The following is a 56372-nucleotide window of genomic DNA, read 5'->3' as shown; positions in this document are numbered from 1 at the left end:
CCGGGTACGCGCACCTGGTCGTCGACGCGCGAGGCCAGGGAGCCGGCCGCCTCGCCCGCTCCGGAGCCACCCCCGACCCCCACGGCAGCGGACCCGCGTACCCCGGGGTCACGACCCGCGGCATCGAGTCGCCCGAGACGTACTACTACCGGCGCCTGATCGCGGACGCGGCGCTCGCCGTCGACGCGGTGGAGGCGCTCCCCGGGCTGGACCCGGACCGCGTGTCGGTCTTCGGCGGCAGCCAGGGCGGAGCGCTCGCGACCGCCGCGGCGGCGCTGCGCCCCCGGGTGCGCGCGGCGATCGCCCTGGTGCCCTTCCTCTCCGACGTCCTGCGCGCGACGACCGTCACGAACGAGGCGCCCTACGTCGAGATCGCCCGCTACCTGGCGACCCGCCCCGAGGACCTCGACGCCGTCGAGCGGACCCTCTCCTACGTCGACGGCGTCCACTTCTCGCGGCGCCTGCGCTGCCGGGTGCACCGCTCGGTCGGCCTGATGGACCCGATCTGCCCGCCCTCGACGGTCTTCGCCTCCCACAACGTCTCGGGCGGCGAGACGTCGATCGACGTGTGGCCGTACAGCGGGCACGAGGGCGGCGGGGTCGGCGACCGCGAGCGGGCGCTGGAGGTGCTGCGAGAGGTCCTGTGACCGGACGGGCGTGACCCCGCGCCTCAGGGCGTCGGCGCCTCCTCCATCCCGAGCCGCATCGCCAGGTCCATGGCGCGCAGGCGGGCCGGCGAGACGTCGTAGGGCAGGCTCCGGATGATCTCGCCGGCGCTCCGGGCGCGGGAGCCCTGTGCGGGATCGGGGGCCGGCGCGGGGTCCTCGGGCGGGTGCGCCTCGTCCCACGCGTCGAAGATGGCCTCGTCCTCCTCGAGCTGACCGGACTCCTCGACGACGCGCATCAGCCGGGCCTCGAAGGCGTGCCGCTCCCGCGCCACCTGCTCCACCCGGGGGTCGTCCTCGGCGACCGTGTCGTCGAGGGCCTCCTCGGCGGCGTCGACGCGGTCGGCCTCCGCCCGCAGCGCCGGATCGGCGGCGAGGACGACGAAGCGGCCGGCCTGGGACACGGCGCCCAGCGGGCCGAACATCCGCTCGGTGACCAGCAGGGTGTCGAGGTCGGCCTGGCGCAGCGAGCCCTCGGGTGCGCCCTCGAGGCGGCGCGAGACGATGTCGTCGAGCAGCCCCAGCCGGCCGCCGAGGGTCCGCATGCGCCGGACCGAGGCCCGCTTCCGCTGCAGCTCCTCCTCCTGCGCGGCGAGCGCGTCGTCCAGCCGCGCGAGGACGCCCGCGACCTCGTCCTCGCGGTCGGCGCTGTCCTCGGCGCCGGCCGGGGCTGCGACGGCGAAGGCGTCCCGGATGTCCTCGAGCGCGACCCCGGCGTCGGCCAGGCGGCGGATCCAGAGCAACCGGATGATGTCGTCGTAGCCGTAGCGCCGACGGCCGTCTCCGCCCCGCTCGCGCTCGGGGAGCAGGCCGAGCCGGTGGTAGTGGCGGATCGCCCGCGGAGTGACGCCGGCGAACGCGGCGGCGTCGCCGATCTGCACCTGGCGGGGCGGGGCGGGGAACGACTGCATGGGGGACCTCTCCGATCGGGACCTTGTGCATCGAGCAGACCACATGACGCAGGGGCAGGAGCAAGCCGGCCCGGCCTGCTCCCGCCCCGCGTCCCCCTCGCGCTCAGCGCGCCAGGCGCACCGTCGCGATCTCGAACGGACGCAGCTCGAGGCGCACGTCGGCCGACTCCGCCTCGACGGAGCTCTCGATGCGGACCTGCTCGGTCGGGCGCTCCATCAGGTCGGTGCGAGTGACCGCCCGGACGGCGAAGGCGGCGCGGAGGGTCGCTGCGGCGCGGCGGCCGAGCGACTCGTAGAGCCGCACGATCACGTCGCCGCTCCCGTCGTCCGCCGCCTTCACGGCCTCGACGATCACCGAGGGGTCGTCGATCGACACCAGGGGAGCGACGGGCGCGGCGCCGGTGAGCCTGCGGACCGGGGTGTTCAGCGCGTAGCCGGCCTCGACGGCGTCGGGCAGCTCGGCGCCGACCACGAGCGAGACGGCGAGGCGGTGGCGGCCCTGGTCGGCGTCCGGGTCGGGGAACAGCGGCGCGCGCAGGATCGAGAGCCGGACCGTGGTCGTCGGGGTGCCGGCCGCGGCGCGGTCGCGGGTGATGTCGTGCCCGTAGGTGGAGTCGTTGACGACCGCGACGCCGAAGCCCGGCTCGCCGACGTGCACCCAGCGGTGCGCGACGGTCTCGAAGCGGGCGGCGTCCCACGTCGTGTTCACGTGGGTCGGGCGGTGCACGTGGCCGAACTGGATCTCGGACGTCGCCCGGTCCGAGAGCAGGTCGAGCGGGAAGGCGAGCTTGAGCAGCTTGCGGCGCTCGTGCCAGTCGATGTCGATGTCGAGGTCGACGGCCGCCCGGCCGATCTGCAGCGAGACGGTCTGCACGACCGTGGAGCCGCCGAACGAGCGGGTGATCACGACCGCCGGCACCTCGCGGCCGAGCGGGTCGCTCACGGTGCCGGCGCGGACCGAGTCGACGCCGACGAGGTCCTCCACCGTGCGGCGGTAGTTGTCGTCGAGGTCCCAGGCGTCCCACTTGTTCGGGGTGTCGCGGTGGAGCTGGAGGAGCCCCGCGGCGGCGCCGGCGGGCACGACCTCCCGGCCGCTCGCGAGGTCCACGACCGACTCGAGGAGCCCGGAGGCGCCGATCCGCACCCGGACGAGCCCGTTGTCGAGGACGTGGGCGTCGCCGTCGGAGCGGAGCGTCGGGGCCGAGTGCTCCGCGGCGGGGTCGGCCGCGGCCGCGCCGAGCGCCGGCACGCCCCCGACGGCGAAGGGGGAGGAGTTCACCAGCAGCTCCGCGGAGCCCTCGCCGGCGAGGGCCCGGACGGCCTCGGCGATCATCTCCTCGATACGCTGCGCGATGCGGGCGTAGTTCTCCTCCGCTTCGCGGTGCACCCAGGCGATGGAGGTGCCGGGCAGGATGTCGTGGAACTGCTGCAGGAGGACCGTCCGCCACATCTCGCGCAGCTCGTCGGCCGGGTACGGGACCCCGGCGCGGACGAGGGCCGTGGTCGCCCACAGCTCTATCTCGCGGAGCAGGTGCTCGCTGTGGCGGTTGCCCTGCTTGGTGCGCGCCTGCGACGTGTAGGTGCCGCGGTGGAACTCGAGGTAGAGCTCGCCCGACCAGGTGGGCGCGTCCGGGTACTCGGCCTGCGCCTCCTCGAAGAAGCGGCGGGGTGTGGACAGCTCGACGGTCGGCGAGCCCTCGAGGCTGCGCGTGCGGCGGGCGGCCGCGATCATCTCGCGGTTGGGGCCTCCTCCGCCGTCGCCGTAGCCGAAGGGCACGAGCGACATGGTGCCGCTGCCCTTCTCGGCGTACTGGCGCTCGGCTCGGGCGAGGTCCTCGCCGGACAGGTCGGAGTTGTAGAGGTCGACGGGCGGGAAGTGCGTGAACACGCGGGTGCCGTCGATGCCCTCCCACCAGAAGGTGTGGTGGGGCATCGTGTTGGTCTCGTTCCACGAGATCTTCTGCGTGAGGAACCAGCGCCCGCCTGCTCCGGCGATGATCTGCGGCAGCGCGGCGGAGTAGCCGAAGGAGTCCGGGAGCCAGACCTCCTCGGTGTCGATCCCGAACTCGTCGAGGAAGAAGCGCTTGCCCTCGAGCAGCTGGCGCACGAGCGCCTCGCCGCCGGGCATGTTCGTGTCCGACTCGACCCACATACCGCCGACCGGCACGAAGCGGCCCGCGAGCACGTGGCCGCGGACGCGCTCGAACAGCTCCGGGTGGTCGCGCTTCAGCCACGCGTACTGCTGCGCGGAGGAGGCGGCGAAGACGAAGCCCTCCTCGCGCTCGATCAGGTCGCAGACGTTGGAGAAGGTGCGCGCCACCTTGCGGGCGGTCTCGCGGGCGGGCCAGAGCCAGGCGGAGTCGATGTGGGCGTGGCCGACGGCGTGCAGGTGGTGCGCGCTGGCCGAGGCGGGGCGCTCGAGGACGGTCCGCAGCGCCTCCCGGCCGGCGGCGGCGGTGCCGGACACGTCGTCCGGATCGAGGACGTCGACGGCGCGGTCGAGGGCGCGCACGATCTCGGCGCGGCGCTGGGAGGACTCGGGCAGCTGCCCGATCAGCCCGACGAGCACGGCCATGTCCTGCTCCAGCTCCCAGACCTCCCGGTCGAGCAGCCCGAGCTCGAGACGGCGGAGGCGGTAGAGCGGGTCGGACGGCAGGGCGCCGTCGGCGGGGCGGCCGCCGAGCGCCGTGGGGGTGAAGGACCAGTCGCCGGTGATGTTCGGGTTGGCGGCGGCCTCGATGTAGAGCTCGACCGTGCGGTCGCCCGCCTCGCGGCCGGGCAGCCGGTCGAGCGGGACCGACTGGTTGAACGGCTCGACGGCCTTCACGACCGTGCCGGTCGCGGTGAAGACGAGCCCCTCCGCCTCGAAGCCGGACTGGGCGCCGGTGTAGCCGAGGTCGACGACGAGCTCGGGCTCGCAGCCGTCGACGCCGACCCAGGAGGCGGGGATCTCGCCGCGCACGTGGAACCACACGGTGCCCCAGGGGGCGCCCCACGGCTCCCCGATGCGGGCGGGCGCGTAGGACGCGGCCCGCGCCTGGTCGAAGGGGACCGGCTCGCCCGGAGCGGTCCACGACTCGATCCCGAGCGGCTCGACCGCCCGGTGGATCGCCGGCCGGAGGCTCTCGGCGCGGAAGCGGGCGATGCGGGCTTCGATGCGGGTGCTGTCGTCATGCATGCGTTCTGGTGCTCGTTCCGTGTGCAGTGGGGGAGGGCGGCGGCGCGGAGGGCGCCGCCGCCCGGGGTCAGGAGGCGATGACGACGCGGTGCCCGTCGGGGAAGACGGCCACCTTCCGCCAGGTGTCGCCGGAGCGCTCCCAGCCCTCGTTGACCTGTCCGGCCGGAGGGGTCGGGATGGTCTCGGGGGCGCGGGCGACCGTGGTGTAGCCGGCCGCGCGCTCCACCCGGCCGCGGCCGAGCTCGAACGAGGTCAGGCGTCCGTCGTCGACGATCAGCGAGCCCTCGTCCACTCCCGCGGCGCCGCGCTCGATGAACGGGTTCACGAGGCGCGTCTGGGAGGAGTCGCTGCCCAGCACGATCGCCTTCTGCTGCGGGAAGCGGCCGAGGCTGAGCCCGTAGAAGCCGCCGAGGACGGTGAGGTTGCGCACCTCGAAGTCCGCTCCGCCGTTCGTCAGGCCGACGCCGAGGCAGTTCGCGCCCGAGGTCGGGAAGAAGTTCGGGTTCACGATCATGTGGCTCGTGCCGGCCTCGATCAGCACCTCCCAGCCGTCGCGGGAGCCCTCCGAGCGGAAGTTGATCAGGGTCAGGCCGGAGTTGACCGAGCGCCGGTTCTCGTTGCGGATCGACCGGAGGCCGACCGTGCCGCCGATGGCCTGGCAGTCGAGCAGCGTCATGTTCGTAGGCGCGAGGAGGAAGCCGCCGAGGCCGGGGCTGATCGCCTCGACGTTGGTCATCGAGCCGCCGATGGAGGCCTTGCCCGAGTCCTCCACGCCCCAGCCGGCGGGGGCGACGATCTTGATCTTGTTCCAGGAGTTGGCGTACGAGTACTCGTCGTCGACGCCCGAGACGAAGGTGGCGCGCTCGCGGAAGATGCCCGACTTGCCGGTCTTCTGGATCCACAGGTTGCGGAACTCGCAGTTGACCAGCGAGCGCAGCGACATCCCGTGGCCGCCGGAGGGCGTGCCCGTCATCTCGAAGTCGGCGAGGACGACGCCGGTGGCCTTGTTGTTGTTGGCGGGGCCGGCCGCGTCGCCGGTCTGGCCGGAGACGGTGAAGATGTCGCGGGTCGAGCCCTCGATCTGGACGATCCTCGTCTGGCGCATGCCGGCGCCGACGATCTTCGGCCCGGCGTAGCCGTAGGGCGGCCCGTTCTCGGGCTGCACCGGGTAGCCGCGGTAGTCGACCGCGAGGCCCGTGACCCGGATCTCGCCGGCGGGCAGCGACACCTCGCCGCCCGGAGCGGTCATCGCCTTGTCGATGGCCGCCTGCACCGCGCGGGTGTTGTCGGCGCCGGCGCGGTCGTCCCAGCGGAACTCCTTGTCGAGCGGTGAGATCGGCCCCTCGGTGACGCTCAGGCGCTTCTTCTGCCCGGGAGCGTCGGCCGGGGGCGCGGCGGCGGCCGGAGTGGCGGCGCCGACGGCCCCTGCCGCGCCGGCGAGGGCGGCGGCGCCCCCGGCGAGGAAGAGGCGGCGCGAGTTGTCGGGCCTGCGCTGCGGATCGTGCTCGGGCTGCTGATCGGGCTTGTGCTGCCGATCGGGCCTCGGGGAGGCCGTGGTCTGGTTGTCTGGGTCTGCGGGATTCATCATCGTCGACGTTCCGCCCTCTCTCGCCCCGGATGGGCGTACGGCGATCCTTCGTCATCGGTAGCCTGAGGTCAAGACGTAATACCTATTACCAGGATGAAGCGGGGGTGTCCGGGTGCCGCGGATCACGCAGAAGGACATCGCGCGTCTCGCGGGAGTCAGCCAGACGACGGTGTCGTTCGTGCTCAACGACAAGGGCGAGCAGCTCGCCCGGGTCCCGGAGGCGACGCGGGCGCGGATCCTCAAGGCGATCCAGGAGACGGGGTACGTCGCCGACCCCATCGCGCGCCGCCTCAAGCAGGTCGGCACCGGCATGATCGGCGTCTACACCTACGAGAGCCTGTTCCCGCTCGACCGCGAGGACTTCTTCCACCCGTTCCTCGCCGGCATCGAGGAGGAGGCGCAGAACCGCGACATCGACCTCCTCCTGCTGACCAGCGGTCGCGTCGGCGGCCGTCGCGGCGGCCTCAGCGGCGGCACCACCCGGCTGCGCCTGGCCGACTCCTGCATCCTCCTCGGGCAGCGCATGCCCCGCGAGGAGCTCGAGTTCCTCAACGCGAGCGGCTTCTCCTTCGTCAGCATCGGCCGCCGCGACGACGCCGGCGGGCCCGTGCCCTACGTGGCCGCCGACTACGCGTCGATCGTCCGCGAGCTGATCTCCTGCGCGCGCGCCCTCGGCCACACCCGCTTCGCCTACGCCGGCCACGGCGAGGGCGTCGAGTCGTACACCGACCGCATGGCCGGCGCGCGGGCCGAGCTCGGCGACGGCTTCCTCCACCTCGTGCCGGGGCCGGAGGCGTCGCCGCGGGAGTGGATCCGCCGGATCGCCGCCGAGGGCGTCACGGTCGTCCTCGCCGAGCAGGAGGAGCAGTTCGTCCTCCTGCAGGAGGCCGCCGAGGCCGAGGGGGTGGCGGTGCCGGGCGACCTGTCGCTGGTGTCGCTCTCCGGATCGGCCGACCGCACCGGCTGGCAGGCCGGCTTCGAGCTGCCCCGGCGCGACATGGGGCGCCGCGCCGTGCAGATCCTCATCGAGGGCGACCCCGCGCGACGGGAGCAGCAGCTCCTCCGCTGCACGCTCGTCGACGGCGCCTCCCTGGCCGCGGCCCCGGCCTGACCGGCCGGCCCTGACCGCTCGGCCCTGAACGGCCGGGCTCAGCCCGAGTGGTGGCGCCCGATGGGCAGCACCAGCGGCGTCCGCGAGACCGGGTCCTCGATCACGCGCGACTCCATCCCGAACACCGCGCGCACCGTCTCCGGCGTCACCACCTCGGCGGGCGTGCCCGAGGCGTACAGGGCTCCGTCGCGCACGGCGACGAGGTGGTCGGCGTAGCGGGCGGCGAGGTTGAGGTCGTGCAGCACGATCACGATGGTCGTCCCGCGCGAGCGGTTGAGGTCGGTGAGCAGGTCGAGCACCTCGACCTGGTGCGACACGTCGAGGTAGGTCGTCGGCTCGTCCAGGAGGAGCACGTCGGTCCGCTGGGCGAGGGCCATCGCGATCCACACCCGCTGGCGCTGCCCGCCCGAGAGCTCGTCCACGGGGCGGTCGGCGAGCTCGAGCGTGCCGGTGTCGCGCAGCGCCTCCTCGACGATCGCGTCGTCGTCCGATCCGGAGCCGCGGCCGAACAGGCCCCGGTGCGGGTAGCGGCCGCGGGCGACCAGGTCCGAGACGGCGATCCCCTCCGGCGCGATCGGGGTCTGCGGCAGCAGGCCCACCTGCTGCGCGACCTGGCGCGTCGGGAGCCGGTGGATCGCGCGCCCGTCGAGCAGGACGCTCCCCGAGCGCGGGGTGATCAGCCGCGCCATCGCGCGCAGGAGCGTCGACTTGCCGCAGGCGTTCGCGCCGACGATCACCGTGATCCGGCCGGGCGGCACGGCGAGCGAGAGCCCGTCGACCACCACGCGCTCGTCGTAGGCGAGGGTGACCGCGTCGGCGGCGAGGGTGGGCGGGGCGTCGGTCACAGGGAGCCTCCGGAGCGGTTGCGGCGGGCGAGGAGCCAGAGCAGGAAGGGCGCGCCGAGGGCGCCGGTGACGACACCGACCGGGAAGCGCGCGCCCGAGAACAGCGCGCCGACGACGTACTGGGCGAGCAGGTCGGCGGCGAGCACCACGACCGCGCCGACCAGGGCGGAGGGGATCAGCAGCGTGCGCGCGCTCGGCAGGATCCGCCGCGCGATCGGCCCCGAGACGAAGGCGACGAACGCGATCGGGCCGGTGGCGGCGGTCGCGACGGCCACGAGGCCGACTCCGACCGCGAGCAGGGCCAGCCGGCTGCGCCGCACGTCGAGCCCGAGCGCGGTCGCCGACTCGTCGCCGAGCTGCAGCACGCCGAGCCGGCCCGAGAGCAGCAGCGCCAGCGGCACCAGCACGAGCATCGTCAGCGCGAGCGGCGGGACGGAGGGCCAGGCGGCCGAGTTGAGGCTGCCGGTCAGCCAGCGCAGCGACTCCTGGACGTCCTCGAAGTCGGCGCGGGTCTGCACGTAGGCGATCACGCTCTGGAACATCGCCGCGACGCCGATGCCGATGAGGATCAGCCGCGCCCCGATCACTCCGCCGCCCTCGGCCAGCCCGGCGATGATCAGGGCCGTCGCGAGCCCGGCCGCGACTGCGATCACCGAGACCGCGCCTCCCGAGAGCCCGAAGAACGCGATCGCGACGACGGCCGCCGCGCTCGCCCCCGAGGTGATGCCGATGATGTCGGGGCTGGCGAGGGCGTTGCGCAGCATCGTCTGGAAGATCACGCCGCCCATCCCGAAGCCCACGCCCACCAGGACGGCCGTGATGGTGCGCGGCAGCCGCAGCGTGCCCACGGTGAAGGAGGCGCCCGGCACGGTCTCGCCGAGGATCACGCGGACGACCTCCGGCACCGAGTAGACCGTGCTGCCGACCGTGAGCGAGACGACGACGAGCGCCAGCGCGAGCACCGCGAGGACGGCGCAGCCGATGACCGTGCGCCGACGGCGCAGCGTGCGGCCGGCCGCGATGCCGACGGCGGCCGGTGCTTCCGCGGTCCTCACAGCGCCCGCACCTTCGAGCGGCGCACGATCGCGATGAGCACCGGGGCGCCGATCAGCGCGGTCACGATGCCCACCTCGACGTCGCTCGGCCGGGCGACCACGCGGCCGACCACGTCGGCGACGAGCAGCAGCAGGGCGCCGAGCAGAGCGGAGGAGGGCAGCAGCCAGGCGTGCGCGGGGCCGGTGACGCGGCGGGCGAGGTGCGGGACGACCAGGCCGATGAATCCGATCGGTCCGGCGATCGCGGTCGCGGCGCCGCAGAGCAGCACGGCCGCGAGCCCCGCGACCAGGCGGATGCGCCCCACGCGCCGGCCGAGGCCGGTCGCCAGGTCGTCGCCGAGCGCCAGGGCGTCGAGCCCTCGCGCGCTGGAGAGGGCCAGCACCGCGCCGACCGCGAGGAACGGGAGGACCTGCAGGATGCTCGCGGTCTCGGCGCCGCCGACTCCGCCGACCTGCCAGAAGCGGAAGCGGTTCAGCGTGGTCTCCTGGGTGAGCAGGACCGCGCTGATGAGGGAGGTGAGCGCGGCGGCGGTGGCGGCTCCGGCGAGGGCGAGCTTCAGCGGAGTGGCGCCCTCGCGGCCGAGCGAGGCGACCGCGTAGACGAACGCCCCGGCGGCGGCGGCTCCGAGGAACGCGAGCCAGATGAACTGCGGCAGGCTCGTCGCGCCGACCCCGGCGATCCCGAGCACGACCGCGAGCGAGGCGCCGGAGTTGAGGCCGAGGATGCCCGGATCGGCGAGCGGGTTGCGGGTCAGGCCCTGCATCACGGCTCCGGCGAGCCCGAGCGCGGCGCCGACCAGGATCGCGAGGACCGTCCGCGGCACCCGCCCCTGCACCGCGGCGTCGACGATGGACGCCGGATCGGGCGAGGTCAGCGCCGGCCAGACCTCGCCGAGCGGGATCTCGCGGGAGCCGTACACGAGCGAGAGGACCGACGCGACGGCCAGCGCGACGAGGGCGACCGCCAGCGCGGTCGCCCTCGTCTTCCGGGTGGGTGCGGTGCGGGTCACGACACCTTGTCGGCGGCCGCGGCGAGGCCTGCGGTGTACTCGTCGAGCACCCACGGGATGCTGAGCAGGTTCGGCGACGAGGTGGCCATGGCGGCAGACGAGCCGTCCTCCAGCACGTAGACGGAGCCGCGCTCGACGGCCGGGATCTTGGAGAGCAGCGGGTCGGCCTGCAGCGCGGCGAGGGTCGTGTCGTCGCCGTAGACGACGAGCACGTCGGCGTCGAGCTGGTCGGCGTTCTCGGAGCTGATGGTGCCGCTGAACGCCTCCGAGTCGCCGGAGAGCTCGGCGACGCTCGGGGCGACGTCGAGTCCGAGGTCCTCGACGAACTTCACGCGCGCGTCGTTCGGCGTGTAGTAGGTGAAGGTGCTCGCGTCGGTCGGGTCGTACCAGCCGTACATGAACGTGGTGCCCGCGAGCTGCGGGTAGGACGCGGTGGTCTGCGTGATGTCGCTCTCGATCTCGCCGACCTTCGCGACGGCCTCGTCCTCGAGGCCCAGCGCGGCGCCGTCGAGCTTCGCGGAGTCCTGCCAGGTCGTGCCCCAGGGCAGGCCCGGGTACGCGACGGTGGGGGCGATCTGGCTGAGGGTGTCGTAGTCCTGCCGGGTGATGCCGGAGTAGGCCGAGAGGATCACGGTCGGGCTGAGATCCGAGATCGCCTCGAAGGGCACGCCGTCGGTCTCGTCGAACAGGGTCGGGGTCTCGGCGCCGGAGGCGTCGAGCGCCTCCTTCGTCCACGCCAGCAGGCCGTCGCCGTCCTCGTCGCCGTAGGAGGCGCGGGTGAAGCCGACCGGGGTCACGCCCAGCGCGAGCGCCACGTCCTGGTTGGTCCAGCTCGTCGCGACGACGCGGTCGGCCGACTCGACGGTGGTGCTGCCGAAGGCGTGGTCGACGGTGACGGGGAAGCCCTCGCTGCTCTCGGCGGCGCTGCTCTCGGACGTGCCCTCGGAGCCGGCGTCGGCTCCTCCCGAGCAGGCGGTGAGCAGCAGCGCGGCGAGGCCGAGCGAGGCGACGGCGGTCAGGCGGAGGGGGGTGCGAGTGGCGGGCACGGCGATCCTTCGAAGGGGGTGGTGGGGGTTGCGAAGGTTAACCTAACCTAACCGCCTGGACGGGGCCAGTGGCCGGGCGGATCAGCGGCGGTGGGACGCGATCAGGCGGCGCAGGTGCTCGCGGGGAGCGTCGACGATCCGGACGGGGTCGTCGAGCACGAGCGTTGTGCGCTCGGATCCGTACTCGGGCCAGCCGGCGTCGCCCGTCGCCGCGAAGGCGGCCCAGCGCGACGAGACCTCGTCGCTGAGGCGCTGCGGGGCGGGCCCGATCGTGCCACGGGCGTCGTCGAGGCTGCGGAAGAGGAAGGGCAGCTCGAGGGAGTGGGTCGCGCCGCGGGAGTCGTCGGCGCGCCAGGCGAACAGGGCGGCGCGCGTCGATCCGGTCGCTGCGGCCCGGGCGTCGAGCAGCCGCAGGCTCGGCTGCCGGTAGATCTCGTCGGCGAGGCACGCCTCCAGGGCCTCGGCGTCCGAGGGGGTGCGGCCCAGGTCGGCCGCCAGAGCCTCTCGATAGGCCCCCGCGTCCCCTCCCGGAAGCAGGTCGGCGACGTGCCGGTCGAGCTGTGCGCGCAGCTCGACGGAGTCGGGAGCCCGGAGGTCGACGGAGCCCGAGCCCTCGTTGACGTTCGTCGTCACGACGAGATCCACTCCGCTCGAGGCTCCCGCCGCGACGGCGGACACCGGGTCGCGGGTCAGCAGGCGGCCGTCGAGGCCCGCCCGGAACACGGCGACGGTGTTCGGACCCGCGGCCGAGCGGCGGGCGAGCAGGCGGTCCTGCGCCTCGATCAGGCGAGGCCAGGGCAGGTCGAGGAGCCGCTCCGGCGGCGCGCCGAGCAGGTCCAGCAGCTCCGCCGTCGCCTCCTCGCCGTACTCGCGGCACCCGACGCGCTCGGGGTTCGCGCTCTGCAGCACTGCTCGCGCGAAGAGGCCCTCGGCGCGGGGCGCTGCGAGCAGCATCGCGGCCGACGTCGCGCCGGCGGACTGGCCGGCCAGCGTGATCCGACCGGGGTCTCCTCCGAACGCCGCGATCTCGTCGCGGACCCACTCGAGCGCGGCGACGGTGTCGTGCAGGCCCGCGTTCGCGGAGTCGCGGTACTCGTGGCCGAGGAGGTGGTCCACGGTGAGGAATCCGAGCGCGCCGAGCCGGTGGCCGAGCGCCACGACGACGGTGCCGGTCCGGGCGGCGAGCCGTGCTCCGTCGCAGAAGGGCTCGGAGGGGGAGCCGGCGACGTGCAGCCCCCCGTGGATCCAGACGATCACCGGGCAGGCCTCGGCTGCCTCCGGCGTCCAGACGTTCACGGTCAGGCAGCCGGTCTCGCTTCCACCCGACGTCTGCGGAGCCCGCGGTCCGGGCTCCAGCGCCTCGCGCCGTCCGCTCCAGGCCTCGAGCGGCGGAGCCGGGAGGAAGCGCCGGGGGTCGCCCGCGTAGGGCACCCCGAGGAACGCGTGCGCCGCTCCGTCCGGCGTCTCGACGGTCCGCCCGAGCAGCCGGCCGGCGGAGACGACGGCCTCAGCCATCGCGCCCTCCGGGCTGCAGGAGCACCGGCCCGTGCCCGGGCGAGAGGGTGCTCTGCAGCACGAGGGAGGACGCTCCGACGGCGGCCGCGTCGCGCGGGTTGCTCGAGAGCTCGACCTCGATCGGGTGGGCCCGGCGGGCGAAGCGGCGCTCGTCGAGGCGGGCGCGGATCGCGCGGGTGTGGATCGATCCGGCGATGGCGACTCCGGGGCCGGTGAGGACCAGCTCGTCGAGGTCGAACAGGTTGGCCAGGATCAGAGCGCCGTCGGCCAGGTGCCCGGCCGCGCGCTCGATCAGGGCGAGGGCCGCCGGATGGCCGTTGATCGCCGCCAGGCTGAGCACGTCGAAGTCGCGGGCGTGCTCCTCGGCGCGGAAGGCGAGGTCGAGGTCGGCGAACGCGGCGCGGTCGGAGCGCGCCTCCTCCACGACCACCGTCGGCGAGGCGTACCGCTCGAGGCAGCCGATGTTGCCGCAGAAGCACTCGCGCCCGCCCGGCACGATCGTGACGTGGCCGATCTCGACCGCGTTCGAGCTCGCCCCGCGCAGCAGTGCGCCGTCGAGGACGACGCCGGCCCCGATGCCGGTGCCGACGTAGATGCTCCCGAAGGTGCGGTGCCGCGAGACGCCGCGGCTCCAGAACTCGCCGATCGCGGCGGCGGCGGCGTCGTTGTCGAGCAGGATCGGCGCGCCCAGACCGGCGCCGAGCTCCTGGCGGAGCGGGTGGTCGCGCCAGTGGTGCAGCGTCGGCGGGCCGAGGACGCGGCCCGCGGCCTGGTCGATCGGGCCGGGAGCGACGACCGCCACGCCCGCGATCGAGCCGCGGTCGATCCCGGTCCCGCGGATGAAGTCGTCGTAGGCCCGGACCAGGCGCGCGGTGACCTCCTCCGGGGAGGCGAGCGCGGCGCCGTCGATCTGCTGGCGTGCGATCACGCCTCCGCCCGTGTCGGTCGCGACCAGGGTGATCGACTCGAAGCCGAGCTGCAGGCCGATGGCGATCCTCGCCCGCGCGTTGATCTCGAGCAGCTGCCGCGGCTTGCCCCCGGTCGAGGTCGAGCCGGTCTGGCGGACGATGCCGTCGGTGAGGAGCTTGCGCACGATCATCGAGATGGCGGGCTGGGTGAGGCCGGTCGCGGCGGTCAGCTCGACGCGGCTGATCGGCCCGGAGGAGCGGATCAGGTCCACGACGAGGGCGCGGCTCCCGGGGGCCGCGGGTGTCGATTCGCGCCGTGCCATGCCGTCACCTCCCGTTCCGCTCGTCAGCGTACGGGACGGCTCCGGCGCCGATCGGCCCCCTACTCTGGACGGGCGACGAAGGGCGGTGGCGATGACGCGGACGAGACCGATCGGCCTGGCCCTGGTGCGGGCGACCGAGATCATGGGCGCGGAGCCGTACTTCCACGAGTTCATCGCCGGTGTCGAGCGGGCGGTCCGCCCCTCGGGCTACTCGGTGCTCCTCAACGTCCTGCCCGACGCCGACGCCGAGCTCGCGACCTATCGGCGGTGGAGCGAGGACGGCGAGGTGAGCGGCGTGATCCTGGTCGACCTCGAGGACGGGGATCCGCGGCCGGAGTTCGTGCGCGGCCTCGGCCTCCCCGCCGTCGTGATCGGCCCGCCGAGCGCCGCCGTCGGCTTCCGCGCGGTGTGGACGGACGACGACAACGCGATGCGCGCGGCCGTCGACTTCCTCGCCGGTCAGGGCCACTCCCGGCTCGGCCACGTCGCCGGACCCGCGGAGCTGCTGCACACGCGCATCCGCGAGGAGACGTTCGCGCAGGAGTGCGCGCGGCACGGAGTGTCCGGACCGACGGCCGGGGGCGACTACTCGCGGGCCTCCGGGGCCCGAGCTCTGGCGGCCCTGCTCGACGGCGACGAGCGGCCGACGGCGGTCGTCTTCGACAGCGACCTGATGGCGCTCGGCGGACTCGACGAGGCCCGCGATCGCGGTGTCGTCGTCCCGGGCGAGCTCTCGCTCCTCGCCTGGGACGACTCCGCGCAGTGCCAGCTCAGCGAGCCCCCGCTCTCGGCGGTCTCGCACGACGTGCAGGTCATCGGGATGCTCGCCGGCCGGGAGCTCCTGGCCGGCATCGCGGGCGGCGAGAGCCGCGCGATCAGCAGCCCTGCCGTCGTGATCGTCCCGCGCGGATCCACGGGCGCGCCGGCGGCCTGAGCATCTCCGACCGCCGGTCGACGGCCGTCACCACGCCCCGCGTGCTCGCACTGCCGTCTCGATTCGTTACATAAATTATTTACTTTTGATATTGACCTCGACGGGGAGGACAGGGGAGTCTGTCCGAGGACCGGCCGACGAGGGCGGGGCGACGAGCCCCGATCCCGAGAGCGGAACGACGCGAGCCGGTCCTCCACCCCGGTCGAAGGAGCCCTGGAACACACATGACCCGTGCCGCAGCACCGCCCGCCCCGAGGCGCTCCCGCCTCCGCTCGGCCCTCGCCGGCGGAGCGATCGCCGCCGTCGTCGCCTCGACCCTCGTCGCGACCGCGTCCTCCGCCCAGGCCGCCCAGGCCGCGCCGGCCGAATGGACCAGCGCCAACACCGCGTTCGTCCAGCGCGACGGCAGCGCCCTCACCCTCGACGGCGAGCGCTTCCGTGCCAGCGGGACGAACATCTACTGGCTCGGCCTCGACGAGAACGTCGGCGGGATCGACTACCCGACCTACTTCCGCATCAAGGACGCCCTCGACACGGCGGCCGGGCTCGGGGTCACCGTCGTGCGCTCGCACATGATGACGTCGACCAGCCAGGACGACGCCGACCCGCTCGCGCTGATGCCGCGGCTCGGCGAGTACAACGAGGCGGCGTTCCGCACCATCGACTTCGCGGTCGCCTACGCGGGCACTCTCGGCATCCGCCTGGTGCTGCCGCTCACCGACCAGTGGGAGTACTACCACGGCGGTCACCGCGACTTCACGACTCCGCTCGGCCTCGAGTCGGACGACTTCTACACCGACCCGGCCGCGATCGCGGCATACCAGGACTACGTCGACCACGTGCTCGACCACACGAACACGATCACCGGGACGCGCTTCGTCGACGACCCGACGATCATGGCGTGGGAGCTGGGCAACGAGCTCGAGGGCATGACCCGCGAGTGGATCGACGCCCAGGTCGCGCACCTGAAGGAGAAGGCCCCGGAGCAGCTCGTCGCCGCCGGCCGCCGCTTCGACATCGATCCCGACACCCTCGCGTCGCCGGACCTCGACATCGTCGACGTCCACTACTACCCGCCGACCGCCGAGCGGGTCTCGGCCGACGCGCGGACCGTCGCGGACGCGGGCAAGGTCTACATCGCGGGGGAGTACGCCTCGACGGCCGCCTCCGCCACGCTGCTCGACGCGGCCGCGGCCGACCGGAACGTCTCGGGCATGTTCTTCTGGTCGCTGTTCGGGAACAACGACCGCGGGGGCTTCGTCCCGCACGACGACGGCTTCACCCTCCACTATCCGGGCGATTCGGCGCGGGAGCGGGAGAGCGTGGACGCGGTCGAGCGCTACAGCGCGGCCGTCGGCAGCACGCCCGGCCGGCACGAGCTCGGCGCCCCGCTCGTCACGGCCCTCGACCAGGTGTACGGCATCACCACCGTCTCGTGGCGCGGGACCGCGGGAGCGCAGGGCTATCTCGTGCAGCGCTCGGTCGACGGCGGTGCCTGGAGCGACGTGACCGACGGCGCCGTCTCCGCCTCCGCCTCCCCGGTCACCGACTACGACTCGCCCGACGGAGCGCGCTACCGCGTGGTCGCGGTCGGCGAGGGCGATCGCCCCGGCCCCGCCTCCGACCCCGTGGCCGCGCCCGAGGCCGGCACGGTGCTCGTCGATCCGCTGCAGACCTGGACCCTCAGCTCGGCACACGAGAACGCGCGGCTCGAGCCGACGCCGGCCGGCGGAGTCGTCGCCGCGATGGGCGCTGCGAGCATCACCTGGCAGCGTGACGGCGTGACCGCCGCCGAGTTCCTCCTCTCGGACCCCTCGGCCGCGACCGTCTCGACGAGCACCGACGGGACGACCTGGACTCCGGCCGCGACCACGGTCGACGGCGGCGCCCTCCGGGCGGTCGGCCTCGACGGCGACGCCGTCCGCCTCTCCTGGAGCGGCAGCGCCACCCTCGAGCGCGCCACCGTCACGAGCGCGGCGGAGGCGGTGGCCCTCGCCGACCCGCTCGACGACTTCTCGAAGGTGTCGGCCCGCACGGGCAGCCTCGCGATCGACTCCGGCTCGCCCGCGCAGTTCGGCGGAGACGTCTCCCGCGTGAAGCGCGAGAGCACCGATCCGGCGAGCCTCACCTGGAGCTTCGACGACATCAGCGGCGCCGACGTGACGGCTTGGTACTGGCCCGACCAGCCGGTCGCCCCGCTCACCGTGGAGGGCTCGGCCGACGGTGCGACGTGGGCGCCGATCGCGGTCGACACCCGCGGCGGCACCGGGAACTGGAAGCAGTACACGCTGTCGGTGCGCGGCCTCTCCGGCGTGAACCAGCTGCGCGTCTCGTGGCCGCAGGGCCCGGGCGAGGCGTGGACGCCGCAGATCGGCTCCGTGAACCTCTTCTCGCCGAACGCCGCTCCGCTCGGCGCCCCGGCCGCCCCCGCGCTCGTCGCGCCGGCCGCCGGCGCCGACGGGATCACCGCGACCCCCGCGTTCTCGTGGGAGCCCGCCGCCGACGCCGCGTTCTACCGCTTCACCCTCTCGGCATCGGAGGACCTCTCCGACCCGATCGTGGAGACGACCGGGCTCACCGCGACCACCGTCCGCCCGGACGTCGACCTCGCCCCCGAGACGCGCTACTCCTGGCGGGTGACCGCCGTGAACGGCGTCGGCTCCGCCGTGTCCGAGGTCCGCTCGTTCGAGACCTCGGCCGTGCCGACGGAGCCCGTCGTGGTCGACGACTTCGAGGGCTACGCCGACGACGCGGCGGTCCGCGAGGCCTACGTCCGGAACAGCGGAGGCGGCACCATCGCGCCGACGCTGGTGCCCTCCGGCGCCGGCAGCGCCGCGCGCTTCGACTACGACACGGGCACGGCCGGCTACGCGGGCGTCGTGAAGACGTTCGATGCTCCGCAGAACTGGTGGGGCTACTCCGGGCTGACCCTCGACGTGGACGCCGCGGCCCCGTTCTCGGTGCAGTTCGTCGCGAACGGCGCCTACTGGGAGGCCTCCGTCACCCCGGCGACGGAGGGGCCGACCGTCGTCCCCTTCTCAGCCTTCGCTCCGCCGTCGTGGGCCCCGGAGGCCGATCTCGACCTGACCTCGGTGACCCGGTACGCCCTCTACGTGAACGGATCGGGGACCGGAGTCCTCACCGTCGACGACGTGGCGACGGTGGTCGCCGCCGGGCCCGCCCCGACGCCGACGCCGACCGCTCCGCCCACGACGACGCCGACCACCCCGCCGACGACGACGCCCACCGCACCGCCGACGACTCCCACCGCGCCGCCGACGGCCGGGCCCTCGCCCCACCCCCACGTGCCGTCGTGGCTGGAGTCGCTGGTGCGCCAGTACCTCCCGACGATCCGGCACTGGTGGCAGGCCCGTCACTGACCTCCGTCCCGCACCCACTGCACTCACCGTCGCACCGCGACGCCCTACCGAGGAGAACACCCGTGCAACGACCCACCAGAAACCGCAGGACCACGCTGACCGGCATCGTCGCCGTCGCCGTCACGTCCTCCCTCGCGCTCGCCGGCTGCTCCGGCGGATCGGCGGGGAACGACTCCGGCGAGCCGGCCGGCGAGATCACTGTGCTGACCAACCGCACCGACCTGGTCGACACGACCTTCGCCGACTACGCGACGACGTTCGAGGGGAAGTACCCCGGGACGACAGTGAAGTTCGAGGCCCTGACCGACTACGAGGGCGACACCAAGATCCGCCTGAACTCGAAGGACTACGGCGACGTGCTGCTCATCCCGAGCTCCAACGTCACCAAGGACGACTACTCCGACTACTTCGAGCCGCTGGGCTCGACGGAGGAGCTGTCGAAGACCTACCGCTTCACCAACGAGGGCTCGTTCGACGGCACCGCCTACGGCGTCTCGACCTTCGGCTCGGCCATGGGCTACGTGTTCAACCGCGACGTCTGGACCGCGGCGGGCATCACCGATCCGCCCGCCACGGAGGAGGAGTACCTCGCCGACCTCGAGAAGATCAAGGCCGACGGCGTCGTCCCCTATTACACGAACTACAAGGACGGCTGGCCCCTCGCGACGATCGAGGGCAACCTCGGCACGGTGCAGGGGGCGGACGTCCGCACCGAGATGATCGCGGACGACGCGCCCTGGACCGAGGGCAACGACCAGTACAACATCGACGGCCTGCTCTACGACACGGTCGCGCAGGGCCTCAGCGAGGCGGACCCGACCACCACGAACTGGGAGGAGTCGAAGGACCTCCTCGCGAGCGGGGAGATCGGCTCGATGGTGCTCGGCTCCTGGGCCGTCTCGCAGATGCAGGACGCGGCCGAGAAGGCCGGGAAGTCCCGCGACGTCATCGGCTTCTGGCCGATGCCGTGGGCGCAGGACGGGACCTTCACCTCGGTGACCGCCTCGGACAAGTTCCTCGCCATCAACAAGAACTCGGACAACAAGGCCACCGCCCGCGCGTGGATCGACTGGTTCACGAACGAGTCCGGCTACGCCGAGAGCCAGGGCGCGATCAGCCCCGTGATCAGCGACCCCGCTCCCGACACCCTCGCGGACTTCGACGCGCTCGGCGTGCAGTACCTCGAGCTCGCCCCGGACCCGGTCGGCAAGGAGGCGGTCATCAACGACATCGCCAACGAGGCCGAGATCGACCTGTTCGGCAACGCCTACCGCCAGGAGCTGATCGACGCCGCGCGCGGTGCGGGCGCCGGCGACAAGGAGTCGCTGTTCGCCGACCTCAACTCGCGCTGGGCCGCGGCCCGCGCCGACGTCGCCGAGTAGTCCCCGCGGGCGGCCGCCTCCCGCGGCCGCCCGCCCCCTCCCTCGGAGCCCCACCGCTCCTGCACCCCCGAACGACGGAAGGATCGACCATGGCGATCACCGACGCTCCGCCCATCGAGGTCGGAGCGAGCAAGCGGATCCGGCCCCGCCGCCGGCAGCGCCTCACCGGTAGGCGCATCACCCCCTGGCTCTTCCTGGCGGTCCCGCTGGCGTTCCTGGTCGTGCTGACGTACATCCCGGTCGCGAACATGTTCTGGTACAGCGTCACCGACTGGGACGGCCTGGACCCCGACAAGACCTTCGTCGGCCTCGAGAACTACGTCGAGATCTTCACGCGGCCCGAGATCTTCCGGGTCTTCTTCGTCAGCCTGTTCTACCTCGCCGGCGCGATCGCGCAGCTCGGCCTCGCCCTCTTCTTCGCGACGCTGCTGAGCTTCCGCACCCGGTTCCGCAACTTCTTCAAGGGCGTCATCTTCTTCCCCTACCTGATCAACGGCGTCGCCATCGGGCTGATGTTCCTCTACTTCTTCCGCCCGGACGGAACGCTCGACGCGGTGCTCGGCGTCTTCGGCGTGCAGGACACCCCGCAGTGGCTCGGCGACCCCTCCGTCGTCAACGTGTCCCTCGCGGCCACCTCGGTCTGGCGCTACATGGGGCTGAACTTCGTGCTGTTCCTCGGTGCGATCCAGTCGGTCCCGGAGGAGCAGTACGAGGCGGCGGATCTCGACGGCGCGAGCGCGTTCGACAAGTTCCGCTACATCATCGTGCCGAGCATCCGGCGCATCCTCGGGCTGTCCTTCATCCTCGCGATCGCCGGGGCGCTCTCGGCCTTCGAGATGCCCTACATCATGACCGGCGGCGCGAACGGGTCCGAGACCTTCGTGATCCAGACCGTCGACACCGCCTTCCGCTACTCCAAGGTCGGCCTCGCGTCGGCGATGGCCGTGGTGCTGCTGGCGATCGTGCTGATCATCACGGCCGTGCAGCGGCGCGTGTTCCCCGACGAGAAGGCGAGCCAGGAATGACCAGCACCCAGCAGCGCCCCCCGGCGGTCACCGGTCTCCCGGTGACGCGGCAGGCGGCCGTGAAGGAGCGGCGCACCCGCCGGTCGGCGGGATCCGTCCTCGGCTCGATCGGGAAGTACGGCTCGCTGATCGTGGCCTGCCTCTTCGCTCTCGTGCCGATCGTCACGATCGTGATGCTCGCGTTCAAGACCTCGGCGGAGTACCGGGGCACCGGACCGCTCACGCCGCCCTCGAACTGGTTCAACCTCGAGAACTTCGCCATCGCCTTCACGCAGGGCGGGATGGTCACCGGGTTCCTCAACACCGGGATCATCCTCGTCGTCTCGATCGTGGGCACCGTGCTGATCGGCACGATGGCCGCCTACGCGATCGACCGGTTCCGCTTCCGCGGGCGGAGCATGGTGACCGGGCTCTTCCTGCTCGCGACGCTGGTCCCGTCCGTCACCACGCAGGTGGCGACGTTCCAGGTGATCAACGCCCTCGACCTCTTCAACACCCGCTGGTCGGCGATCCTGCTGTTCACGGGCACCGACATCGTCGCGATCTACATCTTCCTGCAGTTCATGCAGTCGATCCCGGTCTCGCTGGACGAGGCCGCGATGCTCGACGGAGCGAGCCGCTTCACCGTGTACTGGCGGATCGTGCTCCCGCTGCTGAAGCCCGCGATCGCGACCGTGGTGATCATCAAGGGGATCGCGGTCTACAACGAGTTCTACATCCCCTTCCTCTACATGCCCTCCCGCGACCTCGGCGTGATCTCGACCTCCCTCTTCCGCTTCATGGGGCCCTTCGGGGCGCAGTGGGAGGTCATCGCCGCCGGCACGATCCTCGTGATCGTCCCGACGTTGATCGCGTTCCTCTTCCTCCAGCGCTTCATCTACAACGGACTGACATCAGGAGCTACGAAGTGACCCACACCCTCGACACCACTCCTCGCACCGCGGCGGCCACCAGCCGTCCGCTGCACGACGGCTGGAGTGTCCGCGCGACCCGCGGGCCGATCCCCGCCGAGCTGGTCTCGGCCGTCGTCCCCGCGGTGGTCCCCGGCCTCGTCCACACCGATCTGCTCGCGGCCGGGCTGATCCCCGACCCCTATCTCGACCAGAACGAGAAGAAGGTCACCTGGATCGGCGAGACGGACTGGGAGTACTCCTCCTCGTTCGACTGGGCCCCCGACGGCCGCGACGTGCACGAGCTCGTCTTCGAGGGCCTGGACACGGTGGCCGTCGTCACGCTGAACGGGCGCGAGATCGCCCGCACCCGCAACCAGCACCGCACCTACCGGATCCGCGTCGACGAGGCTCTGCAGGAGGGGGCGAACGAGCTGGTCGTCGCCTTCGCCTCGCCCGTCGCCGAGGCCGACCGAGCGAGCCTCGAGATCGGCTACCGGCCGCACACCTACTCCCACCCCTTCAACGCCCTGCGGAAGGCCGCCTGCAACTTCGGCTGGGACTGGGGGCTGGACGCCGCCTCCGCCGGCATCTGGAAGCCGGTGACCCTCCAGGCCTGGAGCGGTGCGCGCCTCGCCTCGGTGCGCCCCGTGGTCACGGTCGACGGGACGACCGGCCGCGTCGAGCTGCACGTGGGGCTCGACCGGGCCTCGGACGCCGAGGTGGAGGTGCGCGCCTCCGTCGCCGGCGCGGAGGCCGTGGCGAGCGTCCCCGGTGGCGAGCGCACCGCGGTCCTCCACCTCGAGGCGGCCGACGTGGCCCTCTGGTGGCCGCGGGGCTTCGGCGGGCAGCCGCTCCACGACCTCGAGGTCGCGCTCCTGCAGGGCGGAGCCGTCATCGACGAGCGCTCCCAGCGGATCGGCTTCCGGACCCTGGAGGTGCAGCTCGACCGCGACGACGAGGGCACCTCGTTCCGCTTCGTCGTCAACGGCGAGCCCGTCTGGATCCGCGGAGCCAACTGGATCCCGGACGACGCCTTCATCACCCGGGTCGACCGCGAGCGCCTCGCCCGCAGGATGGACCAGGCCGAGTCCGCGAACCTCAACCTCCTCCGCATCTGGGGCGGCGGCTACTTCGAGTCCGACGACTTCTACGACCTCTGCGACGAGCGCGGCATCCTCGTCTGGCAGGACTTCCTCTTCGCCTGCGCGGCCTACGCGGAGGAGGAGCCGCTCCGCAGCGAGGTCGAGGCGGAGGTCCGCGACAACGTCACGCGGATCATGCCGCACCCGAGCCTCGCGCTCTGGAACGGCAACAACGAGAACATCTGGGGCTTCGAGGAGTGGGGCTGGGAGAAGCGCCTCCAGGGCCGCACCTGGGGCCTGGGCTACTACCTCGATCTGCTCCCGCGCCTGGTCGCCGAGCTCGACCCGGCGCGCTCGTACACGCCCGGGAGCCCCTGGTCGGGCGACCCGCAGATCTTCGCGAACGACCTCGACCACGGCTCCGTGCACCTCTGGGAGCTGTGGAACCGCGTCGACTACCCCGCCTACCGGGACGCCCACGCGCGATTCGTCGCCGAGTTCGGCTGGCAGGGGCCGGCGTCGTGGTCGACCATCCAGCGCTCGATCTCGGACTCGCCGCTGACTCCCGAGTCGCCCGGGATGATCCACCACCAGAAGGCGACCGACGGCAACGACAAGCTGACCGACGGTCTCGTCGCTCACCTCCCGCTGCCCGACGACACGGAGGACTGGCACTGGGCGATGTCGCTCAACCAGGCGCTCGCGGTGACGCTCGCGATCGAGCACCAGCGCTCCGAGAGCCCGCGCTGCATGGGCTCGATCGTCTGGCAGCTCAACGACTGCTGGCCGGTCACCTCGTGGGCCGCGGTGGACGGCGACGGCACCGCCAAGCCGCTCCTCTACGCGCTCAAGCACGTCTTCGAGGACCGTCTGCTCACCGTGCAGCCGCGCGGGGAGGGGCTCGCCGTGGTCGCCGTGGGCGACTCCCCCGAGGAGTGGGCCGGCGAGTGCGTCGTGCGCCGCCTGGCGTTCGACGGGACGGTGCTGGCGGAGGAGCGGCAGGAGCTCGCGGTCGGGGCGCGCTCGGTGCGCACCCTGCCGATCGGGTCCGGCGTGGCGACGCCCGAGGACGCCGCCGCCGAGCTGCTCGTCGTCGACTTCGCCGGGACGCGCGCGTTCTGGTTCTTCGCCGAGTACCGCGACTCCGCCCTGGAGGCCGCGCGCCTGCGCACGAGCGCCGCCCCCGTCGAGGGCGGAGTGCAGGTGACCGTCACCGCCGAGAACCTCGTGCGCGACGTCACCCTCCTGGTCGACAAGGTGGACCCGTCCGCCGTCGTCGACGACCAGCTGGTCACGCTGCTGCCGGGCGAGAGCGTCGTCTTCACGGTGCGCGGCTCCGGTCTCGACACCGAGGCGCTGGTGTCGCCGAGCGTGCTGCGCACGGCCAACCAGCTCGTCGCCGACTGGGCCTGATCCGCGGTGAGCACGCAGCCCGCCCTGGCCGTCGACGTCGGCGGCACGAAGATCGAGACCGCCCTCGTCGACGCCGGGGGCGGGCTCGTGCCCGGCACGCGGCACCGGCGCGCGACCGGCCCCGCCCTGACTCCTGAGGAGTTCGAGCGGGCGCTCGCGGAGTGCGTCGCCGCCTCGACGGCCGGGGCGGACGTCGTCGGCGTCGGCGCCGGATCCGCGGGGCCGATCGACCTCGACGGCGGCCGGATCCGACCGAAGAACCTCCCGCTGCTCCACGGCGTCCCGCTCCGGGAGGCGCTCGAGCGGCTCGTGCCCGGTCGGCCGGTCGAGCTGCGCCTCGACGGGACCTGCATCGCCCTCGCCGAGCACTGGTACGGGGCCAACCGGGGCGCCGTCTCCTCGGTGAGCCTCGTCGTGTCGACCGGGATCGGCGGCGGGATCGTCCTCGACGGCCGGGTGCTGGCGGGCCGCTCCGGCAACGCCGGCCACCTGGGCCAGGTGCACGTCGCCGACGCCGACCCCGAGGAGGGGAGCGACGGGACGCTCGAGAGCATCGCCTCCGGACCGAGCACCGTCGCCTGGGCCCGGCGCCGGGGCTTCGCCGGGAGCACCGGGGAGGAGCTCGGGCGCGCGGCCGCGGACGGCGACGCCGTGGCCCTGTCCGCGGTCCGCCGCTCCGCCGAGGCCGTCGGCACGGCGATCGCGGGCGCGGCGACCCTGCTCGACGTGCACGACTTCGCCGTCGGCGGCGGTTTCGCGGGCGTGACCCGCGACTACCTCCACCTCGTGCAGGCGAGCGCCCGGGAGCACGCTGTCCTGGACTACGCCCGCGGTCTCGACGTCCGCCCGTCCGGGCTCGGCGGGGAGGGGCCTCTGATCGGCGCGGCCGCCCTGATCCTCCGATCGACGGCGGCGGCGCGCGAGCCCGCCCTCGTGCCGTGAGCGGCATCTCCTCCGAGCATCCGCTCCGCTCGGCCCTGCGCCCGTCGCGGCACCGGGTCGTCGGGGCGGCGCTCGCCTACGTCGTCAAGGACAGCCCGCTGTGGATCCTGCCGCTCGTCACCGCCGCCGTGGTCGACGCCCTCGTCGACGGCCGGTCGCCATCGGCGCTCGTCGTGCCGGCCGCGGCCGCCGCGGCGACGATCTTCGCGAACATCGGGGCGAACGCGGTCTACGTGCGGCTCTCCTCGTCCGCCGTCCGCGCGCTGGGCCTGCGGCTGCGGGAGGCGCTCGCCGAGCGGCTGCAGAGCCTCTCGCTCGACTACCACTCGCGAGGCAGCGCCTCCATCGCCCAGACGAAGGTGGTGCGCGACGTCGAGAACCTCGAGCTGATGCTGCAGCAGGCCTTCGGGCCGGTGCTGACAGCGCTGGTGGTGCTCGTCGGAGCCGGAGTGGCGACGGGCACGAGGGTGCCGCAGTTCCTGCTGGTGTTCGCGCTGACCGTCCCGCTCGCGGCCGCACTCGTGCTCTGGCTCCGTCGGCGGACAGCGGCCGGCAACGAGGCGTTCCGGCGCCACGTCGAGACGATGTCCGGCACCGTCGGCGAGATGTCCGCGCTCCTCGAGGTCACCCGCGCCCACGGCCTCGAGAAGGTCTCGGTCCAGCGGGTGGTGGAGGCCGCCCGCCGCGTCGAGCGGGCGGGCGTCGCCCTCGACCGCCTGAACGGGCGCTTCGGGGCGCTGTCGTGGAGCAGCTACCAGCTCATCACGCTCGGCTCGCTCTTCGGCGCAGCCGTCATCGCGATGATGGGCGTCCTGCCGGTGACGGTCGGCGAGGTCGTGCTGCTGAGCTCCTACTTCGCGCTGCTCACCGGGACGATCACGGCGGCGTTCCAGACTGCTCCGCTGGTCACCCGCGGCCTCGAGTCGCGCCGCTCGATCGCCGAGGTCCTGGCGGACCCCGACGTGGAGCACAACGAGGGCGAGCCGGTCGTCGACGCCCTCGCCGGAGGAGTCGAGCTCGACCGGGTGAGCGTCGACTACGGCGACCGGCGCGTGCTGCACGACGTGTCGCTCCGGATCGCCCCGGGGGAGACCGTGGCCTTCGTCGGCCCCTCCGGCTCGGGGAAGTCGACGCTGACCCGGGTGGTCCTCGGATTCGTCCGCCCCTCGCAGGGCCGCGTGCTGCTCGACGGCCGTGACATCGCCGCCCTCGACATGCGCACGGCCCGCCGCTTCGTCTCGGTCGTGCCGCAGGAGTCGGTGCTCTTCCGCGGCAGCATCCGCGACAACGTGCTCTACGGGACAGCGGACGCCGACGACCACCGGCTCGAGGCGGCGCTGCGGGCGGCGAACGCGGAGTTCGTCCTCGAGCTGCCCGACGGCTGGGACACGGTCGTGGGGGAGCGGGGCGCCCTGCTGTCGGGAGGCCAGCGCCAGCGCCTCGCGATCGCGCGGGCCCTGATCCGCGACCCCCGTCTGCTCGTGCTCGACGAGGCGACCGCCGCACTCGATCCGCGCACCGAGCGCGAGGTCCGGCTCGCCCTCGACCGGCTGCGCGAGGGGCGCACGACGCTGATCGTCGCCCACCGCCTGAGCACCGTCCGCACGGCCGACCGGATCGTGGTGCTCAGCGAGGGGCGCGTCGTGGAGCAGGGGACGCACGATGAGCTGCTCGCGACGGGCGGCGCGTACGCCGCGCTGCACGCGACGGCCTGAGCGGGCCGCCGCCGCGTCCATCCGTCGTCCGCGGCCCGTGCCCTCCGCCGGGACGGGCCGCTGCTGACGGATCGACGCGCTGCACGCGACGGCCTGAGCGGGCCGCCGCCGCGTCCATCCGTCGTCCGCGGCCCGTGCCCTCCGCCGGGACGGGCCGCTGCTGACGGATCGATCGCGGGTGCGGCCCAGCGGGAGCATCGTTAGCGTGGAGGTCCGCGCTGATCGCCGGCGCCGAGGGGAGCCCCATGGATCAGACCGTCGAGATCGACGCCCGGGCGGAGGCCCTGCGCGCCGACCCCGAGAGCTTCGCGGCGATGGACGCGCTCTGGCGCAGCGTCTACGCCCTGCCGATGTGGTGCTTCATCGCGCGGGGGCCGGACGACGCGCCCACCCCCTTCGTCGGCGGCCTGGAGTCGGGGCCGATGGTCTTCGCCTTCACCACGGGGGAGCGCGCCCGCGCCGGGGCGCTGCACGCCGGCCTCTCCGACGAGGACGCGTCGCGCGTGCTGAAGGTGCCGATGCCGGCCGCGCTCGAGTGGATCGCGGCGATGGGATCCTCCGGAGTCGCGGGAGTGGTCTTCGACCTGCCCCGCTTCGGGTACTTCGCGCCCCTCCAGAACCTGCTGCCGATGCGCGACTTCATGGCGGCGAACCCGCCGGCCTGAGCCCCGCCCCGTCGAGACCAGCGGATCCGCCGATACCAGCTGTTCCGCTGGTTGTCGCCGCCCCGAACTGGTCACTGGACGACACCCGAGGATGGTGGGCCGGAGGCGCGCCCGTCCTCCGAGGACGAGGCCGGGAGACGCCGATGGGGAAGCTGCACTACGACGGATCGGTCGAGATCGACGTCGAGGACCGGGTGCTCGCCCACCTGCAGATCGTCCTCACCGCGAAGCTGCGCCGGGGGGAGTCGTGCCTGCTCACCTGGCGCGACGAGAACGGGATGAGCGACGGCCGCAGCGCGATCTGGCTGCACCCCTCGCACACGCTCCGCTACACCTACGCCGGCGGCCGCATGCCCCGCATCAACCCCGCCTGGATCTCGGCGCTCACCGATCTCGCGAACTCCGCCGGCGGCCTCCGCTTCGTCCCCGAGCCGCCGGAGCCCGTGCGTCCCCCCGGCGGAAGCCCTCGCCGGTGACCGGCGTCCGGCCCCGTTCCCGGCCTCGGGCTCAGCAGCCGGAGTCGGCGGCGTCCGCGTCGAGCGCCGCCGCGGTGCCGAGCGCGATCAGCGACTGATCCGTCGCGACCGCGACCCTCGGGAAGCCCAGCGCTCGCAGCAGCCCGGCGCGCTCGCGGTCGCCGGCGTAGGCCCCGGCACCCTTGCCCGCGCGCCGGGCCGCCGCGGCGATCCTCGGCAGCGGGTCGTCCGGTCCGTCCGCGGCGAGCAGGTCGGACAGGTCCCGTCCGAGGCCGATCGCGAGGTCGAACGGGCCGACGAAGACTCCGCTCACGCCCGGCACCGCGAGGATCCGATCGACGGCGTCGAGGCCGGCCTGCGTCTCGATCATGACCCAGAGCGCGGTGAGCGCCTCGGCGGCCGACGGGGGAGCGGCGCCCCAGAGATCGGACATCGGCCCCCAGCTGCGGCGGCCGAGCGGCGGGTAGTGCGCGGCGCGGACGGCCGCGAGCGCCTCCTCGACCGTCTCGATCATCGGGACGACGACGACGTCCGCTCCGGCGTCGAGCGCCCTGCCGATCAGCGCGTCGGAGAGCCCCGCGACCCGGACGCCGACGGGCGGCCTCCCGCTCACGGCGCCGAGTGCGCGAAGGGAGGCGAGGACCGCGGCGTCGTCGAACGCGCCGTGCTGCGCGTCCAGGCACAGCCACGCCGGCCCGCCGCGCGCGATCTGCGCGACGGTCAGCGGCTCCCCGAGCCGGCACCACACCCCGTCGGCCCGACCGTCTCCGAGAACCCGTTCCGCATCCACGGGTCCGATCCTCGCGCACGGGGCGCCGCCTAGGAGAGGACCGCCAGCACCGTCGACAGGATCCCGAGGACGACGCCTGCCCCGAGCAGGATCAGGCCGGTCAGGCGCAGGGCCCGCACCGCGTCGCTCCACCGGTGCAGGCGGATGCGGTGCGGATCCTCCTCGCGGTAGTGCACCTCCCGCTGGTCCGACCGCGTCGGCGTCAGCGGGTCCCCGGCGGACAGCGGACGCGACCGGACTTCGCCGGCCCGGGTCACCCAGTGCAGCGCGAGGGGCGGACCCTCCTCGAGGTAGGCGGTCGTCGTCAGCCAGCGTCCGTCGATCAGCGCCGCGACGAACGCAGCGAGCAGGAACAGCACGCCGAGGGGGAGGGTGACCAGCGAGAGGGCCTCGGAGATCGTCTCCAGCATGCAGCGTCCCTCCGACCGGATCCGGTGCTGAGCGTACCGAGTCGGCGGCCGGCGCGTCCGCAGTGGGACGCGCCCCGCCGCCGAGCCCGCGGGCCTCAGCCCCAGGCGACCTCGAGGTCGACGACGAACGTCACTCCGAAGCGGTCGCGCAGCATCCCGTAGAGGGGCGACCAGGCCGCCGGGGCCAGGGGCACGACGACTGCCGCCCCCTCCGAGAGGCCGTCCCAGAGGCGGTGCAGCTCGTCGGCGTCGGAGCCGCGCAGCGACACGAACACCGGGATCGTGCCCGGGTCGTAAGCCGTGTGCGCAGGGACGTCGTACGCCATGACGCGGAAGCCGGCCTCGGAGACGACCTGGCCCCACATCAGCTGGTCGGCCTCGTCCGGCGCGGTGACAGCGTTCGCGTCCGCGTAGGACATCGCGTCGACCCGGCCTCCCGTGACCGAGGCGTAGAACTCCAGCGCCTCGCGGGCCTGTCCGCGGAAGTTGAGGTGGGTCGTCGTGGTGATGCTCATGGTGCGCTCCTCGCAGTCGTGCCGGGTCGATCACCCGGTGCCCCGACGCTCCCAGGAGAAGAGGACGGGAACGGTCCTCTTCTCGGAATACCCTCGGGACGTGCCCACGACGACCGAGCGGCTCCTCCTGCTCCTCTCCCTCCTGCAGACCCGCCGCGACTGGCCGGGCGGAGTGCTCGCCGAGCGCCTGGGGATCGCGCCGCGCACGGTGCGTCGCGACGTCGACCGGCTCCGCACGATGGGCTACCGGATCGACGCGGCGAAGGGCCCCGACGGCGGGTACCGGCTCGAGGCCGGCGCCGAGCTCCCGCCGCTGCTCTTCGACGACGAGCAGGTGCTCGCCCTCACCGCCGCCCTGCGCGCGCCGGTCGCGGGGCTCGAGGAGGCGTCGGCCCGCGCGCTGGCGACGGTGCGGCAGGTCCTGCCCGCCCGGCTCCGGCCCCGAGCTGATGCGCTGCGCTTCACGGTCGCGGCGGCGCCGGCCCCCGCGGTCCCCTCGGAGCGGCTGGTCGCGGTCGCGGCGGCCGTCCGGACCTGCGAGGTGCTCCGCTTCGCGCACGCGGAGGCGGTGCGCCGCGTCGAGCCCCACCACCTGGTCGCGCGTCAGGGCCGCTGGTACCTCATCGGCTTCGACCTCGACCGCGACGACTGGCGGGTGTTCCGCGTCGACCGGCTCGAGCCGCGCTCGCCCCGCGGTGCCCGCTTCCGCCGCCGGGCGCTGCCGGTCCGGAGTCCCGCCGAGTTCCTGGAGGCGCGGTTCCGCGGCGGAGCGCCCGGGGAGGGGTGGCCGTGCCGCGGCTCGGTCGTGCTGACGGCGCCCGCCGCCGAAGTCCTGCCCTACGCGGGCGACGGGGAGGTGGAGGACCTCGGCGACGCGGGCTGCCGACTCGCCCTCGGCGCCTGGTCGTGGGAGGCGCTCGCCGCGTCGTTCGGCCGGTTCGACGCTCCGATGGCCGGGGCCGAGCCGCCCGAGCTGGCCGCCGCGTTCCGCGTGCTCGCGGAGCGGTACGCCGCGGCGGGAGCCTGACCGGACCGCGGCGGCCGTCCGGCGCCGCTACTTCACCGAGTACCGGGCGCTCCCCGTGCTGCCGTCCGCCGTCGTGACCGTCAGCGTCCAGCAGGTGCCCCGCTTCGCGGGCACCGTCCACGCCTTCACGTAGCGGTTCGTCGCGGTGTCGTAGCGGAGGCGTCCGGTCAGGGTGGTCGTCGGCGCTCCGGCGAGGACGGCGCCGGCGGTGCAGGAGGTCTGCTTCTGCGTGACGCTGCGCACGTCGGCGAGGGCGGAGTGGCGGAACGTTCCCGCGGAGGACGTCGAGGTCACCTGGAACGTCATGCCGGTCGCGGCTCCGGCGGCCACGCTCTTCACCGAGGTGCTGAGCCCGCCGATCGTCCACGGGGTCACGGTGTAGGACGCGGTGAGGGTCGAGACGTTGCCCGCCCGGTCGGTCGCGGTCGCCCGGTACACGTGCGGACCGACGGAGCGGCCGCCGCCCGTGATCACGCAGGCGCCGGTGAGGCCCGAGAGCGCGTCGTCCGCGAGGCAGCGCGCCTCCGGGAGCACCGTGCCGTAGGGGTAGGACCCCTCGGGCCTCGACGTGAACGAGAGCTGCGGCTTCGTGGTGTCGATGGCGATGCCGCTGCGGGTCGTCGTGGCGCGGTTGCCCGCGTTGTCGACGGCGGTGCCGGTGACGCTCTGGCCGGGGCCCTCGCGCAGGATCCGCGCGGGGGTGCAGCTGCGGATCCCGGAGCCGCTGCCGTCGGCGCAGGAGAAGCCGACGGAGACGGGGGAGCGGAACCAGCCCGCGGCGTTCGGAGCCGCCGGCGCGGTCGTCGCGGTGATGGTGGGGACGCCGGTGTCGACGATCCGGTAGGTCGCCGCGGCGGTCGTGGTCAGTCCTCCGGGGTCGGTCCAGGTGCAGGTCGCCGTGCGGGTGCCGAGGCCGTTCACGAGCGTGCCGGTGACGACGGCCTCCTCGCTGAACGTTCCGCTCTCCGCATCCGTGATCGCGCAGGCGGCCCTCGGCTCCGAGCCCTTCTCGTAGGAGGCGCCGTCGGTGGCGGAGGCGACCGTCACGACGGGCGGGGTGTTCGCGGGGACCACGGTGACCGTGTGCGGCACGCCGGCCGTGGTGCCGTACGCGTTCCGCGCGCTCACCGTGAAGGTGGAGTCGCCTGCGGTGGTCGGCCTGCCCGAGACGACGCCCTCCGGCGAGAGGGCCACCCCCGCGGGAAGGGCGCCGGACGAGACCTCGAAGGTCGCAGCCGGGCCGGACGCCGTGAAGGTCGCGGAGTAGCGGGTCCCGGTCTTGACGAGCGTCTCGGCGGTGTCGGCGGTGAGGGTCGGCAGCGGGCCGATCGCGAAGGCGTGGTTGAAGCCGACCGCGATGCCGGTGGCGCCCGTGATCCCGGCCGGGACGTCCAGCTCCGTGTCGCCGTCGGGGTGCAGGGAGACGACGGTGCCGTCGGACGTCAGCAGGACGCTGAAGCCGATGCCGGCGGCGATCGCGGTGATGCCGCCGAGATCGGCGGGGACCCGCGGCAAGCCGGAGTCGGCGGGGTCGCCCCAGGTGACGACGGTGCCGTCCCGCTTCAGGGCGAGGCTGTGGGAGTAGCTGACCGAGACGGCGACGACGTCCCGGAGGCCCGCCGGGGCGGTGTACGCGCCCCTGTCGTCGCCGCCCCACGCCACGACCGTCCCGTCGGCGCGCAGCGCGAGGCTGTTCCAGCCGCCCGCGGCGATCGCGACCACTCCGGAGAGACCCGCCGGCACGTCGGTCGCTCCGAACTGATCGGAGCCCCAGGCCGCCACGGTCCCGTCGCCCCGCAGAGCGAGGGTGTGGTAGCTGCCCGCGGCGACGGCGGTCACGCCGCCGAGTCCGGCCGGGACGTCGGTCTGGCCCTGGCGGTCGTCGCCCCACGCGACGACCGTCCCCTCCATCGTGAGGGCGATGCTGTGGAGGTACCCGGTCGAGATCGCCGTCACCTCGCGGAGCCCGGCCGGCACGTCCCGCTCGCCCTCCAGATCCGCTCCCCAGGCCTCGACGGTGCCGTCGGTGTGGAGCGCGAGGGTGTGGCTGTAGCTGCTCGCGACGTCCGTGAGGTCGGACATGCCCGCCGGCACGTCCCACTCCCCGTTGAGGTAGCGCCCCCAGGCGGCGACGCCGTTGGCGAGGTGGTCGTTCCCGACCGGCACCGGGTCCGGCTCGGCGGAGGCGAGGGGGGCCGCAGTGCCGGCGAGCAGCGCGACGGTCGCGGTCAGAGCGAGCAGAGTGCGGCGCAGACCCGCGGCGGTGCGGGCGGGGCGCGGAGAAGCGGGGTCGGTCACGGGCTCACGCTAGGGGCCGGCTCTCCTCCGCGGCGGGGGCGGGGCGCCCTGTAGCGGACATGTCCTCTAGAGGGCGGAGCGCCGCTTCTCCAGGGCGGAGCCCGTCCCCTCCAGGGCGGAGCCTGGCCCCTCGGGGCCCGCGGCGGAAGGGCTTGCCCGGATCCGCGGCGGGCGATTGGCTGGAGGGCAGGAGAGAGAGGTGTCACCATGACGCAGACCTTCCCCGCCTGGTTGCGGGATCAGCAGAAGAGGGACGACGAGGTCGGCCGCTTCGCGCAGGCCTTCGGCGGTCGCGACGACCTGCCCGAGCACGGCGGCCGCGCGATCTACGACGGCTACTTCGCCAGCGAGCCCGAGTCGGCGCAGGCCGATCTGGACCGCGCCTGGATGGAGTTCGAGGCGCACCCCGAGCCGTCCGCCACGTCCGACGAGCCGGAGGGACTCCGATGACCGACCAGACCCCGAGCCCCGTCGAGGACCCGGACGACCAGTCCGACAAGCCGTCGCAGGCCGAGGGCGAGGACGAGCGCGACACCCCGCACGAGGTCCTGCCCGCCGAGGGCAAGCCCTCGAAGGCCGAGGGCTGAGCCGACGCACTGAGCCGACGCACTGAGCCGACGCACTGAGCCGACGCACTCCCCGGAGGGGCGCATCCTGCAGAGGGTGCGCCCCTCCGTCGCGTCAGCGCCCGGTGACCGCCAGCAGCTCGTGCGCCGCGGCGCTGTCCGGGTAGCGGGAGAGCACGCGCTCCAGATCGCGCCGAGCCGGAGCCGTGCGCCCGTCCGAGAGGAGCGTGCTCGCGCGCTCGAGCAGCGCCTCCGCCCGCAGCTCCACGGGCCGCGCACTGGTGACGGTCGGGCGCACCACCCGGTCGAACGCCTCGAGGGCGCCCTCGATCACGCCGAGCTCGCGAAGAGCGACGCCGCGGCGGATGAGCACCGCGGCGGAGGCGGCGTCCACGTTCTCGACGGGCGCCGAGAACTCGGCCACGTCGCTCCAGCGTCGGCGGGCGGAGTAGAGGGAGGCGAGCGTCGACGCCGCGAGGGTCGACGGCTCCAGGGTCTCGACCGCCACGGCAGCCGCGGCCGGATCCGTGGGTGCCGTCAGCTCGGCGTAGAGCAGGCGCAGCGCCGGGGCGTCGAGCGGCACCTCCACGTCGAGGCCGCCGCTCAGCGGCAGGCGGACGGTCAGCGCGATCCCGTAGCGGCGGAGGAAGGAGTCGGCCGACGGGTCGTAGCGGATGCGCACCAGCCAGCCGGTGAGCCGCAGAGCGCGATCGTCGTCCGCGGAGTGCAGGGCGTCGCGGACGAGCTCGACGACGGCCGCGAGGCGCGAGCCCTCGGGGGAGCCGGTGGTCGCCTCGTGCAGGTCCTCCGCCGGCGCCCCGGCGCGCACGAGCCGGAGCAGGGGCGCCTCCCACGCCGGAGCGAGGGCGGAGGGGCGCACGAGACCCGGCCCGCCGGGCATGCTGAGCCAACCGGACAGCCGGGAGCGGTGGTCCTCGGGGGAGAGCGGGTCCCCGGCCGCCCGGAGCCGGGGGCGTGTGAGGGCACGGAGCTCTCCGCTCCGCCGGAAGCCGACTGCCACGGCCGATCCCCCTCCGCGTGCGACGGCGGCTGAGGACCGTCGATCCGCCGAGTCTACGGCTTCGCCCCCCGCCGTCACCCCCGAACGGGGAGCGACGCGCTGGCGGCGATCCCCCGCCTCCCGTCGTCGCCCCCCGGCGCTGTCAGGCGCCGATCGAGCCCGCCGTGCGCAGCGGCATCACGTCGGGCTTCTCGGCGGTGCTCGCGATCGTCACGACCGCCTTCTCCTCGTTCGAGCGGAGCACGGCGTCCATGATCTCGAGCACGTGCAGGGCCACGCGGCCGGAGGCGCGGTGCGGGCGGTCCTCCGCGATCGCCTCCGCGAGGTCGGCCAGTCCCACTCCGCGACCGGTGTCGATCACGCCGGCGGAGTCGGGGACGACCCGCCAGTCCTCGTCGCGGACGGCGACCTCGACCGGGTCCGAGAACATGTTCGGATCCGGGACCGAGATGGTGCCCTCGGTGCCGTAGACCTCGAACTTCGGGGCCCGGCTGCGCCAGACCTCGAAGCTCACGGTGACGGTGGTGGCGACTCCGCTCGCGTGCTCGAGCAGCGCGGTGATGTGCGTGTCGATCGTCACCTCGATCGGCGTGCCCGCCTTCGGCCCGGTCTCGATCGTGCGCGGGCGGTCGGAGCGGGTGGCCAGGCCCGTGACGCGGACGACCGGCCCGAAGAAGTGCACGAGCGCCGTCAGGTAGTACGGGCCCATGTCCAGCAGCGGGCCGCCGCCGGGCTGGTAGTAGAACTCGGGCGCCGGGTGCCAGCGCTCGTGGCCGGGAGCGGCCCAGTGCACCTGCGCGGCGATCGGGGTGCCGATCGCGCCGGAGTCGAGGGTGAGGCGCGCGGTCTGCACGCCGGTCCCGAGCACCGTGTCCGGAGCGCTCGCGAAGCGCAGGCCCAGCTCGTCCGCGAGGTCGAGCATCGGCGCGGCCTCGGCCGGGGTCAGCCCGAGCGGCTTCTCGGCGAAGACGTGCTTGCCCGCCTTCAGGGCGCGGGTGCCGATCTCGACGTGCGCCGCCGGGATCGTGAGGTTCAGCACCGCGTCGATCTCCGGGTCGTCGATCAGCGCGTCGACGGTGAGGGCGCGGACGCCCTGTTCGTCGGCGACCTGCTGCGCCCGCTCCTGGTTCAGGTCGGCGACCGCGACGAGGCGGAGGCCGGGGAAGGTCGGGAGGTTCGCGAGGTACTGCTCGCTGATCTTCCCGACGCCGATGATGCCGACTCTCAGCGGGACGCCCACAGCATTCCCCTCTCGATGATCGTGCGGACGTTGTCGTCCTGGAGGATCTCGACGCGGTGGCCCGGCGTCGAGACGAAGATGCGGCCCTCGCCCCAGAGGCGGGTCCAGATCGCGGGGGAGGTGATGGGGCGCTTCCACGGGTCCCACGGGCGGACGGCCTGCGTGGTCGTGGCGAGCACGTCGTTGTAGTCGTCGTGCAGCACCCAGTACTGCTCCGTGACCAGCTCGAAGTCGGAGATGCCCTGCGTGATCGGGTGGTCGGCGGCGAGGGCCGTCATCTCGATCGTGTGCGGCATGTAGTTGTCCGACTGCTCGCCGGTGCGCTCGTCCGGGTGCTTGCCGGGGTGCGAGGCGAACTGGCCGCCGATCAGCTGCAGGTAGTCGGAGTTGTCGCGGTAGGAGTCGGCGATCCCGCCGTGCCAGCCGGCGAGGCCCGTGCCGCGCTCGACCGCCGCGCGGAGGCCCAGGAACTCCTCCCACTGGATGGAGGTCATCGTGTTCGACTGCACGATCAGGTCGACCGTCCGCATGTAGGCCTCGTCGGCGTACACGGCGGTCGACTCCTCGACGCGCACGTCGTAGCCGTTGTCGCGGAGGAACGGCAGGAACAGCTCGGTCGCCTCGACCGGTTGGTGGCCGTCCCAGCCCCCTCGGACGACGAGGGCCGTCTTGCCGGGAGTGGTCGGGGAGTGGTCGGTCATCGTCGTCCTCACGTGCGGGCGGATCGCTCCGCGGTTCGTCATCGAACAGGACTTGCGCAACTTCTGCGCGGGAGCCCCGGCGTCCGACCATCATGCACCGCGGTTCCCGGCGGGAGCAAGCCGTCCTGCCGCAGAGCTAGTTGCGAAAGTCGGCATCCGCTACGGTGAGCACATGCCCGACCACGACGACGTCTCCGGAGCGACCACCCGCCCGACCATGGCGCTCATCGCCGAGCGCGCCGGGACGAGCGTCCCCACCGTCTCGAAGGTGCTCAACGGCGGCACCGACGTCTCGGAGGCGACCCGTCTGCGCGTGATGGAGGCGGCGCACGCGCTCGGCTACCGCCGCCGACCGCGCCTGCGCCCGCCGGTCGAGGATCCGCACTCCGCCCAGATCGTCGACGTCGTCGTCGGCCACATCGGCGGCACCTGGATCGGACCGGTCCTCGAGGGGATCGAGGCCGAGGCCTCCGCCGCCGGGGCCGACCTGGTGCTCACCCGCGCCCGCGACGACGGGGCCTGGATCAGCCGCCTCCTCCGCCGCCCCTCACTCGGCGCCATCGTGGTGCTGGTCAACGTCTCGGCCGCGCAGCTGCACCTGCTGACCACCGCCGAGCTGCCCGTCGTCGTCGTCGACCCCAGCACGCGGCCGCCGGCCGACGTCGCGAGCGTCGGCGCGACCAACTGGGACGGGGGCCGCATGGCCGCCGAGCACCTGCTCGACGCCGGCCACACCCGCTTCGGCGTCCTCGGCGGCACCCGCACCCAGCTCTACAGCAGCGCCCGGATCGACGGCTTCACCACCGCGCTCCGCGCCGCCGGAGTCGAGGATCCGCGCGTCGCCTACTGCGACTGGGACCGCGAGCTGGCCCGCGAGGCCGCCGGGCTGATGCTCGCCGAGCCGGACGCGCCGACCGCCTTCTTCGCCTGCTCCGACGTGATGGCGCTCGGCGTCTACGAGGCCGCCGACGACGCCGGCCTCCGCATCCCGCGAGACCTCAGCGTCATCGGCTTCGACGACGTCGAGGAGTCGGCCTGGGCGACCCCGCCGATGACCACGATCCAGCAGCCCATCGGCGAGATGGGCGCCATCGCCTTCCGGATGCTGCACCAGGCGCACCGGTCGGCGACCCCGCTCGCCTCGGGAGCCTCGGCCACCCGCATGGAGCTGGAGACGCGGCTGATCCGCCGCGCCTCCGTCGCACCCGTGCGCGTCTAGCGCCGCCCGCTCGCCCTCCCGCCCCGCCCCCTCGGGATCGATGCGTCACGAACGGCCCCTCTCCCGCGCCCGTGACGACCGTTCGTGACGCATCGACCCCGGCGTGCGCCGCGGTCCCGCAGCCCCGACCCTCAGTGCCCCGCGCCGAGGTTCCCGGCGAGGCGGCCGTGCATCCGGGTGGAGGCGTCGTTCATGCCCGCGATCACGGCGCGGGTGCCGTGGCGCTCGTACTTGGTCGTGACGGCGTCCAGCGCGGCGACGGTCGAGGCGTCCCAGATGTGGGAGCCGGAGAGGTCGATCACGACGTGCGCAGGGTCCTCCGCGTAGGAGAACTGCGTGGTGAGGTCGTTGCTGGAGGCGAAGAACAGCTCGCCGGTGACCGTGTAGTGGGCCGTCGATCCGTCGGCCGAGAGGGTGCGCTCGACGGTGGCGAAGTGGGCGACCCGGCGGGCGAAGACGACCATGGCGGCGAGGACGCCGACGACGACTCCGATCGCCAGGTTGTGGGTGAGGACGACCACGACGACCGTGGCGATCATGACGACCGTCTCGCCCACGGGCATCCGCTTCAGAGTCGACGGGCGGATGCTGTGCCAGTCGAACGTCGCCACCGAGACCATCACCATCACCGCGACCAGCGCGGCCATCGGGATGATCGCGACGAGGTCGCCGAGCGCGACGACGAGGATCAGGAGGAACACGCCGGCGAGGAAGGTCGAGATGCGGGTGCGGGCGCCGGACGCCTTCACGTTGATCATCGTCTGGCCGATCATCGCGCAGCCGCCCATGCCGCCGAACAGGCCGGAGAGCACGTTCGCGGCGCCCTGCCCGAGCGACTCGCGGGTCTTGCGGGAGGGGGTGTCGGTGATGTCGTCGACGAGCTTCGCGGTCATCAGCGACTCGAGGAGTCCGACGAGCGCCATCGCGACGGCGTACGGCGCGATGGTCGTGAAGGTCTCCCAGGTCAGCGGTACGTTCGGCAGGAACAGCTCGGGGAGGCTGCGGGGCAGCTCGCCCTGATCGCCCACGGTGGGGACGGCGACCGCCGTCACGACGACCGCCGCGGTGATGAGGACGATGGCGACGAGAGGCGCCGGAACGGCCTTCGTCAGGCGCGGCATCACGACCATGATCACGATGCCGACGGCGACCAGCGGGTAGACCAGCCAGGGCACGCCGATCAGGTTGGGGATCTGCGCCGAGAAGATCAGGATCGCCAGCGCGTTCACGAATCCGACCATCACGCTGCGGGGGATGAAGCGCATGAGCTTCGCCACTCCGAGCAGCCCGAGCACGATCTGGAACACGCCCGCGAGGATCACCGTCGCGATGAAGTAGTCCATCCCGTAGTCGCGGGCGACGGGGGCGATCACCAGGGCGACGGCGCCCGTGGCGGCGGTGATCATCGCGGGACGTCCGCCGAGGAACGCGATCGACACGGCCATCACGAACGACGAGAAGAGGCCGACCCGCGGATCCACGCCCGCGATGATCGAGAACGAGATCGCCTCGGGGATGAGCGCGAGCGCGACCACGAGGCCGGCGAGGACCTCGCGGGTCAGGATGCGGGGGGTGCGCAGCGCCGTCATCACGGTGGGCTCGGCGTGCGGGCGGGCAGGGGTCTTCGAGGCGAGGGCCATCGCGGCGGCTCCAGGGAGTGGGAGGGGTGCTCGACGAGGAGCGCGGAGGGCTGCGGCATCGGGTCGGCGGAAGCGGGCGGGGATGCCAAGCTTGCAGAGGCGTGTCAGCAGCACGGGCAACCCTACCCTCACGTAAGGGTAGATCTGAAGGGGTGAGCAGGATCGGCACCATGCACATCGGCGAGCTCGCCGAGCGGACCGGCCTCTCGCTCCGGACCCTGCGCCACTACGACGAGATCGGCCTCGTGAAGGCGTCCGGCCGCACAGAGGGCGGCTTCCGCCTCTACACGTCCACCGACTACGACCGCCTGATCCTCATCCGCCGCATGAAGCCGCTCGGCTTCTCGCTGGAGGAGATGGCCGCGCTGCTCCGCGTGATCGACACGCTCGAGGCCGAGGGCGACGACGCGCCGGCCGAGGTCCGCGCGCAGCTCGACGCCTTCGTCGCGCAGGCCCGCGAGCGCCGCGAGGCGCTGAGCGCCCAGCTCGCGATGGCGGACGAGTTCGTCGAGCTGCTCACCAGCCGCTGAGCCCGGCCGCCGAGCCCCGCCGCCCGGCCGCCTGCGCGATCGATGCGTCGCGAACGGCTCCCCTTCGCCTCCGATGACGACCTTTCGCGACGCATCGGATCCCGGGAGCACGGGAGAGCCGCTCAGGTCGCGCTCGCGTCGGGCAGCTGCTCCGGGCAGTCGCCGCCCGGCTCGGTGGCGAGCTCGAAGTGCCAGATCTCGTTCGCGTAGATCTGGCAGAGCCCGTAGTCGGTGCCGTGCTGCGCGAGCCAGCTGTCCGCGTCCGTGTAGCCGATGTCGACCGCGCCGCCGGTGAGGTGGGCGGAGGAGGTGACGGATGCGACGCGGCCGCCGCGGCCTGACGGCGGCTCTCAGCCGCGCGGACCGCGGGCCAGCAGGGCGTGCAGCAGCGGCAGCGCCGACGCGATCATCAGCACGGTCCCGAAGCCGCTGTCGTCCGGGCGCACGACGGCGCCCGCGATCAGCAGGCCCGCGAACAGCACGGCCGAGATCACGCGGCGGACGGTGCCCTCGAGCCGGTTCAGCCGGCGCTCGATGGTGGGGACGGTGACCGCGAGCTCGCCGTCGTCGAGGGTCGTGACGAGCTCGTCGAGCCGGCGCGGCAGGCGCCAGATCAGGCCGAGCGTGTCGACGGCCTGCTTGCCGACGTCCTGCACGACGGAGCCGCGCTCCTCGCGGATCAGCTGCTGCGCGTAGGGCTCGACCGAGTCCCACAGGTTGAAGGCCGGGTCGAGCGCGCTGCAGACGCCCGAGGTCAGCGACATCGCGCGGATGACGAGCAGGAAGTTCTCGGGGAGCTGGAACGGCAGCGCGCGCACCACGTCGCCGAACTGCAGGGCGAAGTCGCGGAACTCGCGCGGGTCCACCTCCCGCAGCTCGGCGAAGCCCATGCCGCCGAAGCGGGCGAAGAGCTGCGTGAGCGCCCGCTCCAGCTCGCGGGAGTCGGCCGAGGGGAGGAGGACGCCGACCGCTCGGGCCGCGTCGACGAGCCCCTTGCCGTCGCGGGAGGCGGCGGCGATCAGCATCCGGCGCAGGCCCGCGCGGGTGCTCGGCGGCACCTCGCCCATCATCCCGAAGTCGATGAAGGTGAGGCGCCAGGGCAGCTCGCCCCCGGGGGTCGGCGTGACGAAGACGTTGCCGGGGTGAGGATCCGCGTGGAAGTAGCCGTTGGTGAAGAGCTGGTCGAACATCACGGCCGCGAAGACCGGAGCGACCTCCCGCGGGTCGATCCCGGCGGCCAGCAGCGCGGCGTGGTCGGTGATCTTGATCGCGGTGACGTCCTCGAGCGTGAGGACCTTGCGGGTCGAGCGCTCCCAGACCACGTCCGGGACGGCCACCCGGGCGTCGCCCGCGAAGTCGGCGGCGAAGCGGACGGAGTTGGCCGCCTCCTGCAGGTAGTCGATCTCCTCGAGGCTGGTGACCGCGAACTCCTCGACGAGCGCCGGGGCGTCGACGCGGTCCGAGACCAGGCGCACGTGGCTGAGCCAGCCGCCGACGCGGCGCAGAGCCGCGAGGTCGACCTCGACGATCTGGTCGATCCCCGGCCGCTGCACCTTCATGATGGCGGCGGAGTAGCCGGTGTCCTCGGCGTCGACGGGGGAGAGCCGGGCGCGGTGAGCCTGCCCGAGAGAGGCGGCGGCGACGGGCGACTCGTCGACTCCGGCGTACGCGCGCTCGAGCGGAAGCCCGAGCTCGGACTCGGCCAGCGCCCGGATCCGCGGGAACGGGACGGGCGGGACCTCGTCCTGCAGCCCCTCCAGCTCGCGCGTGATCTCGGGCGGCAGCACGTCCAGGCGCGACGACATGAACTGGCCGACCTTGATCATCAGGCCGCCGAGGTCGACCGCGAGCACGTGGAAGCTGCGGGCGAAGCGGCGCATCCGGCCGGGCCGGGTGCGGAGCGCGACGCGCGTGAGCCCCACCCGCGGCAGGAGCAGGTCGAAGAACCAGGTGACCGCGAGATGCCACGCGGCGAAGCGGAGGATCCGGCGGTAGCGCCGCCGGTCCTCCCGCTCTCGGTGGCCCGGGGCGGCAGGACCCGGGCTGACCGAGGCCACCCGGGTCAGTCCTGCGCGAGGATCGCGTACAGGCGGCGGCGCACGTCCTCGAGTTCGGCGACGGCCTTGCGGATCTGCTCGGGGGTGCCCGAGCGTCCGACCTGGGCCGCGGCCTGGGCGAGCTCGAGGCCCGCCTTGGGCAGGGCGCCGAAGTCGACGTGGTCGGAGTCGTTCCACGGGGTCGAGGTGCCGTGCTCGGCGACCGTCGCGCGGCCGGCGTCGGTCAGCGTGTAGGTCTTGCGGCCGTTCTGCTCGTCGGCCGTGATGAGGCCCTCGTCCGCGAGGAGCTGGAGGGTCGGGTAGACGGAGCCGGGGCTCGGCTTCCAGTCGCCTCCGCTGCGCTCCTCGATCTCGCGGATGATCTGGTAGCCGTGCATGGGCTGCTCGGCGAGGAGCGCGAGCACCGCGGTGCGCACGTCCCCGCGGCCGACCCGGGAGCCGACGCGCTTCTCCATGCGGGAGCGGGCCTGCTCCATCGCGCGCCAGATGCTCTCGATGGGCGTGCCGGTGCCGAACGCGCCGGTCGATGACGATCCGTTCATGATGACCTCCTGTTTCTCCGAACGATACTCAGCGATATGGGTGGCGACTGTGAACGACTGCCGCGTCGGCTCAGAGCTTCGCGAGCTTCGCCCGGGCGACGAGGAACAGCCCGTACATGACCAGTCCCGCGCTGACGAGGGTCAGGGCGATCGTGCCGTACGGAGGGACGTCGAGGAAGCGGATGGCCCCGTCGAGCCCGGTCGCCTGGCGGGCGTCGCCGGTCAGCGCCGCGACCACGAAGATCCCGCCGGCCAGGCCCAGCGCGAGCCCCTTCGTGATGTAGCCGGTCGCGCCGAGGATCAGCACGGCGGTCCCCGTCGGGCCCTCGGGGATGCGGACGAGCTTGCGGAAGCCGCGCCGGATCCCGATCGCGACGAAGCCGATCCCGCTGCCCAGCACGATCCCGCCGACGATCACGAGGATCACGACGCCGACCGTGCTCGTCAGCAGCTCGGTGTTGATGCGGCGGATCGTGGCCGAGGAGCTCGTCGAGCCGCCGAGGGCGAAGACGAGCGTGGTGCCCGCGAGCGTGAGGGAGGCGATGCCCTTGCCCGACTCGACGATCCGGCGGCCCAGGCGGGCGGGGAGCCCCGGCGCGGAGGAGCGCCCGCCGAGGGAGAGCTGCCAGAGGCCGAGCGCGACCAGCCCGATCAGCGCGGCCCAGACCACCACGAGCCCGACGGGGGAGTCGGCCATGCGCCCGATCGCTCCGGACGCGTCCGCCTCCCGCGAGGTCTCGTCGCTGACCGCGACGCGCAGGGCGAGGCCGCCGATCAGGAGGTGGATCAGTCCGTTGACGGCGAAGCCCGTGCGGGCGAGGCGCCGGAAGCGCCGGGTCCGGACTCCGGCGCGCGGCGACGGCACGCTCGCAGTGGACATCGCGCAACCCTCTCATCCCCGGCGCCTCCTGACCCGCCGACGCGCGCGTGGCAACCCTCTCCCCGGCCCGGGTGCCCACGTCGTGTGATGGAGGTGCGGTGCAGTTCGCGCCGCAGCAGGACGAGAGAAGGAACCCCATGCGTGCACGCCGACGTCGCGCGGGCGGTCGCCGAGGGCCGAGGCGGGGCGGACGTCCCGGACCGGTCCCGGGCAGGGGAGGGCGGCGACGATGACCGGAGCGACGCTCCTGGTCCGCCGCCCGTCGAGCCCGGCCTCGCGGGTGCTGGTGCTCCACGCGACCGCGGTCGAGCTGGAGCTGCTGGTGGCCGCGCTGCTCGGGCTCGCCGAGGAGACGCCGTGCCTGGACGTGCGGGTGGCGGCGAGGTCGCGGGCGGCGCTCCTGCTGGCGACCGTCGATCCGGAGGCGGTGCTGCCGCTGGCAGAGGCGCGGCGAGTCCGCGTCGGGCTCCGCCGCGAGCGCGAGGAGCTGGAGCGCGGCGGGGTCGGGTGCCGGCACGTCGTCGAGGCGCGGGCCGGCCGTCGGTAGCTCCGGAGCGGGTCCGATCGGCCGCCGGCCTCGCGACGAAGTCCTGACGGAGGTCGTCCACCGCCGATGTGCGCCGCGCCGTCCCGCCCCCGTCAGCAGCAGCCGCAGGCCTTGGAGTCCTCGCTCGTCAGCGCGGAGATCGGCGTCGTGCAGGACTCGCCGCGCCAGGCCTCCAGGCCCTCGCGGACGGCGACCGCGGCGATCACGAGGCCGGCGACGGGGTCGGCCCACGTCCATCCCAGCGTGCTGTTCAGCAGCAGGCCCACCAGGACGGCGGCGGAGAGGTACGAGCAGAGGAGCGTCTGCTTCGAGTCCGCGACCGCCGAGGCCGAGCCGAGCTCGCGGCCGGTCCGGCGCTCGAGCAGGGAGAACGCGGGCATCACCAGCAGGCTGACGGCGGCCAGCACGATGCCGACGGGGGAGTGCTGGGCCTCCGAGAATCCGAGCAGCGCCCGGACCGAGTCGACGGCGACGAACGCGGCCAGGCCGAGGAACGAGACGGCGATCACCCGCAGCGCGGTGCGCTCGCGCGCCTCCGGATCGCGGCCCGAGAACTGCCAGGCGACGGCCGCGGCGGAGAGCACCTCCACCACGGAGTCGAGGCCGAAGGCGACGAGTGCGGTGGACGACGCGACCGTCCCGGCGGCGAGTGCCACGATCGCCTCCACCACGTTGTAGGCGATGGTCGCGCCGACGATCCAGCGGATCCGCCTCTGCAGCACGCGGCGGCGGGCGGGGAGGAGCGGAGCGCGCAGGGCGCTCATGCGCAGCGGCAGTCGTCGCCGGAGCAGCAGTCCGGATCGACGACCAGGGCCAGGCGGAGCAGGTGGTCGAGCGCCCCGGCGATCCGGGTCTCGGCCAGCCGGTACCAGGTGTACCGGCCGTCCTTCACGGCCTCCACCAGCCCGCATCCGCGGAGGCACGCGAGCTGATTCGACATCACCTGCCGCGAGACCCCGAGCGCGTCCGCGAGGTCGGAGGGGACGGCCGGAGCCTCGCGCAGCGCGAGCAGGATCCGGGACCGGGTCTCGTCCGCCAGGGCGGATCCGAGGCGCGCGAGAGCGGCGGAGTGGGTGAGGGTCGCGGAGGCGGGCACGGGAGCGACGGTACACGCGATGCTGTATCGAGCGCGAGGGCGGTGGCCTCTCCTCGAACGTGCGGGCTCCCCTCCTGCTCCCCCCGTCGGGTGGGCGGACGGGCCGCACTGCCGCGGATCCCCGGGGCCGGCCTCCACGGCGCGCCGCGTACGGCCCGTGCGCCGTGCCAGGATCCCCTTGATCGCGGCGCCCGTCCGCCGCTCCGCCGCTCGGTCTCCTGGAAGGGCCACGGACCCGCCTTGCTCGATGCCACGACCCTCCGCGTCGCCTTCGGGGTCACCGCCCTCACCCTCTTCCTGCTGTTCGCGCTGGTCACCTACCGGTCGACGCGCTCGTCCTTCAGCTTCTGGTGGTGCACGGCGCTCGCGCTGTTCATGGGCGGCTCGCTCGCCTACCTCCGCGACGGCACGGCCGACCAGGTGTGGGCGAATCCGCTCGGGAACGGGCTCATCGTGGCCGGCGCCGCCGCGGTCTGGGCGGCGAGCCGCTCCCTCCGCGGCCGGCCGACGCCGTGGTGGCTGGTGGTCGCTCCGACCGTGGTGGTGACGGGCGTGTCCAGCCTCGACTCTCCCGCCGTCAACGACTGGTCGGGAGGGCCGCTCTACCTCGCCTCGATGGCGCTCCTCATCGGCCTGTCGACCCGCGAGATCGCGCTGCTCGGCGCCGGACGCTCGCGCACGCGCTGGCCGCTGCTGCTCAGCTCCGGCGCCCTCTCCCTCTACTACGCGCTCCGGTTCGCCGTGTTCCTGGCCGCGGGGCTGCGCAGCGAGCTGTTCGCGACCTGGTTCGGGACCCCGACCACCACGCTGATCACGCTGGTGCTGCTGGTCGTGGTGTCGTTCAGCATGGCGTCGCTCAGCGGCGAGCAGGTCGCGCAGATGCTCACCGCCGGCGCCGCCCGCTCGCGGCAGGAGCTCGCCGACGGCGAGAGGGTGCAGCGGCGGCTCGAGCCCCGCTCGGTCCCGGACCTCCCGGGCTACGACGTCGCCGGCGCCTGCGTGCCCAGCGGGACGGTGAGCGGCGACTTCTTCGACTGGCGCTGCACGCCCGACGGGCTCGCCGTCACCGTCGCCGACGTCATGGGCAAGGGGGTCGGCGCCGCGATGATCGCCGCCACGGTCCGCGCCGCCCTGCGCGTCACTCCTCCCGCTCTCGGCCCCGCGGCGACGATGGCGCTCATCGACCGGGTCGTCGAGCCGGACCTGTCGGCGAACGACGCGTTCGTCACGCTCCTCCACCTGCGGCTCAGCGCCTCGACCGGCGACATCGTGCTCGTCGACGCCGGGCACGGACTCGGGATCGTCTGCCGCGCCGACGGCTCGCGCGAGCGCATCCCCTCCGCCCATCTGCCGCTCGGCCTCCTCGGCACGCAGGAGTGGGAGCCGACCGGCCTCCGGCTCCACCCCGGCGACCTGCTGCTGATCTGCAGCGACGGCGTGCTGGACCTCTTCGACGGCTCCCTCGCCGCCCTCGACCGGGTGGCCGACGCGGCCGTCGCCGCCCCGGCGACCGCCGCCGCCGCGGTCGCCGGCGTCACCGGCCTGGCGGCCGAGGGGCTGCTGGCGGACGACGTGACCGTGGTGGCGATCCGGCGGACCTCGGGGAGCTGACCCGGCCTCAGCCCCGCCCCGCCTGCAGCCGGAGCCCGGCCAGCAGCAGGTCGAGGCCGGAGCGGAACACGTCGAGGTCGTCGTGCGTCGCCATGACGTCGGCCGCGTGGTGGCCGAAGGGGAACTCCTCCGGATCGAGGGCGCGCCAGCGGTCGGCCAGGTGCTCGAGGAACTCGCCCCTCTCCATCCCGCTCTCGAGGAACTCGCGGGGCGGCGGCTGCGCCAGGTCGGCCGCGACTCCGACGACGTAGCTGACGATGGACGACACGGCGTGGAACCGCTGCCGGGGCGTCAGGTCGAGAGCCATGAGCTGCTGCCCGAGGCGCTCGTACATCGCCATCGAGTTGGGCTGCACCCCGGTCGTGCGGAGCATGTAGAGGCCGAACCAGGGTCGGCGGACGCACTCGTCGAAGAGGGCCAGTGCGACGGCGCGGACGTTGTCGATCGGGTCCGGCCCGTGGGTGAGCGGCTCGCTGTCTGCGAGGACCCGACCCATGACCTCGTCGGTCGCCCGCTCCAGCAGCTCGTCGCGGCTGCCGACGTACCAGTAGATGCTCGCCACACCGCCGCCGAGTCGGGCCGCGAGCGCGCGGAACGTGAGGGCCGACTCCCCGGACTCGTCGAGGATCGCGATCGCCTCGGCCAGCACGGTGTCGAGCGAGTGCGACGCTCGGCGGCGGCCCCGGGCGGGGGAGGGCGCGGCAGCGGTCTCCGTCGGGCGATCTGCAGGCATGGCTTGCATCTTACCGAACGGCGTTCCATACTATCGAACGCCGTACGATAGTCGAACGGCGTTCGATAGGAAGGCGCCTCGATGTCCGCTCCGACGACCACCTCCGCCGAGTCCCGCGCTCACACCTCCCTCCGCTCCGCGGCACTCCCGCTCGCCGCTCTCTGCCTCGCGTTCTTCGTCGAGATGGTCGACAACACGCTGCTCTCGATCGCCCTCCCGACGATCGGACGCTCACTCGACGGGTCGACCGCCGGACTGCAGTGGGTGACCGGTGCCTACTCCCTGACCTTCGGCGGGCTGCTGCTGACAGCCGGGTCCGCCGCCGACCGGTTCGGCCGCCGCCGCGTGCTCCTCACCGGCCTCGCCGCGTTCGGGCTGATCAGCCTCGCCGTCGTCCTCGTCACCGACATCGGCCAGCTGATCGCCCTCCGCGCGGCGCTCGGCTGCGCCGCGGCCGCCATGGCGCCCGTCACGATGTCGCTGGTGTTCCGGCTCTTCGACGACGAGAGGCTCCGCATGCGGTCGATCGCGATCGTGATGATCGTCGGGATGTCCGGCATGGTCCTCGGCCCCCTCCTCGGCGGCTCGATCCTCAGCACCGTCAGCTGGCAGTGGCTGCTCGTCGTCAACGCCCCGATCGCGCTGCTGGTCTGGATCGGCGTGCGCCTCGGAGTCCCCGCGGACCAGCGCGCCGACCTCACCTCCGGTCGGCTCGACCTGCCGGGGACCGCCCTCACCGTCGCCGCGGTGGGGCTCGGCTGCTACACACTCACCAGCGGAGTCGAGAACGGCTGGCTGTCGCTCCTCACGATCGCCTGCGCCGCGGGCACCGTCGCCGCCGTCGCGGGATTCGTCGTCCGCGAGCGCCGCGCCGTCTCGCCCATGATCGACCTCGCAATCTTCCGCGCCGGCCCCGCGCGGGGAGCGGCGCTCACGCAGCTCGGCGCCTCGGTCGCCTTCGCGAGCGTCCTGTTCGGCCTGATCCTGCACTTCCAGTACGCCTACGGCTGGAGCCCGGTGCGCGCCGGCCTCGCGAACCTGCCCGTCATCGTCACGATGCTCGCCGCCACTCCGGTCACCGAGCGCCTCGCCGCGAAGCTGGGGCACCGCGCGGCCTGCCTGATCGGCACCGGGCTCCTGGTCGGCGCGCTGCTCGGGATGTCCTGGGCGGTGGACCGGGGCTACCTCGCGATCGCCGTGATGATGGTCGTGATGACGGTGGGCCTGCGGACGATCATGACCATCTGCGCCGTCGCCCTCGTCGAGGCGATGCCCGCGAACCGCACCTCGATCGGTGCGGCGCTCAACGACACGGCCCAGGAGATCGGCACCAGCATCGGCACGGCCGTCGTCGGCACGCTGATCGCCGCACTGGTGGCGACCACCCTCCCGGCGGGCGCGTGGAGCGCGGACCTCGTCCGGAGCTTCTTCGCGGGTGAGCGGGTCGCTTTCCTGGTCGTGGCGGTCCTCGTCGGCGTGATCGCGACGATCGGCTCGCTGTCCCTCAGCGACTCCCGCTCCACCGAGGAGCCGGCGGCGGCCTAGTCCATCGGGTCGCGCCGGGCGTCCTCGAGGTCGGCGATGTCCGTGTACTCGAGGAAGTCCAGCGGAGGGATGTCCGTCATCTCCTCGCTCCCCGAGGGACGGGCCGGCTGCATGCGGCGCGTCTCGAGCTCGATGTGGGCGATGACCTCCGCGGAGCGCCGGACGCTCAGGGCAGGACGGTTGACAGCCGCCCGTCGAGTCCGGTGGGGGTGGTGTCCCGCGGTGGCGCCCGCGCTCAGAGCTGCGCGAGCAGCCTCTCGCACGCCTGCTCGCAGCGGCGGCAGGCCTCGGCGCAGATCCGGCAGTGCTCGTGCATCCCGGCGTGCTGCTCGCAGTCGTCGGCGCAGGCGCGGCAGGCCAGGAGGCAGGCCTCGACGAGGGCGCGGACGGCCGCGGATCCGACGACGCCGCGGCGCGAGAGCACGGCGCCGGTCGCGGCGCACACGTCGGCGCAGGCGAGGTCGGTGCGGATGCAGTGAACCAGCTCGGCGACCGACTCCTCGCCGAGGCACGCGTCGGCGCAGGCGGTGCAGGTGAGCGCGCAGGCGCCGCACGCGTCGATGCACTCGGCCAGGACCTCCGGATCGACGCCTCGCAGCTCCTCGGGGTGGCTCCGGATCATGTCGCTCGTGCTGCTCATGGCGCGTCCTCTCGTCGTGACCCCGGCGGGTCGATCGGTCCGGGCGACGCTACGGGCCCGCCCGCCACCGGGCGAGGGCCTGGCCAGGCACCGCGGCCGGTGATAGCCGCGCGGTCAGCCCCTCACGACGAAGGCGTCGTGGATCAGGTTGCCCCCGGTCGCCGCCGGATTCCGTGTACTGCCGCGGGTGATCGTGACGGTGTGGGTGCCGGCGGGCAGGGTCCCGCTGGTCCAGACGGTCTGGGCGGAGCGGGTGGTGGCGCTGTAGCGGTCGACCGAGGCCACGAGGACGCCGTCGAGGCGGACCTCGTCGATCCCGGACGTGCTGGACCGGCGGCTCACCCACGAGACTCCGGTGCCGGTGAAGCGGAGGGTGGCGGAGGCGCCCCCTGTCGACGAGAAGGAGACACCGCCGCCGCTGTCCGCGGAGGAGGAGGTGGTGAACCAGGTGCCCGTGACGGCGACGGCCGGCGAGCCGTTCTGGTGGGTGCCGGCCCCGACGGCGGCGAGCGGAGTCGCGGTGGCGGTCGGCGTGGAGGTCGAGGTCGGCGCTGCCGTCGCGGTCGGCGTGGGCGCGGCCGTCGGCACCGGAGTGGCGGCCCTCTTCGCGAGCACGATGGACGCCGTCGCTCCCTTCAGCCCGTTCGGCCGGAACGTGATCGTCGTCGCGGTGCTCGTCCTGCTCGTCACGCTCAAGGCGGCGCTCGAGGACACCGTGCCCGCGGTCGGCCGCGCGAGCGTCACGGTGAGCGCGCTCGTCGAGACCTGCGTCGGGTCGACGGTCGAGACGGTCACCGTGTCCGCGTCCTCCCGGATCGAGACCAGTCCGGCGCCGGTGATGCTCGCGACCCGGGTGCCTCCGACGAGGACGGGGCTCGTGGTCCCGGCCTTCCACGACACGGCGCTCACGGTGCCGGTCGAGCGGTCGCGGGCGGCGCTCAGCTGGGGTGTGTTGCTGAGCACGGTCACGTCCGGGTCCGCCGCGTACGCGGCGGTCGCCGCCTCGGAGGCGCCGGGGAGGACCGTGTACGCGTACGAGGCGCCGGTCGGGTTCGTGCCGTGGCTCGTCGTGAGGGAGTAGTAGTGGCCGGTCACCGGCGCCGTCGGACCGGCGGCGCTCACGGCGCTCCAGGCTCCGGTGCGGGTCCGCCCCTGCGCGGTCAGGGCGATCGGCGTCGGGAAGACGTAGCCCACCGACTCCGCGGAGCCGGTGATCGAGGCCCAGCGGGCGGTGCTCGTGGCGGTCGCCTCCGCACCGCGGAGGACGCCGTCGACGCGGAGCCTCGCGTCGGGAGCGACGTCGCGGCGGTCGTCGATCACCGTCTCCGCGCGCCGGCGCACCCCGTCCCAGCCGGTCCCGGACATGTCGGTCGCCGTGATCCCGGAGCCGAGCGCGAGGATCTCGTCGTCGAAGGTGAACCAGGCCTTCTTCGCGACCAGGCTCACCGACGCCGCGTCGAAGTCGAGCGCCGCGATCCCCGTCCGCCGCGACGGGCTCTCGAGGCTCCCGGTGAAGGTCGTCGTCGGGCGGGACGACGCGCCCTCGCCCGCGCTCCGGACGATCGTGTCCTCGGTGGTGCCGGGCATCCGGTACGGGTTCGCCGTGGCCCAGTAGCCGTCGTCGTACTGGCGCCCGCTGCCCAGGTGGAGCGAGGTCGCGCCGTCGCCGGTGTACCAGCCGCTGCGGTTCTCGCCGTTGAGCGACTCGTAGCGGGCGATCCGTGTGCTCGACAGGCCGACGGCGAAGCCCGAGGTCGCCGTGGTCCGCGTGAAGCGGTCCATGCCGGCGAAGGCCCGGACGCCCGAGCCGATCGGGGTCGCGGTCAGGCCCGTGTCGGCGAGGACGAGCCGCGCGCGCACGACGTCGCTGACGGATCCGGCCGTCTCGATGCTCACGGGGCTGCCGGCGTTGCAGGCCAGCCAGCTCTTCGCCAGCGCGTTCGTCCGGGTCCGGACCGCGGGCGGGGCGCTGTCGGCGAGGCGCAGCACCGCCGCCTGCAGCTGGACGCCGACGTCGCCGTCCTCCGACTCCGCCCGCGCGGTCTCGCGGCCGCGGACCGTCGACATCACGGCGCCGCACCAGGTGACGGGGGCGAAGGAGGAGGCGAGCCGGTCGTACACGCCGAGCCCCTCCGGGCTCGTGATCTCCCAGCGGGAGCCGTCGAGCAGCGAGTACAGGTCGTCGAGGGTGTCGAGCATCGAGAGCCCGTACCCGCCGCTGTAGGCGAAGACGCTGTGCTGCACGAAGGAGCCGTCGGCGTGGAAGCCGTCGCCGGACGCCACCGTCCTCAGCGCCGGGTCGATGCCGGCGGCCGCCTCCGCGATCTTCGCCGGCTGCTTCAGAAGCACTGCCCGCCCGGCGATGACCGCCGCCGTCCAGACGCGGTTGGCGCCGGTCCGGGTGACGGTGTCGGCGAAGCGCGTCGAGGCCGACAGGTAGGCCTGCACCTGCGCCGCCGAGAGGTCGGGGTAGAGGAGGGCGGTGATGCTGTTCAGCTCGAGCGGGATGCCGATCTGCTGCTCCCACCAGCGGGAGGTGCCGGTGGTGGAGCGGTTGTAGCGGTTCGCCGAGAGCCAGTCGGCGGTCGTGACGACGTCGCGGAGGAGCGCCGGGTCGCCGCTGAGGGCGGTGCCGGGGGTCTTCAGCGCGGTCGCGAGGACGGTGACCCGCTTGTAGGCGGTCCACACCTCCACCGCCGAGGTGCCCGTGACCAGATCGGGCCAGGGCTCGCCGCCGTCGGTCTCGAGCGTCGACCAGTAGCCCTCGGCCTCGGCGACGAGGCGGCCCTTCGCCGCGGCGAGGCCGCCGACGCTCCCGCTTCCCGGGATCGTGCCCGTCAGATCGGCGACGAGGCCGAGGCGCATCGCGTCGTACTCGTCGCCCGCCGAGTCGACGGCGGACGCGGTCGGCGCGGCGGCGAGCGGGAGGATCAGGGCGGTCACCAGCAGGAGCGCCGCAGCGAGCGGGCTCCCGCGCCGGGGCGCGTCGGATCGAGAGGGTCGGTTCGTCTCCGCGCGCGATCGGCGGAGGGGACGCGGCTGAGTGGGCACGGGCGCTCCTGAGGCGACGCCCACGAGCCTGCGGGCTTCGGGTGCTCGCGGGTCGCCGGGGGAGCGTCGGGTGAAGAGTAGGGGTCCGCTCCGTCCGGCGGCAAGAGGCGGAGGCGAGGACGGCCGGGATCGGCCACCGCCGACGCTCCCGACCGCGCGATCTGCGACAGCCGTACCCCGTGAGGGGTACAGAGGCGCCGAAGGTCCCCCACCCGTCAAGCGGGGCGATACGGTCGGAGGTGCGTGTGCGCTCCGGGGAGTCCCGGCGCGGCGCGCAGGGGGAAGGGGGCACGGATGATCGAGGCCGAGCAGGATCCGCGGCTGGTGGCGCTCGAGGCGCTCGAGATGATGGGGTCGGCTCCGGAGGAGCGCTTCGACCGGATCACACGGATGGCCGAGGAGCTGTTCCGCGTGCCCGTGGCCGAGATCCACTTCCTCGACGACACCACGCTGTTCACGAAGTCCCCGCAGCGTCCGGACGCCGTGCTCGCCTACCCGCGCGCCGGCACCTTCTGCGACGCGACGCTCGAGAAGCGCACCACCTTCGTCGTGCCGGACCTCGGTGCCGACGAGGCGTGGGCCGGGCACGAGCACGTCGCGGGGTACCCGCACGTCCGCTTCTACGCCGGGCGGCCGCTGTCGGTCGAGGGCGACCTGCAGCTGGGCACCCTCTGCCTCATCGACTTCGTGCCCCGGAGCCTCACCCCGGACGAGCGGCAGCTGCTCGAGGAGTTCGGCGAGTGGGTCGAGCGGGAGCTGCGCGACACGGCGGAGCGCGACCGCGCCGCCGACATGCAGACGCAGATGGCTCCCTCCTCCCTCCACCACCCCGCCGGCTACGAGCTCTCGGGGCTCTCGCTGCCGCGGTGGACGATCACCGGCGACTTCTACAGCTGGCGCGGCGACGACGAGACGGTCGACCTGACCCTCGTGGACGTGATGGGCAAGGGGACGGCAGCGGCGATCGTGGCCGCCTCGATCCGCTCCGCGTTCCGGGCGCGCCTGGGCGGCGACCCCGACGCGGTCGTCAGCGCGGTGAGCGCCCAGCTGCACGACGACTTCACGGCCACGGAGACCTTCGCGACCCTCTTCCACGGGCGCCTCGACACCGCGTCCGGCCGGATCGACTTCGTCGACGCGGGCCACGGGCTCACCGTCCTCCTCCGCGCCGACGGCTCGTTCCAGCGGCTCGCGGCACTGGGCCTCCCGCTGGGCATCGCGGAGGACGGCGGCTGGATCACCCAGACCGTGGAGCTCGCGGTCGGCGACTCGCTCCTGGCCTTCACCGACGGCGTCCTCGACCTCTACGACGGGACCCTGCAGTCCCTGGCGCGCGCGGTCGACCTCGCCCGCGACTCCGCCGACACCGCCGAGTTCCTGCAGGCGCTGAGGGCGCTCGCCGCCTCCGGCTCCGCGTCCGACGACATCACCGCCCTCGTGCTGACCCGCACGGGCGCCGACCGCTCCGCCGAGAAGGACCCCGCATGACGTTCACGACCGAGACGATCGCCCCCGACATCGCCGTGCTGCGGGGGGAGGGGCGGCTCAACGCGGCCTCGGCTCCGGAGCTGCGCTCGGCCGTCCGCCGGGCGATCGACGAGGGCAGCCCCCGCATCGTCGTCGAGCTCAGCGCGGTGACGTTCATGGACTCCTCCGGTCTCGGCGCCCTGGTCGGCGCTCTCAAGACCGCGCGGCAGGCGGGCGGCGACCTGCGGATCGCGGCTCCCAGCGGGCAGGTCGTGATGGTGCTGCAGCTGTCCAATCTGGACCGGGTGCTCACCCTCTTCGACACGGCCGGCGACGCGTACCGTGACTGAGCGCAGCGTCGGGTTCCGGACGCCCCCGGACGACACCGAGGTCGTCCACGAGATGCTCGCCGGGCTCTGGGGCGAGCGCCCGGACCTGCCGGCCCGCGACCGCATGGCCGTCGAGACGGCGCTGGTCGAGCTGGTCGACAACGTCATCCAGCACGCGACGTCGACGACGACGATCGTCTGCCGCCTCGTCGTGCGCGTCGAGGGAGACGCGATCCACGCGGAGCTGGTCGACACGGCCGATCCGCCGGACATCGGCACGGGGCCGCGGGAGATGCCGGACGTCTTCGCCGAGTCGGGCCGCGGGCTCGCCCTCATCCAGGCACTGACGACTACGTTCGAGCACGAGCGCTCGGAGGGGCGCAACGTCTGGACCCTGACCCGGGCGCTGGACTCCTAGCGACTGGCGCGGATCAGCGGATCGTGTGCGCGGTGATGACCGCGGCGGCACGCGCCAGGTCGTCCGCCATGCCGTTCAGCCCGGGGGAGGCCTTCAGCACCTCCGCGCTGACCTCGTCGTAGCGCTCGTCCACCTGCGCGAGCAGCTGCTCCCCGGAGGCGGTGAGGCGCAGGAGGACGCTGCGGCGGTCCTGCGGGTTGGCGAGCCGGTCGACGTGGCCGGCGGTCGCGAGCCGGTCGAGGAGCGCGGTCACGGCGCCCGTCGAGAGGGAGAGCTCGAGACCCAGCCACTTCGGCGTGAGGTCGGGCGACTCGCCGAGCACCTCGAGCGCGGTGAGCTCCGAGATGCCCACGCCCACGCCCGCGGCGATGCTCGCGCGGAGGTGCCGCTGCGCGTTCTCGAGCAGCCGGAGCGACTGCCGCAGCTGCACGGCGGGCGCGTCCTGGTCGACGTCGCGCGGGGTCGGTCTCTCGGTGGTCATTCGTCCTTCTCGGGGTAGGGCTGGGGTCATCGTACGGGTCGCCCTCGGGGGTCCCGGCCTGTCACCCGGACAGGGGGTAAAAGAACGATTGCAATGTATCTTTGTCATCAAGTAACTTAGCGGTCAATCGAGTTCGGCGGACCACCAGCCGGACCCTCCCCCTTCAGCATCAGCCCGCCCCACCCGATCAGGAGTCCTGCCATGTCGACCCACACCGCCAAGTCCAAGCGCGTCCGCTTCGCCCCCCTCGCCATCGCGACGAGCATCGCCGCCGCCGCTCTCCTCTCCGTCTCGATGTCCGGCACCCTGTCCGGCTTCGTCGCGAGCATCTCCAACACCGGCAACACCGCCGCCTCCGGCTCGCTCGTCATGGAGGAGAAGTCGACCGGTGCCAGCCCCATCACCTGCCTCAGCACCGACGGCGGCTCGATCAGCACCAACACCGCGACCTGCGCGACCATCAACAAGTTCGGCGGATCGACCACGATGGTCCCCGGCCAGACCGTCACCACCGCGATCACGCTGAAGAACACCGGCACCGTCAACGCCAACACCTTCACGCTGACCCCCGGCGCCACCTGCTCGCAGAGCAACAACGTCGCGGCCGGCGCCTCCGGCTCCGCCACCGACTTCTGCGGCAAGCTCAACGTCGTGATCACCTCCGGCGGGACCACCGTCTTCACCGGCACCGCCGCGACCCTCGCCGGCTCGGCCGTCAAGACCCTCAACACCGCCCCGGTCACCCCCGGCACTTCCACCCCCTTCTCCATCGCCGTGACGCTCGACTCGTCGGCCACCAACGCCTACCAGGGCCTGTCCGCGTCGCTCCCGCTCACCTGGACCTTCGCGAGCTGATCCCCTCTCCACCCGGCCCGGAGCGCCCCCTCGCGACGGGCCGGGGGAGGAGCGTCCCGCAGCGCTCCTCCTGCACCGCCCCCGAGAACCCCCCTCCCCCG

At 73.5% G+C, this 56372-nt stretch carries 50 protein-coding genes (1 of these 50 running past the window's edge); 24 read left to right on the top strand and 26 right to left on the bottom strand.

Features of this window, described 5'->3' with window-relative positions:
* A protein-coding gene (locus C5D36_RS10960; protein WP_104295824.1) for an acetylxylan esterase crosses the window boundary here: on the top strand, positions 1-647 show its 3' portion. The gene continues 322 nt to the left of window position 1, outside the view; 647 of the gene's 969 nt are visible here — the last part of the coding sequence; the start codon falls outside the window, past its left edge; its stop codon occupies positions 645-647.
* A 23-nt stretch (positions 648-670) separates the two neighbouring features.
* Here C5D36_RS10960 and C5D36_RS10955 read toward each other — a convergent pair whose 3' ends face one another.
* The 3 genes from C5D36_RS10955 to C5D36_RS10945 all read right to left on the bottom strand — a co-directional run bounded on the left by C5D36_RS10955 (position 671) and on the right by C5D36_RS10945 (position 6342).
* On the bottom strand, positions 671-1576 hold the full coding sequence (locus C5D36_RS10955) for a MerR family transcriptional regulator (RefSeq protein WP_219812594.1): 906 nt from the start codon (positions 1574-1576) through the stop codon (positions 671-673).
* Between the two features lie 103 nt (positions 1577-1679).
* Positions 1680-4754 (bottom strand): glycoside hydrolase family 38 C-terminal domain-containing protein, encoded by a 3075-nt coding sequence (locus tag C5D36_RS10950; RefSeq protein WP_104295822.1) that lies wholly within the window; start codon positions 4752-4754, stop codon positions 1680-1682.
* A 67-nt stretch (positions 4755-4821) separates the two neighbouring features.
* Positions 4822-6342, bottom strand: coding sequence for a hypothetical protein (locus C5D36_RS10945; RefSeq protein ID WP_104234018.1), 1521 nt, complete (start codon positions 6340-6342; stop codon positions 4822-4824).
* Positions 6343-6454: 112 nt separating this feature from the next.
* Here C5D36_RS10945 and C5D36_RS10940 point away from each other — a divergent pair, with 112 nt between their 5' ends.
* Complete coding sequence (locus C5D36_RS10940) at positions 6455-7453, top strand: LacI family DNA-binding transcriptional regulator (protein ID WP_104227154.1); 999 nt, start codon at positions 6455-6457, stop codon at positions 7451-7453.
* Between the two features lie 38 nt (positions 7454-7491).
* Here the strand turns inward: C5D36_RS10940 and C5D36_RS10935 are convergent, their stop codons facing one another.
* From C5D36_RS10935 to C5D36_RS10910, 6 genes are all read right to left on the bottom strand, one after another.
* Positions 7492-8298, bottom strand: a complete 807-nt coding sequence (locus C5D36_RS10935; RefSeq protein WP_104224308.1) for an ABC transporter ATP-binding protein — start codon at positions 8296-8298, stop codon at positions 7492-7494.
* Entirely contained in the window at positions 8295-9353 is a 1059-nt protein-coding gene (locus C5D36_RS10930; RefSeq protein WP_104238784.1) for an iron chelate uptake ABC transporter family permease subunit, read from the bottom strand. The genes C5D36_RS10935 and C5D36_RS10930 overlap by 4 nt, the downstream gene beginning before the upstream one ends.
* Positions 9350-10363 carry an iron ABC transporter permease gene (locus C5D36_RS10925; RefSeq protein WP_104224306.1) on the bottom strand — a complete coding sequence of 338 codons (1014 nt, stop codon included), beginning with the start codon at positions 10361-10363 and terminating at the stop codon, positions 9350-9352. Before C5D36_RS10925 ends, C5D36_RS10930 begins: the two co-directional genes overlap by 4 nt.
* A complete protein-coding gene (locus C5D36_RS10920) occupies positions 10360-11409 on the bottom strand; it encodes an iron-siderophore ABC transporter substrate-binding protein (RefSeq protein WP_181072864.1) in 1050 nt (349 codons plus the stop codon). Before C5D36_RS10920 ends, C5D36_RS10925 begins: the two co-directional genes overlap by 4 nt.
* Before the next feature lie 81 nt (positions 11410-11490).
* Complete coding sequence (locus C5D36_RS10915) at positions 11491-12924, bottom strand: carboxylesterase/lipase family protein (RefSeq protein WP_104295821.1); 1434 nt, start codon at positions 12922-12924, stop codon at positions 11491-11493.
* Complete coding sequence (locus C5D36_RS10910; RefSeq protein WP_104247753.1) at positions 12917-14155, bottom strand: ROK family transcriptional regulator; 1239 nt, start codon at positions 14153-14155, stop codon at positions 12917-12919. Before C5D36_RS10910 ends, C5D36_RS10915 begins: the two co-directional genes overlap by 8 nt.
* A gap of 91 nt (positions 14156-14246) precedes the next feature.
* Here C5D36_RS10910 and C5D36_RS10905 point away from each other — a divergent pair, with 91 nt between their 5' ends.
* The 10 genes from C5D36_RS10905 (at position 14247) to C5D36_RS10860 (ending at position 28062) form a co-directional block, all read left to right on the top strand.
* On the top strand, positions 14247-15089 hold the full coding sequence (locus C5D36_RS10905) for a LacI family DNA-binding transcriptional regulator (RefSeq protein ID WP_219812374.1): 843 nt from the start codon (positions 14247-14249) through the stop codon (positions 15087-15089).
* Positions 15090-15313: 224 nt separating this feature from the next.
* Positions 15314-18469, top strand: coding sequence for a cellulase family glycosylhydrolase (locus C5D36_RS10900; protein WP_104295820.1), 3156 nt, complete (start codon positions 15314-15316; stop codon positions 18467-18469).
* Positions 18470-18531: 62 nt separating this feature from the next.
* On the top strand, positions 18532-19851 hold the full coding sequence (locus C5D36_RS10895; RefSeq protein ID WP_244230529.1) for an ABC transporter substrate-binding protein: 1320 nt from the start codon (positions 18532-18534) through the stop codon (positions 19849-19851).
* An 89-nt stretch (positions 19852-19940) separates the two neighbouring features.
* Entirely contained in the window at positions 19941-20876 is a 936-nt protein-coding gene (locus C5D36_RS10890; protein ID WP_104234025.1) for a carbohydrate ABC transporter permease, read from the top strand.
* Positions 20873-21787: a carbohydrate ABC transporter permease gene (locus tag C5D36_RS10885; protein ID WP_104295819.1), complete on the top strand. Its 915-nt coding sequence runs from the start codon at positions 20873-20875 to the stop codon at positions 21785-21787. The genes C5D36_RS10890 and C5D36_RS10885 overlap by 4 nt, the downstream gene beginning before the upstream one ends.
* The gene (locus C5D36_RS10880; protein ID WP_181072862.1) at positions 21784-24264 is read left to right on the top strand and encodes a glycoside hydrolase family 2 protein; all 2481 of its coding nucleotides are present in this window, start codon (positions 21784-21786) and stop codon (positions 24262-24264) included. Before C5D36_RS10885 ends, C5D36_RS10880 begins: the two co-directional genes overlap by 4 nt.
* 6 nt (positions 24265-24270) lie before the next feature.
* Positions 24271-25206, top strand: coding sequence for an ROK family protein (locus C5D36_RS10875; RefSeq protein ID WP_104238483.1), 936 nt, complete (start codon positions 24271-24273; stop codon positions 25204-25206).
* Positions 25203-26921, top strand: coding sequence for an ABC transporter ATP-binding protein (locus C5D36_RS10870; protein ID WP_104295818.1), 1719 nt, complete (start codon positions 25203-25205; stop codon positions 26919-26921). The genes C5D36_RS10875 and C5D36_RS10870 overlap by 4 nt, the downstream gene beginning before the upstream one ends.
* Before the next feature lie 245 nt (positions 26922-27166).
* Positions 27167-27586, top strand: a complete 420-nt coding sequence (locus C5D36_RS10865) for a hypothetical protein (RefSeq protein WP_104224305.1) — start codon at positions 27167-27169, stop codon at positions 27584-27586.
* A gap of 143 nt (positions 27587-27729) precedes the next feature.
* Positions 27730-28062 (top strand): ATP-dependent DNA ligase, encoded by a 333-nt coding sequence (locus C5D36_RS10860; RefSeq protein WP_104295817.1) that lies wholly within the window; start codon positions 27730-27732, stop codon positions 28060-28062.
* 31 nt (positions 28063-28093) lie between these two features.
* On the opposite strand, the gene C5D36_RS16865 is transcribed toward C5D36_RS10860, so the two are convergent.
* The 3 genes from C5D36_RS16865 to C5D36_RS10850 form a co-directional block, all read right to left on the bottom strand.
* Entirely contained in the window at positions 28094-28852 is a 759-nt protein-coding gene (locus C5D36_RS16865; protein ID WP_181072860.1) for an HpcH/HpaI aldolase/citrate lyase family protein, read from the bottom strand.
* 29 nt (positions 28853-28881) lie between these two features.
* Positions 28882-29262 (bottom strand): hypothetical protein, encoded by a 381-nt coding sequence (locus tag C5D36_RS16860; protein WP_181072858.1) that lies wholly within the window; start codon positions 29260-29262, stop codon positions 28882-28884.
* Between the two features lie 95 nt (positions 29263-29357).
* The gene (locus C5D36_RS10850; protein WP_104224302.1) at positions 29358-29777 is read right to left on the bottom strand and encodes a VOC family protein; all 420 of its coding nucleotides are present in this window, start codon (positions 29775-29777) and stop codon (positions 29358-29360) included.
* A 100-nt stretch (positions 29778-29877) separates the two neighbouring features.
* Between C5D36_RS10850 and C5D36_RS10845 the strand changes: the two genes are divergently transcribed.
* Positions 29878-30804, top strand: a complete 927-nt coding sequence (locus tag C5D36_RS10845; protein ID WP_258062919.1) for a YafY family protein — start codon at positions 29878-29880, stop codon at positions 30802-30804.
* Between the two features lie 27 nt (positions 30805-30831).
* Here C5D36_RS10845 and C5D36_RS10840 read toward each other — a convergent pair whose 3' ends face one another.
* Entirely contained in the window at positions 30832-33102 is a 2271-nt protein-coding gene (locus C5D36_RS10840; RefSeq protein ID WP_104295815.1) for a PxKF domain-containing protein, read from the bottom strand.
* Positions 33103-33309: 207 nt separating this feature from the next.
* On the opposite strand from C5D36_RS10840, the gene C5D36_RS10835 reads away from it, so the two are divergent.
* Positions 33310-33552, top strand: coding sequence for a hypothetical protein (locus tag C5D36_RS10835; RefSeq protein ID WP_104227148.1), 243 nt, complete (start codon positions 33310-33312; stop codon positions 33550-33552).
* On the top strand, positions 33549-33689 hold the full coding sequence (locus C5D36_RS16855) for a hypothetical protein (RefSeq protein ID WP_181028825.1): 141 nt from the start codon (positions 33549-33551) through the stop codon (positions 33687-33689). The genes C5D36_RS10835 and C5D36_RS16855 overlap by 4 nt, the downstream gene beginning before the upstream one ends.
* A 94-nt stretch (positions 33690-33783) precedes the next feature.
* Here the strand turns inward: C5D36_RS16855 and C5D36_RS10830 are convergent, their stop codons facing one another.
* The 3 genes from C5D36_RS10830 to C5D36_RS10820 form a co-directional block, all read right to left on the bottom strand.
* Positions 33784-34569 (bottom strand): tol-pal system YbgF family protein, encoded by a 786-nt coding sequence (locus C5D36_RS10830; protein WP_104354956.1) that lies wholly within the window; start codon positions 34567-34569, stop codon positions 33784-33786.
* Positions 34570-34831: 262 nt separating this feature from the next.
* On the bottom strand, positions 34832-35929 hold the full coding sequence (locus C5D36_RS10825) for a Gfo/Idh/MocA family protein (protein WP_104295813.1): 1098 nt from the start codon (positions 35927-35929) through the stop codon (positions 34832-34834).
* Complete coding sequence (locus C5D36_RS10820) at positions 35914-36630, bottom strand: ThuA domain-containing protein (protein ID WP_104224320.1); 717 nt, start codon at positions 36628-36630, stop codon at positions 35914-35916. The genes C5D36_RS10825 and C5D36_RS10820 overlap by 16 nt, the downstream gene beginning before the upstream one ends.
* Before the next feature lie 172 nt (positions 36631-36802).
* Here C5D36_RS10820 and C5D36_RS10815 point away from each other — a divergent pair, with 172 nt between their 5' ends.
* Positions 36803-37849: a LacI family DNA-binding transcriptional regulator gene (locus C5D36_RS10815; RefSeq protein ID WP_104295812.1), complete on the top strand. Its 1047-nt coding sequence runs from the start codon at positions 36803-36805 to the stop codon at positions 37847-37849.
* A gap of 131 nt (positions 37850-37980) precedes the next feature.
* On the opposite strand, the gene C5D36_RS10810 is transcribed toward C5D36_RS10815, so the two are convergent.
* A complete protein-coding gene (locus tag C5D36_RS10810; RefSeq protein WP_104295811.1) occupies positions 37981-39489 on the bottom strand; it encodes a SulP family inorganic anion transporter in 1509 nt (502 codons plus the stop codon).
* Positions 39490-39659: 170 nt separating this feature from the next.
* Here C5D36_RS10810 and C5D36_RS10805 point away from each other — a divergent pair, with 170 nt between their 5' ends.
* The gene (locus tag C5D36_RS10805) at positions 39660-40019 is read left to right on the top strand and encodes a MerR family DNA-binding transcriptional regulator (RefSeq protein WP_104227142.1); all 360 of its coding nucleotides are present in this window, start codon (positions 39660-39662) and stop codon (positions 40017-40019) included.
* 350 nt (positions 40020-40369) lie between these two features.
* Here C5D36_RS10805 and C5D36_RS10795 read toward each other — a convergent pair whose 3' ends face one another.
* The 3 genes from C5D36_RS10795 to C5D36_RS10785 form a co-directional block, all read right to left on the bottom strand.
* Positions 40370-42076 carry an AarF/ABC1/UbiB kinase family protein gene (locus tag C5D36_RS10795; protein WP_104295810.1) on the bottom strand — a complete coding sequence of 569 codons (1707 nt, stop codon included), beginning with the start codon at positions 42074-42076 and terminating at the stop codon, positions 40370-40372.
* 5 nt (positions 42077-42081) lie between these two features.
* On the bottom strand, positions 42082-42618 hold the full coding sequence (locus C5D36_RS10790; protein ID WP_104224292.1) for a PadR family transcriptional regulator: 537 nt from the start codon (positions 42616-42618) through the stop codon (positions 42082-42084).
* Between the two features lie 70 nt (positions 42619-42688).
* Entirely contained in the window at positions 42689-43498 is an 810-nt protein-coding gene (locus tag C5D36_RS10785) for a DUF1206 domain-containing protein (protein WP_104234039.1), read from the bottom strand.
* 229 nt (positions 43499-43727) lie between these two features.
* On the opposite strand from C5D36_RS10785, the gene C5D36_RS10780 reads away from it, so the two are divergent.
* On the top strand, positions 43728-44045 hold the full coding sequence (locus tag C5D36_RS10780) for a hypothetical protein (RefSeq protein ID WP_104261209.1): 318 nt from the start codon (positions 43728-43730) through the stop codon (positions 44043-44045).
* 92 nt (positions 44046-44137) lie between these two features.
* Here the strand turns inward: C5D36_RS10780 and C5D36_RS10775 are convergent, their stop codons facing one another.
* Positions 44138-44809, bottom strand: coding sequence for a cation diffusion facilitator family transporter (locus tag C5D36_RS10775; protein WP_104295809.1), 672 nt, complete (start codon positions 44807-44809; stop codon positions 44138-44140).
* Entirely contained in the window at positions 44806-45141 is a 336-nt protein-coding gene (locus C5D36_RS10770) for a helix-turn-helix transcriptional regulator (protein WP_104224288.1), read from the bottom strand. Before C5D36_RS10770 ends, C5D36_RS10775 begins: the two co-directional genes overlap by 4 nt.
* Positions 45142-45381: 240 nt before the next feature.
* On the opposite strand from C5D36_RS10770, the gene C5D36_RS10765 reads away from it, so the two are divergent.
* On the top strand, positions 45382-46752 hold the full coding sequence (locus C5D36_RS10765) for a PP2C family protein-serine/threonine phosphatase (RefSeq protein WP_104295808.1): 1371 nt from the start codon (positions 45382-45384) through the stop codon (positions 46750-46752).
* A gap of 7 nt (positions 46753-46759) precedes the next feature.
* Here C5D36_RS10765 and C5D36_RS10760 read toward each other — a convergent pair whose 3' ends face one another.
* Positions 46760-47485, bottom strand: coding sequence for a TetR/AcrR family transcriptional regulator (locus C5D36_RS10760; RefSeq protein ID WP_219812210.1), 726 nt, complete (start codon positions 47483-47485; stop codon positions 46760-46762).
* Positions 47486-47566: 81 nt separating this feature from the next.
* Between C5D36_RS10760 and C5D36_RS10755 the strand changes: the two genes are divergently transcribed.
* On the top strand, positions 47567-49030 hold the full coding sequence (locus tag C5D36_RS10755; protein WP_104295807.1) for an MFS transporter: 1464 nt from the start codon (positions 47567-47569) through the stop codon (positions 49028-49030).
* 235 nt (positions 49031-49265) lie between these two features.
* Here the strand turns inward: C5D36_RS10755 and C5D36_RS10750 are convergent, their stop codons facing one another.
* Positions 49266-49670, bottom strand: coding sequence for a four-helix bundle copper-binding protein (locus C5D36_RS10750; RefSeq protein ID WP_104255963.1), 405 nt, complete (start codon positions 49668-49670; stop codon positions 49266-49268).
* 114 nt (positions 49671-49784) lie between these two features.
* Positions 49785-52613 (bottom strand): polysaccharide lyase 8 family protein, encoded by a 2829-nt coding sequence (locus tag C5D36_RS10745; protein ID WP_104295806.1) that lies wholly within the window; start codon positions 52611-52613, stop codon positions 49785-49787.
* A 402-nt stretch (positions 52614-53015) separates the two neighbouring features.
* Here C5D36_RS10745 and C5D36_RS10740 point away from each other — a divergent pair, with 402 nt between their 5' ends.
* From C5D36_RS10740 to C5D36_RS10730, 3 genes are read left to right on the top strand one after another with little or no spacing between them, the layout of a single operon-like run.
* Positions 53016-54209, top strand: a complete 1194-nt coding sequence (locus tag C5D36_RS10740; protein ID WP_104224280.1) for a PP2C family protein-serine/threonine phosphatase — start codon at positions 53016-53018, stop codon at positions 54207-54209.
* Positions 54206-54538, top strand: a complete 333-nt coding sequence (locus C5D36_RS10735; protein WP_104267899.1) for an STAS domain-containing protein — start codon at positions 54206-54208, stop codon at positions 54536-54538. Before C5D36_RS10740 ends, C5D36_RS10735 begins: the two co-directional genes overlap by 4 nt.
* Positions 54531-54935 (top strand): ATP-binding protein, encoded by a 405-nt coding sequence (locus C5D36_RS10730; protein WP_104227126.1) that lies wholly within the window; start codon positions 54531-54533, stop codon positions 54933-54935. Before C5D36_RS10735 ends, C5D36_RS10730 begins: the two co-directional genes overlap by 8 nt.
* Before the next feature lie 13 nt (positions 54936-54948).
* Here C5D36_RS10730 and C5D36_RS10725 read toward each other — a convergent pair whose 3' ends face one another.
* Positions 54949-55416, bottom strand: coding sequence for a MarR family transcriptional regulator (locus C5D36_RS10725; protein WP_104224277.1), 468 nt, complete (start codon positions 55414-55416; stop codon positions 54949-54951).
* 201 nt (positions 55417-55617) lie between these two features.
* Here C5D36_RS10725 and C5D36_RS10720 point away from each other — a divergent pair, with 201 nt between their 5' ends.
* The gene (locus C5D36_RS10720; protein ID WP_104224276.1) at positions 55618-56271 is read left to right on the top strand and encodes a hypothetical protein; all 654 of its coding nucleotides are present in this window, start codon (positions 55618-55620) and stop codon (positions 56269-56271) included.
* Positions 56272-56372 lie beyond the last annotated feature (101 nt).

The sequence above is a fragment of the Rathayibacter sp. AY1C6 genome, assembly GCF_002931535.1.
GTDB lineage: Bacteria > Actinomycetota > Actinomycetes > Actinomycetales > Microbacteriaceae > Rathayibacter.
This window is presented reverse-complemented; position numbering and strand designations above follow the sequence as displayed.

Excerpts from the sequence above, each read along its gene's own strand:
- C5D36_RS10785 (WP_104234039.1), bottom strand. The coding sequence starts at position 43,498 with ATGTCCACTGCGAGCGTGCCGTCGCCGCGCGCCGGAGTCCGGACCCGG.
- C5D36_RS10750 (WP_104255963.1), bottom strand. The coding sequence starts at position 49,670 with ATGAGCAGCACGAGCGACATGATCCGGAGCCACCCCGAGGAGCTGCGA.
- C5D36_RS10890 (WP_104234025.1), top strand. The coding sequence starts at position 19,941 with ATGGCGATCACCGACGCTCCGCCCATCGAGGTCGGAGCGAGCAAGCGG.
- C5D36_RS10945 (WP_104234018.1), bottom strand. The coding sequence starts at position 6,342 with ATGATGAATCCCGCAGACCCAGACAACCAGACCACGGCCTCCCCGAGG.
- C5D36_RS10740 (WP_104224280.1), top strand. The coding sequence starts at position 53,016 with ATGATCGAGGCCGAGCAGGATCCGCGGCTGGTGGCGCTCGAGGCGCTC.
- C5D36_RS10790 (WP_104224292.1), bottom strand. The coding sequence starts at position 42,618 with ATGAACGGATCGTCATCGACCGGCGCGTTCGGCACCGGCACGCCCATC.
- C5D36_RS10905 (WP_219812374.1), top strand. The coding sequence starts at position 14,247 with ATGACGCGGACGAGACCGATCGGCCTGGCCCTGGTGCGGGCGACCGAG.
- C5D36_RS10865 (WP_104224305.1), top strand. The coding sequence starts at position 27,167 with ATGGATCAGACCGTCGAGATCGACGCCCGGGCGGAGGCCCTGCGCGCC.
- C5D36_RS10805 (WP_104227142.1), top strand. The coding sequence starts at position 39,660 with ATGCACATCGGCGAGCTCGCCGAGCGGACCGGCCTCTCGCTCCGGACC.
- C5D36_RS10725 (WP_104224277.1), bottom strand. The coding sequence starts at position 55,416 with ATGACCACCGAGAGACCGACCCCGCGCGACGTCGACCAGGACGCGCCC.
- C5D36_RS10760 (WP_219812210.1), bottom strand. The coding sequence starts at position 47,485 with ATGCCTGCAGATCGCCCGACGGAGACCGCTGCCGCGCCCTCCCCCGCC.
- C5D36_RS10915 (WP_104295821.1), bottom strand. The coding sequence starts at position 12,924 with ATGGCTGAGGCCGTCGTCTCCGCCGGCCGGCTGCTCGGGCGGACCGTC.
- C5D36_RS10720 (WP_104224276.1), top strand. The coding sequence starts at position 55,618 with ATGTCGACCCACACCGCCAAGTCCAAGCGCGTCCGCTTCGCCCCCCTC.
- C5D36_RS10955 (WP_219812594.1), bottom strand. The coding sequence starts at position 1,576 with ATGCAGTCGTTCCCCGCCCCGCCCCGCCAGGTGCAGATCGGCGACGCC.
- C5D36_RS10755 (WP_104295807.1), top strand. The coding sequence starts at position 47,567 with ATGTCCGCTCCGACGACCACCTCCGCCGAGTCCCGCGCTCACACCTCC.
- C5D36_RS10910 (WP_104247753.1), bottom strand. The coding sequence starts at position 14,155 with ATGGCACGGCGCGAATCGACACCCGCGGCCCCCGGGAGCCGCGCCCTC.
- C5D36_RS10810 (WP_104295811.1), bottom strand. The coding sequence starts at position 39,489 with ATGGCCCTCGCCTCGAAGACCCCTGCCCGCCCGCACGCCGAGCCCACC.
- C5D36_RS10815 (WP_104295812.1), top strand. The coding sequence starts at position 36,803 with ATGCCCGACCACGACGACGTCTCCGGAGCGACCACCCGCCCGACCATG.
- C5D36_RS10950 (WP_104295822.1), bottom strand. The coding sequence starts at position 4,754 with ATGCATGACGACAGCACCCGCATCGAAGCCCGCATCGCCCGCTTCCGC.
- C5D36_RS10850 (WP_104224302.1), bottom strand. The coding sequence starts at position 29,777 with ATGAGCATCACCACGACGACCCACCTCAACTTCCGCGGACAGGCCCGC.
- C5D36_RS10900 (WP_104295820.1), top strand. The coding sequence starts at position 15,314 with ATGACCCGTGCCGCAGCACCGCCCGCCCCGAGGCGCTCCCGCCTCCGC.
- C5D36_RS10885 (WP_104295819.1), top strand. The coding sequence starts at position 20,873 with ATGACCAGCACCCAGCAGCGCCCCCCGGCGGTCACCGGTCTCCCGGTG.
- C5D36_RS10735 (WP_104267899.1), top strand. The coding sequence starts at position 54,206 with ATGACGTTCACGACCGAGACGATCGCCCCCGACATCGCCGTGCTGCGG.
- C5D36_RS10830 (WP_104354956.1), bottom strand. The coding sequence starts at position 34,569 with ATGCCCGGCGGGCCGGGTCTCGTGCGCCCCTCCGCCCTCGCTCCGGCG.
- C5D36_RS10835 (WP_104227148.1), top strand. The coding sequence starts at position 33,310 with ATGACGCAGACCTTCCCCGCCTGGTTGCGGGATCAGCAGAAGAGGGAC.
- C5D36_RS16855 (WP_181028825.1), top strand. The coding sequence starts at position 33,549 with ATGACCGACCAGACCCCGAGCCCCGTCGAGGACCCGGACGACCAGTCC.
- C5D36_RS10860 (WP_104295817.1), top strand. The coding sequence starts at position 27,730 with ATGGGGAAGCTGCACTACGACGGATCGGTCGAGATCGACGTCGAGGAC.
- C5D36_RS10780 (WP_104261209.1), top strand. The coding sequence starts at position 43,728 with ATGACCGGAGCGACGCTCCTGGTCCGCCGCCCGTCGAGCCCGGCCTCG.
- C5D36_RS10775 (WP_104295809.1), bottom strand. The coding sequence starts at position 44,809 with ATGAGCGCCCTGCGCGCTCCGCTCCTCCCCGCCCGCCGCCGCGTGCTG.
- C5D36_RS10820 (WP_104224320.1), bottom strand. The coding sequence starts at position 36,630 with ATGACCGACCACTCCCCGACCACTCCCGGCAAGACGGCCCTCGTCGTC.
- C5D36_RS16860 (WP_181072858.1), bottom strand. The coding sequence starts at position 29,262 with ATGCTGGAGACGATCTCCGAGGCCCTCTCGCTGGTCACCCTCCCCCTC.